Origin of the sequence: Sodalis sp. RH19 (assembly GCF_047324215.1) — a bacterium.
Lineage (GTDB): Bacteria > Pseudomonadota > Gammaproteobacteria > Enterobacterales > Enterobacteriaceae > Acerihabitans.
Genome location: NZ_CP178734.1, coordinates 573,091 through 630,761, shown reverse-complemented (window position 1 = coordinate 630,761; position 57,671 = coordinate 573,091). Strand labels below are relative to the sequence as shown.

Sequence of the window (57,671 nt, the reverse complement as noted above, 5' to 3'; positions counted from 1 at the left end):
GCAATACCTGGAACGTGCTGCCGCAAACGGTGGAGCTGGAAGGCACAGTGCGTACGCATAATGTGAAGGTGCGTGAGAAAGTGCCGGATATTCTGACCCGGGTGATTGACGGGGTGGCCAGCGCCATGGGCGCGGAGGCGTCGCTGTCGTGGTATCCGGGGCCGCCGGCGGTGGTGAATACGCCTTTCTGGGCGGATTTCAGCCAGCGGGTGGCTGCCGACGCCGGTTATCAGGTCCAGGAAGCGGAGCTGCAAATGGGAGGCGAGGATTTTTCCCTGTATCTGCAGCAGGTGCCGGGGACCTTTGTCAGCATCGGTTCGGCCAGCGAATTCGGTCTGCACCATCCGCGGTTTAATCCCGACGAACAGGTGATTTATCCGGCGGCGGCCTATTTCGCGCGTTTGGCCGATGAGGCGCTGTCCGCGCTGCTAGTGACGCAAACCAGCGCGCAAGCGGCTTCGGTGGATTAACGCCGGGCTGGCGGCACGTTCCCTCTTTAACACGTCTGCTTTGAACCCGGCGAGGGAGGGCATGCCATGGGGCCCCGGCCGGGTGGGAAAGCCGCGACTGATTTAACCTTATAGATAGACGTGCATTTCCTATAACTTGTCGTGGGTAGATGCGGCGATCGCAGTTCTGGCGCGCTTATGCGACCGTGGATGGGTTAGGTCGCGGCGGTGAGGTTTATGTTGCCGCGGTGGTAAGGTTTATGTTGCCGCGGCGGTGAGGTTTATGTTGCCGCGGCGGTAAGGTTTATGTTGTTGCGGCGGTGAGGTTTATGTTACCTCGGCGGGGGTTTCGCTTGCCGTGCGTTCGGCGGTTATATGGAATGCCGGGCGCCGGCAAGCGAAACCCTCACCGCGGCAACATAAACCTCGCCACACGCCCCTTCGCCGCAGCAGCATAAACACGCAAGCGCCCCCCCGCCAAGGCTGGCCGCTGCAGATTTACATTCAGAAAAAAGGTTTATCTCTCTATGTCATTGCGTGCTACACACAGCAGCCAGGTGACAAGATCACCAGATCATTACCGGCCGAAACACTGAACTTGCGCGACGGTGACTCGGGCGGGCGGGAAAACCATGCCCCATTCGCCCCATAGGCACGCACTTCCCTCAACACCTTTGCGCGACGTTGACGGGCCGGGCGGTGCGCCCGGGGTTAGATTTGATAATCCAGCGCGGTCTCGAGAGCGTGAGGCGAAAGCACCTGTTCCTCGATTTCGGTCAGGGACAGCTGGGGGTTGCAAAGCTGGATAAAGCGCCAGGCATATTTGCGCTGCAGTTGGCCGCGTTTTACCCCCAACCATACGGTGCTGGCTTCGAACAGATGCTCGGCGTTGAGGCTGACCAGGCCGGTATCGCGCTCGCGATTGTAGGACATGTCCGCCAGCAGGCCGACGCCGAGTCCCAGCTCGACATAAGTTTTGATAACATCGGAATCCTGGGCGCTGAGCACCACCTCCGGCTTCAGCCCCGCGGCCTGAAAAGCCACGTCCAGCCTGGAGCGGCCGGTGATGCCGCGCCGGTAGGTAACCAGCGGATATTCGCTGAGGGTTTCCAGCGTTATGTCACCCGCCTGCGTCAGCGGGTGGCCTTCCGGTACCAGTACCGTATGGTGCCAGCTGTAATAAGGAAACGCCGCCAGTTGATCTTCGCCCATCAGCTTTTCACTGGCGATGCCCACGTCCGCTTCGCCGGATTGCAGCATGGAAACAATCTCCTCCGGGCTGCCCTGGTTCAGCACCAGGCGCACGCGCGGATACAGCGCGCGAAACTCCTTGATCACCGCCGGCAGGCTGTAGCGCGCCTGGGTATGGGTGGTAACAATGGAAAGTTCGCCTGAATCATTATTGGCAAAAACATCGGCGATGCGCCGAATATTATTGGCGTCGCTTAATATACGTTCCGCCACTACCAGCAGGGCTTTACCCGGTTCCGTCATGCCGATTAAACGTTTACCGCGGCGGATAAAAATTTCCACGCCCAGCTCTTCTTCCAGTTCACGAATATGGCGGCTGACGCCGGACTGGGAGGTAAATAACATACTGGCCACGTCAGTCAGGTTATAATTGCAACGGGCGGATTCCCGAATAATACGTAGTTGCTGAAAGTTCACGCGACGCCCCTCCTTTATCTTTAATATGGCTATATTCATACCGAGTAATAGCTAAAGGGACAAATAAGAAAAAACGGTAACTTATAGTTTTTTATACTAAGGAAAAACGCGGTAACAGATTAACGCGGGAAAATAATAAAAAGACAGGATTAACAGTAGGTTAAATTTTATCTTTTTTGGCCGGACATTATCAGCCGGCGACGGCGCTGCGCATGCGGCGGCTAAAGCAAAAATTTTTCTAAGCTTTTGCCTTTAGCCGCTAAGTCAATCAGACGCCGTCGCGGTACGCCAGCCAATGCCGGACGGCGGCCCGGGCCAGCGCCCGGGTCGGGTCAACGCTTACCGACCGCCAGGGTGAGTCGATGGCCGCAAAGGCCGGCGGCACCTCGGTGCAGGCCAGGATCAGGCGTGCGGCGCCACGCGCCGCCAGCGCCTGCGCAAGACGAGACAATAGCTCGCCGCCGCCGCGCAGATCGCCGCGTTTTACCGCATAGCAGCCGGGCACAAACCATTCCCGCATCTCCTGCGGCAGCGGCGTCAGCGTTTCGCCGCCCAGCGCGGCGATGCGCTGCTGGAACCAGCCGGCGTCCAGCGTGCCCTGCGTGGCGATGAGCCCTATCCGTTCGCCCCGCTCCGGACGCAGGCTGTCCAGCGTGGCGTCGGCAATATGCAGCAGCGGCGCACGGCTGGCCGCCGCCAGCTCGCCATACCAGTGGTGGGCGGTATTGCAGGCGATAAGGATATGGCTGGCGCCGGCGCCGTTGAGCCGGCGCACGCCGTGCAGTAGCTGCGGCAGCGGCGACGGACCGGTGCCGGCCAGCGCCTGCTGCCGGTCGGCGACTTGCGGTACGTTCCAGACCACCACCGGCGCATGCTGCTGATCGCTGTGCGCGGGGGTTTCCTCGATGATTTTCTGCATCAGGTCGACGGTGGCCAGCGGCCCCATCCCCCCCAGGATCCCCAGCAGGAAACGGCTCATTGCTGCGACTGCTCCAGCAATTGGCGATAGCCGAACAGTCCCGCCGAGCCGCCGGTATGGATAAAGACCACATTCTCACCCGGCTTGAACTGCCCCTGGCGAATCAGGTCGATCAACCCCGCCATACCCTTGCCGGTATAGACCGGGTCGAGCAAGATGCCCTCGAGCTGCGCCAGCAGGCGCAGGGCTTCCAGGGTACCGTCGGTGGGCAGGCCGTACCCTTCCCCCACATAATCGCTGTTGACCTTGATGCGATCGCGGGGCAGTTCGCCGCGCGCGCCAAGCAATTGCCAGGTGCGGGAGGCCAGCGCATAGACATTTTCTTCCTGTTTGGCCTTGGGGGCGCGCACGCTGATGCCCAGCACCGGAATGCCGCTGTTGCTGGCTTCCAGCCCGCTGACCAGGCCCGCCTGGGTGCCGGTGCTGCCGGTGGCGTGGACGATATGATCAATGCGCAGCCGCTGTTGGCTTGACTGGTAAAGCAGTTCCTCGGCGCAGGCCGCATAGCCCAGCGCGCCGATGGGATTGGAGCCGCCGCCCGGGATGACGTACGGCCGGTGGCCCTGGGCGCGCAGGGTGTCGGCTAGCCGTTCCATGGCCGCCTGCATATCGCTGCCGGCCGGCAGATGTTCTACGATGGCGCCGCCAAGCAGGTTATCCAGCAGGATATTGCCGGAGCGTTGGTAATCTTCGCCGAACCGGTCCACCCGCGTTTCCAGCAGAACCTGCGTTTTCAGGCCAAGTTTGGCGGCGCCGGCAATGGTCTGGCGGACATGATTGGATTGGGTCGCCCCCTGGGTTATCACCACGTCGGCCTCCTGGCGTACCGCGTCGGCCAGCAGGAATTCCAGTTTACGCGTTTTGTTGCCGCCGCTCGCCAGGCCGGTGTTATCGTCGCGTTTGATATACAGGGTCGGACCGCCGAGGTAGCGGCTTAAATTGGGCAAGGCTTCCAAGGGAGTGGGGAACTGTCCAAGGGTCAGACGGGGAAAACGGGCCAGATGCATAATGTTTTTCCTGGATTGAGAGCGAGAATGAACAATCAGAGTGTCGCGACGCCGGGGGTTGCCAGCGCCGCCAGTTGCCGCCAGCTGGTCTCATCGATAAATAGGCCCTGGCTGAGGCGTTGTTGATATTTTTCCTGCTCGGCGTCGCCGGGCAATAATAAGGCGTTGTCGTCGCGGGAGCTGCGCACCCAATCGAGCAAGCCGGCGATTTCCCGGCGATAGCTGTCGGCGCCGCCCAGTTTTTCCGGGTCGATAACGATCGACAGCATGCTGTTGAGGATGCGCTGCTTATCCCGGTTGTCATGGCGCTCGGTCATGCCGCCGGTCAGCGCCGCGCCGAGGAGCGAGCAAACCACCGACAGGCCCGACCCTTTATGCTGGCCGAACGGCAGCAGCGCGCCGAAGGGTTCGGTCATCAGCCAGCGCGGGTCGACGGCGGGCTGCCCTTTATCATCGACGATGCATCCCGGCGCCAATGGCTGGCCGGCGTTCCAGGCCAGCCGCACCTTATTGCCGGCGATAATGCTGGTGGCGAAATCCAGGATCAGCGGATGCCCCCCCGCCACCGGAATGCCGACGCAAAACGGGTTGGTGCCCAGGCGCGGCTGCACCCCCTGCCAGGGCATCACCGGCGAACGGCTGTTGACATTGGCAAAGTGGATGGAGACCAGCCCGGCCTGCGCCGCCTGTTCCGCCCAGGCGCCGATGCGTCCCAGATGGTGGGCGTCGGCCAGGCCGATAACCGCGACACCGTATTCCCCGGCGCGCCGTATGCCGGCATCCATGGCCTGGCGCCCCACCACCTGGCCGAACCCCTGGCCGCCGTTGAAAGACAGCACGGCGCCCGCGTCAAGGGTGACGGTGGCGCGGGCATCGGGATGCAGTCCGCCTTCGGCGATGGCGGCGATATAGCGCGGCAACATGGTCACGCCGTGGGAGTCATGCCCTTTCAGGCAGGCGTCCACCAGATTATCCGCCACCATGGCGGCCACGTCAGGCGCGACCTTGATATCCGTCAGCCGGGCGGCGACATAGTCGCGTAAAAAGGAATGCTGGAAAAGCGGCACGTTATATTCTCCTGGCGTTGCACGGCGCCCTGTTTATTGCCATGAACATCATGCTTAATCGTTGCCGCCACTATATCGCCGAAGAACTTTCCACCCAAAGACAACAATTAACTATCGATAGACGTAAAATGACTTTAGGTTATTATCGTTTATTGCCATTAATGCACTAAGCAAAGTTAAATAACGCATAAACATCTGCTTCTAATTTATTCCAAAAAACGATTTAACAATTATCACCGCATCACTTTATGATGGCAGGAATCATTTTCTTCTCTTATTCTGGGATAACATTAATGAATGTTTTGTTCAAAGGTATCGGCATCATTGCCGCCTGCGGTATTTTCCTGGGCAGCGTCCCGGCGCGGGCGGAAGGCACCATCAGCATCGCGCAGCAGTTCGGCATCGGCTATCTGATCCTTGATGTGGTGCGCGACCAGCAGTTGATTGAAAAGCACGGCAAAGAGCAGGGCCTGGATATCAAAGTGGACTGGCACAGCATTTCCGGCGCCACGGCGATGAACGAAGCGTTGCTGACCGGCGCGCTGGACGTGGCCTCCGCCGGGGTGCCGCCGGCGCTGACCGTTTGGGACCGCACCCGCGGCAAACAGAATGTCAAGGCGGTGGCCGCTCTCGGCTCCATGCCCAATTACCTGCTGAGCAATAATCCGGCGGTGAAAAGCGTCAGCGACCTGAGCGATAAAGACCGGATCGCCGTCCCCGCCGCCGGGGTAGGGTTTCAATCCCGCACCCTGCAAATTGAAACCGCGCGCCTGTTCGGCAACGCGGAATATAAAAAATACGACAGCATTACCCTGAGCCTGCCGCATCCCGACGCGACCAGCGCGCTTATCTCGGGCGGCGCGGAAATTACCGCGCATTTTTCCAGCCCGCCGTTTCAGTACCAGGCGCTGGAACATGCCAATATCCACAAAATACTGAGCTCCTACGATGTGCTGGGCGGCAAAGGCACGTTTAACCTGCTGTACGCCACCGAAAAATTCCATGACGAAAACCCGAAAACCTATAAGGCGTTTTTTGACGCCCTGGCCGAGGCGGAGCAGATCATCAAAGCCGATAAAAACGCGGCGGCCAAGACCTATATTCGCGTAGAGCAATCCCATCTGCCGCTGGAGCTTATCGAGAAAATTGTCAACGATCCGGAAAATGACTTTACCATCGCGCCGCAGAAAACCTTTGTCTACGCGGAAAAACTGCATGAACTCGGCATCCTGAAAAACAGCGCCGGCTCGTGGAAGGATTACTTCTTCCCCGAAGCCTACGCCCTGCCCGGCAGTTGAATCCGGGCTTCCGGTTAAAAGGAAAACGCACCATGACATTACATATCCAGCAGGCTCCGGATAACGCGCCGCTGTTGCGGGTAGGCGCTTTGAACCTGGAATACCGCACGCGCCAGCGCGTGGTGCGGGCCACCCATGATGTCAGTTTTGATGTCTTCCCGGCCGATCGTTTTGTGTTGCTGGGGCCGTCGGGCTGCGGCAAATCGAGCCTGCTGAAAGCCGTGGGGGGTTTTTTGCCCGCGGTCGGCGGCAGCATTCTGCTGGACGGCGAACGCGTCACGCAGCCCGGGCCGGACCGGCTAATGGTGTTTCAGGAGTTCGATCAGCTGCCGCCCTGGAAAACCGTGCTGGAAAACGTCATGTTCCCGCTGCTGGCGAGCGGCAAGGCCCGGCGGCCCGAAGCCCGTGAACGCGCCGGGTATTTTCTCGACAAGGTGGGGCTGACGGCGTTTGCCGATGCTTATCCCCATACCCTGTCCGGCGGCATGAAACAACGGGTCGCCATCGCCCGGGCGCTGGCGATGGAGCCGAAGGTACTGCTGATGGACGAACCTTTCGCCGCCCTCGACGCCCTGACCAGGCGCAAAATGCAGGAGGAATTGCTGGCGCTGTGGGAAGAGGTGCGCTTTACCCTGCTGTTCGTTACCCATTCCATTGAGGAAGCGCTGGTGGTCGGCAGCCGCATCCTGCTGCTGTCGCCCCATCCAGGACGGGTGCGCGCGGAGATGAACAGCCATCAGTTCGGCATCAACGACTTCGGCGGCAGCGAATTCCAGCAGGCCGCGCGCCGCATCCACGACCTGTTATTCAGCGATCCGGCGGCGTCCCAGACCGATCGCGCGGTCGCGGACAAACCACGGTTTAAAGTGGTCGGCGGCGCGCGATGATCATTTTTAGCCCTAAGCCATACCGTCAGGAAGCGTTGCCATGACCAAAAATCCTCCGATACGCCCCGAATATCAGCGGGATCTGCCGCCGATAGCCGAACTGAGCCTGGCTACGCCGCTGCCCTGGTCGACACGGCTGTGGAATCTTACCTGGCTGCGCAAAACGGCCATCCTGCTGGTGCTGATAGCGCTGTGGGAAATCGCCGCCCGGTGGCAAAACAACGATCTGCTGCTGCCCGGCTTTATCCAGACCTTTACCGCCTTTACCCAGGATATGGCCAGCGGCGAACTGCCGGCCAAGATCGGCCTGTCGCTGGGCACCCTGATCAAGGGCTACGCCATCGGCACCCTGCTTGCGCTGGCGTTAAGCTCGCTGGCGGTATCGACCCGTCTCGGCCGGGATATATTAAGCACCCTGACCTCGATGTTTAATCCTTTGCCCGCCATCGCGCTGCTGCCGCTGGCGCTGCTGTGGTTCGGCCTGGGGGAAAACAGCCTGATTTTCGTGCTGGTGCATTCAGTGATGTGGCCGATGGCGGTGAATACCTATACCGGTTTCCTCGGGGTCTCCGATACGCTGCGCATGACCGGCCGCAATTACGGACTGCGCGGCCTGCGCTACGTCTGGCATATCCTGATTCCCGCCGCCCTGCCCTCGATTCTGTCCGGCCTGAAAATCGGCTGGGCTTTTGCCTGGCGCACCCTGATTGCCGCCGAGCTGGTGTTCGGCGCGTCGAGCGGCAAGGGCGGGCTGGGCTGGTATATTTTCCAGAACCGCAACGAACTCTTTACCGATCGGGTTTTTGCCGGGCTGATTTCGGTGATCATTATCGGCTTACTGGTGGAAGGCCTGATTTTCACCACCCTCGAGCGCGTCACCGTCAAGCGCTGGGGCATGCAGAAATAGCGCGGGGCATCCGCCCTATAAACCCACGCCGGCCGGGCCGGCTGGCAAGGAGAGACATATCGTGATTGTGGTTAAAGCACCCCAGAATTACCTTAACGAAGCCGGACTGATTAACCGCATCGGCGACTACGTCGCGCCAATAACGCGCGAACGGGTGATGATCATTACCAGCCCGCGCGCCTGGCAGGCAACGCAGCCGGCGCTGGAAGCCAGCTTCAGCGCCCACGGCATCGGTTTCCAGCGCTATTTTTTACAGGGCGAATGTACCCGCGCCACTATCGCCGCCTTCAGCGCCCAGGCGCAGGCGCAGGACATCAGGCTGGTTATCGGCGTCGGCGGCGGTAAAGTGCTGGACACAGCCAAGGGTATCGCCGAATCCTGCGGACAACTGCCGCTTATCACCGTGCCCACCATTGCCGCCACATGCGCCGCCTGGTCGCCGATTTCGGTGCTATACACCGAGGCCGGCGGCCATCTGAACTCCATGCCGTTGCAGCGCACCCCGGAATGGGTGCTGGTGGACAGCGCGATTATCGCCGCCACGCCGGTGCGCTACCTGAAGGCCGGTATTGTGGACGCGCTGGCCAAATGGTATGAGTTCGAGCCTTACCTGCGTCGGGACGACAGCAGCCTGTCGCTGGTGCTCAAGGCGCAGGCGGCAAAACTGGCGCTGGATATATTTGAGCAGTCGGGCGCGCAGGCGCTGGCCGATAATGAGGCCGGCCTGGCCACGCCGGTGCTGGCCAGGGTATTGGACGGGGTGATTGCCCTGGCCGGCATGGCCAACAGCATGCGCGATGAAATTCCCCGTATCGGCGTCGCCCACGCCGTGCACAACAGCATGACCTACCATCCCGATCTGCACGGATTTTTGCATGGCGAACTGGTGGGATTCGGGCTGGTGGTACAGTCCTATCTGGACGACGACCGGCCGGACAGCCTGGCGGCGCAGGCCCATTTATTGCAGTTGCTGACGCTGTTTTCCACGCCTATCACCCTGCGGCAGCTGGGCATCACCGACGCGATTGACCAGCGCATTAAACAGATTGCGCTGGGGGTGAAAATTTCGGCGGACAACGCCGCGCGGCTGCCCTTTGCGCTGGGGACGGAGCGCATCGAGCGGGCGCTGGCCAAAACCGCCGGCGGGGACGCGCCGCGCGACGGGGTTGCCTCGCCGAAGCCGGCTTATTCCTGCGGCAGGTAGTCGTTGGTATAGTACTGAGCGGCGGGCAGCGTCTGCTTGACAATGCCAAGGCTGGTAACGGCGCCCAGCAGCGCGCTCCAGGCGCTATCGTCCAGCCTGAGCTGGTCCTTGCCCGGTTTGCCCAGTATTGCCATAGTGTCCTGCCACTGCTGTTTCACGAAGGCGGGATCATAGGCTTTACTGTACTGGGCGGCAAAAGCCGCCGTGCCTTCGTCGGGGTGCTCGATGGCATAACGGATGCTTTTGGCGGTGGCACGCATAAAGGCCTTGGCCAGCTGCGGATTCTTATTAAGCCACTGCTGGTTGCCGGCGAACATAAAGATCGGCGTATCGGGCACGCCGTGCGCCGTAGCCGCCAGGTACTCCGGCTTTTTGCCGGTGGTGACGGCTATTTCCGTCCCTTCGGCGTTGGTGATGCCGGTGGTGGCGTCCACCCGGTTTTGCAGCAGCAGCGGCACGGTATCATCCGCGGCGGCAACCATCTGCACGTCGTCAAGCGTCATGCCGGCGCTTTTCAACATCAGCGACAGCTGCGCCTTGGTCCAGGCGTCATTATAGATGCCGATTTTTTTACCCTTCAGTTCAGCGACGGTTACCGGCTTACCCTGCGGCGTAAAAATCCCCCAGTTATTGCCGCTGCCGTAACGGCCGATGGCGATGACCGGGGCGCCTTGCTCCTTGGCGAAAATGATGTCCATCACCGTGGTAAACGCCACGTCGGCACGGCCGGTGCCGAGAAATTTCATGGTATCGGCCACCGTGGGCGGCGCGACGATATTCAGGTCAATCCCCTCTTCCAGATAAAAACCCTTGGCTTTACCCAGCGTCCAGGGGATCCAAAAGCCGTCCGCCACCGGCCATTCCTGGACAAAGGTCACTTTGGCCGGCGCCTGGGCGGCCTGGACGGAAAAAGCGGTGACCGACAGCGCCAGCACGGCGGCCGCGCCTAACGCCGCATGACGAAATAATGCAGATAATGTCATAAATCATTTCCCTTAAGCCATGATGGGCAAGTGATAACCGATCCCCGAGGGGGCAGGCAGGCACGGGCAGGTAATCCGGAATCAGCCGCGCCATCTATGTAGAATAGTGGAAGCGAAACAGTATTGTTGTTGTTTTTTCAGCTGTTATACAGAATGCTCTGATGGCGGCCCAGGGTAAATTCCCGCAAAATCGCTTTTTGTAAGTGTAATAGAGGGCAAAGACAATGCAGAATTTGATTCTCATCGCCGTATTGCTCGGCATTGCGATATTTTCATTGGTTATGGCAGTTAAAGATACGCGGAAGAAATCGCTGATTCGCCAGCGGCACCGTTAGCGCCTGGCCATGGCGGGCCTCAGCGCCCCTGAGTCCGCCCACAGGCGGAACGCGGGCAGGACAGGCAGCCTGCCGTCCTGCCGCCGCTCCGGCGGGCGTTGCCAACCCAGCCTTGCTCAGAACTGATACGTCAGCCCCGCCGCAACGATATTCCCCCGATGAATTTCAGCTTCCTGAGTAAAGGTATTGCCGCCCAGCAGGTTGATTTTATAATCAATATGGGTCGCCAAATTCTTGTTGAAATTATAGGTGGCGCCGATATCGATAAACTTTTGCAGATCCTGGCGCCCGTATTTTTCAATATTGCGCCCCGTGGTCCAGAGATAGGCCAGCGACGGCGTAAGACCGAAATCAAACATATACTGCGCCACCATTTCCAGAGTTTGCGCCTTATGCGCAAAGCCGCTGACTTTTTTATCATCCTTGAATTCGCCGAACCGCACCAGATTATAGCTTTGGGTATACATCACCGCCAGGTACAGGTTTTTGTCGTCATATTTGAGTGCACCCGAATAGGCGTTAACCCTGCCGTCGCCGCCGCCATAGGCCAGTTTCCTCTGGCCTTCGGTGCGGCTGGCGCTGCTGAACGCGCCGGCGGCGCTTAAACCCCGGCCCAAATCATAACCCAGGGACATGCCATAACCATTGCCGTTGGCCGCGCCGCGGCCGCGGCCCTCGCCTTTCTTTTTGCCGGCGGCGTTGGCGCCCTGGTATTGCAGCGCGACGTCAAGCCCGTCCACCAGGCCGAAGAAGCCCGTATTACGGTAGGTGGCCAGGTTGCTCGCCCGCTGGGCGAGATAACCGTCGGCCTGGAAAAAGCCGCCAAACTCCGGCAGCTTATCGGTGTAGGAAAGTACATCGTACAGGACGCCCCAGTTGCGACCGTAATCGAACGAGCCATAATCGCCGTACTTCAGCCCCACGAAACCCAAACGGGTGGTGCTGTCCCGTGATTCGTCCTTTTCACCCCGGGCCAGTTGCGCCTGGTATTGCCATTCGGCATAACCGGTAAGCAGATCGTTGACCTGGGTTTCACCGCGAAAACCGAAGCGCATATATGATTCATCACTATCGGAACTATTATTTTTAAAATAATGCACTCCAGCCAAAGTACCGTTTAAATGCAGCTTCTGACCGTCCCGATTGTAGATCTCGGCTGCGCCCGCCGCGCCGGTAAAAACTAATGCCGGCATCAGGGCATAATTAAGACGTAGTTTCATTATAATATCCTCGGTGTATAAAATTATTGCAGCACTGCCAGATAAATAATCCTGTTTTCGGCAGGAAAAAATGATCCGCTAAAAAAATGGATTTTGACATGAGCCGCGATAATACCTAATCGAATTTTGCTATTCAACCACAGGAAATGGATATTAAAGCAGCAATATAAATAGAGGATAAATGAGAGTGGGTTTTTATTTATTGACCAATACGGGATAAATATTTTTAAAATTAATTTTTAATTCGTTAAATATCAAATAGTTAAAATAATATCATATTTTTTGTGTTCGAATCAAACAGCGCGCAAAAAGCAATTAAATTATTCTATTATCGAGCTAATATATTTCTATATCTCTGTTTTTCACATCGCGGCCAATGTGCGTTGTTTATGATTTATTTAACTCAACCGCCGGAATAATGCCCAATAACGGGAAAGGGCGCGCCCGCCCCCTTTCCCGCACGCTGTTTAGAATTGATACACCAGGCCTACCGCCACCACATCGTCGGTATTAATGCCGGCGGCATCGGTAAAGTTATTGTCGTCCATCAAATTGATCTTGTAATCAACATAGGTGGACATATTTTTATTAAAGTAATAACTGGCGCCCAGGTCGACAAACTTCACCAAATCTTCGTTTTGATAGGTATTGTTGTCGCCGGCGCGGCCAAGATCCTTGCCCCGGGTCTGGTTATAGCCCACGAACGGCACCAGTCCGAAATCAAACTTATAATCCGCGTAGGCTTCGAAGCTTTGCGCCTTGTTGGCGTAGCCGTACACGCTTGAGTCGCTGGAACCGAAAGGCGCCGCGTTATACGACTGGGTAAACATGACCGCCACGTAAACCTGGTTGGCATCGTATTTCAACCCGCCCGAGTAGCCTTCCGCGTGGTCCCCGCGTCCCATAATGGTGTTGTAGTTGCGCGCGCCGTTCTGGTCGTCGGTACGCTTCGAGTTAAAAAAGGCCCCCGCGGCGCTGACGCCCATGCCGAGATCGTAGCTTAGGGACATGCCGTAGCCTTCGCCGTTTTGTCCCAATACATCGCGCCCGTTTGCCGATTCTTCCGGGTCGGCATTCTTGCCCTGATACTGCAGGGCGAATTTCAGGCCATCCACCAGGCCAAAGAAGTTGTTATTGCGATAGGTCGCCACGCCGCTGGTGCGCTGGAACATAAATTGATCGGCGCCGTAGGTGGAACCGTCAAACTCAGGCTGCAAATCGGTAAAGGCGGCGACATCGTACAGCACACCGTCATTACGGCCATAGTCGAACGAGCCGTAGTCGCCGAATTTCACCCCGGCGAAACCATAGCGGGTGTGGTCGCCGTCGGTAGAATCGCTGCCCTCGGTATTGTTGGCCTTGATTTCGTATTCCCACTGGCCGTAGCCGGTGAGCTGGTCGTTGATCTGCGTTTCGCCTTTGAAGCCGATACGGGTGTAGGTTTTGTCGCCGTCGTTGCCATCATTATCGGAAAAGTAGTGTAAACCATGCAGTGAGCCGTACAGATCCAGTTTATTGCCGTCTTTATTGTAGATTTCTGCCGCGCCGGCCGAACCGGCGGCCAGCAATGCGGGTATGAGCAGGGAGAGAACGTGAAGTTTCATTCTTTTATCCTCAATTATTTATTATCTTTGGCCACCATTGTTTTGGGTGCTTACAGGATTTATTACGCCTCGATAAGCCATTTCATTTTGCGTTAAATGCATTTTTATACTAGCGATAAAATGATACCAAGTGGCTTACAATGTTTCAAAATGCAAGCTTTATATTTAGTCATGTTTCCCCAAGGGAACTTATCCCATTTCCACCCGTCGCCGGCGGTGTTCCCCAGATAAAAATGTTGACAGAAAATTTATTTTATCGATTAATATCAATGACATAAAATTATCATTCATTAATAGCACTTTGTGGCAAAAAATGAATTTATTTTTAACTAATATTATCTACGCTATCATCATTAATTTTCATTGTTACTCTCATCACTGATGTTTTTCCCTCGCCGGTTAGAAGACCGGCTTTTTTTTGGCGTATCGTGAAAATATTAACATTTATTAATAAATGTTAGAAAATAAATCGTTATTGCCGCCCGACATCATTTTCACCTAAAGTTCTTTTTATAAACATCAATTTAATTGGCGGGTAATTTATTATTCAGCCGCTATAACATGAAAAGGAATATAAAAAAATACGATATTGATCACATTAAAAATCATTTATTTTTACCGCGACCCCCACCGGCGCACCCTGCCCTGGCACGTGTCCCCGCCGCCTCAGCCGGCCCCGCCTTGCAAGGCGTACTTCGTTATCCGGCCCTGGTCATGCTACACTTTATGCCGTCATTTTCCCGGATACCGGGGATTTACGGCCACACCGCAGGACAGCAAGGGGCACCATGGGACAAGATCAGAATTTCGACATCCTTTGGGAGCGCTTACAGCGCTCCGCTTTCCGGTCAACATTCCGGCTGAATGAAAAAGACCTTACCTACCTGCATAATAAAGGTATGGCGGTGGTGCTTGCCCATGCGCGTGATTTTATCGCCGCCCGGCTGGCGCCGGCGCTCCCGGCCAAAGACGGCAAGCAAACGCCCTGGCGTGGCCATCCGGTATTTGTCGCCCAGCACGCCACCGCCACCTGCTGCCGGGGATGCCTGGAAAAATGGCACGGCATTGCGAAAGGACAGGCGCTGAGCGCCGCGCAACAAGACTATATCGTACAGGTGATCGCGCTGTGGCTTGAGCGTCGGGGCGGCGACAGCGGCGGCGGCCGTGCATAACGGCGCCGCTTTACTCTTTAATTCCAGGCAGGATATGCGGAAAGCTTCATGACCACGACTTACAATACGCAGCAGCACATCGGCCTGCCGGTACGTATCGCCACGCGGATCGTTTTTTTTATCGCCGGCTTCGGCATGTCGGCCTGGGCGCCGCTGGTTCCCTTCGCCAAGCTGCGCCTGGATATTGATGACGCCGCCCTCGGCATGCTGCTGCTGTGCCTGGGCATCGGTTCGCTGCTGGCCATGCCCCTGGCGGCGCCGCTGGCCGCCAGACTCGGCTGCCGGCGGATGATTACCGGCGCCGGGGTATTGCTTTGCCTGACGCTGCCGGCCCTGGCGCTGGCGCCCGCCCCGGTATCCCTTGGCGTCGCCCTGTTGCTGTTCGGCGCGGCGCTCGGCGCCATGGACATCAGCATGAATATCCAGGCGGTGACGGTGGAAAAAGCCAGCGGCCGGGCCATGATGTCGGGATTTCACGGTTTTTTCAGCATCGGCGGCATTGCCGGCGCCGGTCTGGTCAGTATTCTGCTGTGGCTTGGATGTACGCCGTTCTGGTCGATTGCCGTCGCCGACCTGGCGATCGTGGCCTTGCTGCTGTACGCCGCGGGAGACCTGCTGGCGCAACCGCAGGAAAACGATCCCGGCCCGCTGTTCGTGCGCCCGCGCGGTAAAGTGCTGTTTATCGGACTGCTCTGTTTTATCCTGTTCCTGGCCGAAGGCGCGATGCTGGACTGGAGCGCCTTGTTCCTGACCGTCGAGCGCGGGCTTGACAGCGCCATGGGCGGCCTGGGCTATGTTTTGTTCTCCATCGCCATGACCGTTGGGCGCCTGAACGGCGATCGGCTTATCAACGCCATCGGCCGGTTCCGCACCCTGGCGGCCGGCAGTCTGTGCGCTTCCGCCGGGCTGTGGCTGGCCATTTTCATCGATCAACCGCTGGTGACGCTGCTGGGTTTTATGCTGGTGGGACTGGGCGCCGCCAACCTGGTGCCGCTACTGTTCAGCGTCGTGGGCACCCAAACGGATATGCCGCCTAATCTTGCCCTGGCGGCCATTTCCGGCGTCGGTTACGCCGGTATCCTGGCCGGCCCGGCGCTGATCGGCTTTATTGCCCATTTGACCAGCCTGTTCACCGCGTTCGGCTGCGTCGCATTGTTACTTCTGGTGGTTACCCTGAGCGCGCGCCGGGTGACCCGATAAAGAAAGCCGGTGATAAAAAAAATATGCAAATCAAGAACCTGACCCTGACACCGGCCGCGCTCACCCGCGGCCTGGTGGTGTTTATTTTATTATTGCTGCTGTCGTTATGGCTGTTTGGCCTGCATGCCGTTAATGCCTATATCATTGAAAAAAAGCACAGCATGACCACCATCACCGTGGCGCTGCAAAAACGCATCGATACCTACCGTTTCGTGGCGGATCGCCTCTATGAGCAATCCACCGGTACCGGCCCGGTCGACATGACGCTTGGGAATATTCACGAAACCCGCCTGCGTCCCGATGTGTTCTACATTGAAAAACCCCATCGAAAAACCGACGGACTGATCTTTGGCGCCCATGAAAGCGCCACCCTGGCCACGGCGGTGAAGATGTCGGATTACCTGGACGTGCTGTGGGGCGGCGAGAGCAATAACTACTCTTTATTTTATCTCAACGGCGTCGACAACAGCCTGACGCTGATTTCCACGCAGCCGCTGCGGGATATCGCGCCGCGTTTCGAAGACAGCTTTATCAGCGCCCTGGTAAAATCCCGTCGGGCCGAAATGCTGCAGCAGGCTAATATCCTTGATGAACGCGAAAGTTTTTCGCCGCTGCGCAAATACCGTTTCCAGAACGACTACTACTTTACTCACCGGATCATCATCAACCAGCCGGGGCATCTGGCCACCATCGTCGCCTTCGATCTGCCGGTCAGCGATGTGATCCCGCTGAACATGGCGCGGGCCAATTTCTCCCTGGTCGGCGCCGGCGCGGCCAATGGCGACGAGGAAGACGAGCCGGACAACGCGCAGCCGGCAACCAGCGTGATAACCGGGTCGGCGCTCGCCATCACCGCCCGGTTTAGCAATGCGCCGCTGAATCTGGTGTACCGCGTGCCGCTGGGCGGCCTGATCCTGGATCTGCTGCGCAATAATATCTGGCCGGTTGCCATTGAGCTGCTGATGATCGCCCTCTCGTTGCTGGGCGTTTACCTGGTGCGCCAGCATTTCCTGCGCCCGCGCGCGAATATGGCGCACGATTTGAAATCCCACCGTATCCTGAGCGAGGAAGTGATAGCCAATCTGCCCCTGGGGCTGCTGGTGTACAATTTCAGCGATAACACCCTGGTCGCCAGCAATAAGATCGGCGATCATCTGCTGCCCCATCTCAGCCTGCAAAAAATCGCCAACCTGGCCGAAAGCCACCAGGGCATCATCCAGGCGACGGTCAATAACGAAGTGTATGAAATCCGCATGTTCAAAAGCCAGCTTTCCCCGGAGACCTATCTGTTCCAGCTGCTGGATCACGATAAAGAAGTGCTGGTGAATAAAAGGCTGCAGCAGGCGCAGCAGGAGCTGGCGAAAAACCACCAGGCGCGGCGCGCCATTCTCACCAACTTCCAGGATGAGTTAAGCCGCCCGCTGATGGTGATAAATGAATTAACCGATGCCCTGGCGCACGCCGCGACCGACGAGGATCGCAAGCGCTGCCTGGCGGGCCTGAAATGCGAGTCCTCGCGCCTGGCCGCGCTGTTTGATAACCTGCGCCTGCTGACGGCGCTGGAAATTAAGGACTGGCAGCCGAATCCGGCGGACTTTTCGCTGGCGGAACTTATCGACGCCCTGTTGGTGGAGCGTTTGCCCGCCGTGGCGCAAAAAGGGCTGACCCTGTATCACCACTACCATTTGCCTTTAAACCAGCGGCACTGGGGCGACGCGCTGGCGGTGAAAAAAATCATTTCGCTGCTGCTGGATTACAGCATTATCAGCACACAGTACGGCAAAATCGTCTTATCCGTGGATCAGGACCCGTCCCGCCCCGATATCTTGCTGTGCACCATCAGCGATACCGGCAGCGGCATCAGCGCCGAAGAGCTGGCGAACCTGCACCAGCCCTTTGTCAGCCGGGCGCGCGAAGATCATTACCAGCGCGGGTCGGCCCTGACCTGGTTCCTGTGCTCGAAGCTGTGTAAACAGCTGGGCGGCGGCCTGGATATCCATAGCAAGGCCGATATCGGCACCCGCTACCGGGTCAGGCTGCAGCTGCCGCCGGCGGCCGGCGGCGAGGACGCGGATGAACAGGAAAAGATCCTGGAGGATACGCAGGTACTGCTGGATATCGCCAATGAGGAAGTCCGCGCCATCGTCAACGCCATGGTGACCCAGTGGGGAGGGAAATGTCTGTATCCCGATGAGCACCATCTGGTCCAGGATCATGACCTGCTGCTGACCGACGATAGCAATCGCCTGGAGGATTTCGCCATTTTGCTGCACGGCGGCGAACCGGCGATTACCTCGCTTTCGCCGTACCGTCTGCGGGTTAATTATAATCTGAGCAGTCCGCTGCTGGACGCAATGCTACAATTGATGGAGCTGAGGCTGGCCCAGGCGGATAGCGGCAGGGACATGGATACGACGCCTGGGAACCAGGAGAACGCGGCCCTGGAACAGCTCTTTTCGAGCGGCTATTTTCCGCTATTCGTCGATACAGTACCCGATGACGTCAAGAGGCTGTATACTGAAGCCGAGAGCGGCGACCTGAGCGCTCTGGCCCAGACCGCGCACCGCCTCAAAGGCGTCTTTGCCATGCTGAACCTGGTTCCGGGCAAGGTGTTATGTGAAACCCTGGAACAACATATAAAACAAGCTACTATGCAAAATGATAATACAAAAATCGGCAACGATATCCACCAAATTGATGCTTTTGTTATTAAACTGCTACAGCATGCAAGGTAGTCAACATTATGAATAATCTGAACGTCATCATTGCCGATGACCATCCCATCGTCCTGTTTGGCATTCGCAAATCCCTGGAATCCATCGAGTGGGTTAAAGTTGTCGGTGAATTCGAAGACTCCACCTCGTTAATCAACAGCCTGAGCAAGCTGGACGCCAACGTCCTGGTGACCGATCTCTCGATGCCCGGCGAGAAATACGGCGACGGCATCACCCTTATTAAATATATCAAACGCCACTACCCGCACCTGGCGATTATCGTGCTGACCATGAATAACAACCCGGCCATTTTAAGCGCGGTGCTGGAACTGGATATCGACGGTATCGTCCTTAAGCAGGGGGCGCCCACCGACCTGCCCAAGGCGTTGGCCTCGCTGCAAAAGGGTAAAAAATATACTCCCGACAGCGTGGCGAAACTGCTTGAGCGCATCAGCGCCGGCGGCTATGGCGATAAGCGCCTTTCCCCAAAAGAGAGTGAAGTGCTGCGGCTGTTCGCCGAGGGATTCCTGGTCACGGAAATCGCCAAAAAGCTCAATCGCAGCATCAAGACCATCAGCAGCCAGAAAAAATCAGCCATGCTGAAGTTGGGCGTGGAAAATGATATCGCCCTGCTTAATTACCTGTCGTCAGTCAGTATGGCGCCGGTGGACAAAGAGTAACGCCCCTCTTGCCGCAACGGGCGGCGTACTACGCCGCCCGTCCGATATGCCGACGTCCCCCGCGACCTTGTGCTTTTCTATACCCTCACCGTCCCTCGTGCCATGGCGCCGCCATACGCAGCGCATTCCATTGGCTTTAACCGGCATCGGCGGGAGATTGCTGGCGTTGCCGCCGGGTCTGCTGGCTGAAATGCGCCAGCGCCGGCTGCAATACGCTCAGGGTGACCGGCTTGGACAGGCAGTTGTCCATGCCCGCATCCAGGCAGCGCTGTTTTTCCTCCGCCAGGGCGTTGGCGGTCACGCCAATCACCGGCAGTTGGACGCCCTGCCCGCGTAAGCGCCGGGTCAGCTGGTAGCCGTCCATATTCGGCATATTGACATCGGTAAGGATGATATCCACCGACTGTTTTTGCAGCGTCCCCAGCGCATCCACCCCATCGTTGGCGGTAATCACCTGATAGCCCAGCGATTCAAGCTGATCCGCCAGCAGCCGGCGATTAATGGGGTGATCGTCCACCACCAGGATGCGGATATCGTTATTAAGGTCGCAGGCGTTCTGCATCATGGCCGCCGGCGAGGGCAACGCCGGCACCGTCTTCTGGTCATCGCGGCAGATTTTCAGCAACAGCAGCGGCAGCGCGTCCGCGAAGGCCGAGCTTAGCCACCATTCCCCCGCGGACATTTCCTGCGCGGGGCCGATATGGTTGACCATAAAACGGATCCAGACGCGCGGGCGTTGCGCCGGCGCATCATCGTCATCGGTAATGAACACGGATTCGTTGTCAATGTCCTGCCAGGTATGGCGTTTAACCGCCATGCCTTCGGCGCCCAGCAAACGGATCAGGTAAGCCTCCAGCGCCGCATTGCGCACATGCAACCAGCAGACGCGCCCGTACAGGTCGCTGCTCAGCACCGGCGGCGCGTAGCTTGCCTGGTAGAGCGGCAGCCGGATGGTAAACTGGCTTCCCAGCCCGGTCTCGGACTCAACGGCGATATCGCCGTCCATCAGATTGACCAGCTTTTCACAGATGGCCAGCCCCAGCCCGGTGCCATGGGACTGCTGCTGCCCGCCGCTGCCCAATTGCACAAAGGGGTCGAACAGCCGCAGCAGCTCGCGCTGCTGGATGCCCACGCCGGTGTCGCGTATCTGGAACAGCAGGTAATCCGCGTCACGATAAACGCGGATCACCAGGCAACCGCTGTGGGTAAATTTAATGGCGTTATTCAGCAGATTGGACAACACCTGCTGCAGGCGCACCGGATCGCCGCGCAGGTTCTGCGGCACGTCGGGATCGATAAAGCAGTACAACCCTAAGCGTTTTTTCACTACCAGCGACAGGTAATTGCCGGCGATATGGCTGACCACTTCCCGCGGGGAAAAACACCGCGGCTCGATTTTCAGCTGTTCGGATTCAATTTTCGAAAAGTCGAGGATATCACTGATGATATTGAGCAATAACGCGGAAGAGTTGTCCATCGCCATCACCAGGCGATCGACGCCGTCCGGCAGCGCCTTGGTCTTGATCAAATCGAGATTGCCGATGATACCGTACAAGGGGGTGCGCAACTCATGGCTGACCGTGGCCAGGAACATCGACTTCGCCTGGCTGGTCTGTTCCGCCGCCGCCGCCATTTCCTGCAAGGATTCCTCCATTTTTACCCGGGCGCTGATATCCACCAGCACGCAGATGGCGACGTTTTCATTACGATAGCGCGAATGCACGAAGCTGATTTGCAGGTTATTATTATTGCTGGTCATGACATCGACAAAATTCACCTGCTGGCCGCAGATGATATGGATGATGCGCTGCCGATCCTCAAACGTCAGCAGGCTGAGATAATTATGCGCCAGCTCATTGCTGATAAGGTTAGCGCCGTCGCTGATGCGCAGGATGCAGATGCCCACCGGCGCGGAGGCGACGATTTTGCGATTAAACTGCTCGTTCTCCTCCAGCTGCAGGGCGTTTTTTTCCGCCGGGGAGAACATCCTGCGCTCAAACAGCCAGGCCAGCATAAACAGCAGGGTGGCCGACAGGACATTCAACAACAAAGCATTAAAAATCAGCGGCTTGAAATTTTCCACCATCGTGGTCAGCGCCAGTGAATACAGGATGCTCAACGACGACGGCGCCAGGTTTCTTTTCATCACCAGGTTTTTATAGCTATCCGTATAACCGTAATAGCTGGCCTGCGCCGGATACTCCGTCAGCGCCGACGCTTTGCGCTCCCCGTCGGCTAGCGACAGCACCGGCATATTGCCCTGATCCAGCAGGGTGATGCCGATAGGCAGGGTACTGGCGGTGGAAAAATCCTCCAGCCGGATGCTCAGTTCTATACCCAGCAACGCCTGCAGTTTGCTGGCGACATAGATGGGCGTCAATACGTACAGCGAGCCGCTGCCGGAGCGCGCGCCGGGCACCACCCAATACAAGTCGTCCTCGCGTCCGTTTTGGCGCGCGTTGCGGTATTTGATTATCTCCTGCTGCAGACTTTTCGGCAGGGAGGCCGCCGTGCCCGCGGTGCCGCGGAAGTTGAAATCCGCCATGCAGAGGCTTTCGCCGCTGATATAAAACACCCGGTTAAGGTCGTAGGCATCGGAAAAACTGTCTTTCCAGTAGCTGAGGAAATAACTCAGGGAATCGACGGCGTTATGGTATTCGGTACCGGTGCCGCTACAGTCGGCAGTGGGATAGAGCGGCGAAATATCGGGGCGGCTGGCCTTGCCGGCAAATACGCCGTTAAGCATATCCAGTCCCGGCAGGCCGGCGTTAAGCCGGTTTTCCGCCACATATTTAATTTCCCGCATAATGGTGGTGGAACGGGTGATATAGGCCTGGGCCTGGCCGTAGCTGGTGTAATACTCCTGGCGCAGATCGGACTCGCGCTGGTGTAATTGGCTGATAATGTAAAAAGCCGACAGCAGCGCGCCCAGCGCCCACAGCAATAGCGCCAGGGTGCGGAACAGATAGCGGGATATTTTTACCGTTGTGCGAAATGATGTGAAGTATTTCAAGAAAGTCACGTTCCGGTAATAGTCTTTAATCGGAGGCCAGCGTATGCGTTACACTACCGGCCCCCTATAAAAAAAGCCAGCGCGGCGGCTGGCTTTCGGGGCGGCCGTGCCGCCCGGCGCTATGCTGACACCGGGCGGCGGCGGCAATCAGGCGTTCGGCTCGTCGTCTCCGTCCGCCGAGTCATCGTCGTCCGCGCCGATATCGTCGCCGGCGTCCTCGCCATCGATATCCTCATCGGCGGCGTCTTCGATTTCGTCGCCATCGGCCAGGCCTTCGACGCTGTCAAGCTCTTCGTCATCAACCGGCTCGGCCACGCGCTGCAGGCCGACCACATGCTCGTTTTCAGCGGTGCGGATCAGGGTCACGCCCTGGGTATTGCGCCCGACGATGCTGACCTCGGAAACCCGGGTACGCACCAGGGTGCCGGCGTCGGTGATCATCATGATCTGATCGGTATCGGCCACCTGCACCGCGCCGACCACCTCGCCGTTGCGTTCGCTCACCTTAATCGAGATCACGCCGAGGGTGGCGCGGGATTTGGTGGGGTATTCCTCCTGGGCGGTACGTTTACCGTAACCATGCTGGGTAACGGTCAGGATGGGTCCGTCCCCGCGCGGTATGATAAGCGACACCACGCGATCCTTCTCGGCCAGGTTGATGCCGCGCACGCCGGTGGCGGTACGGCCCATGGAGCGCACCTGCCCTTCCGGGAAGCGCACGACCTTACCGTAGGCCGAGAACAGCATGACTTCGTTCTTGCCGTCGGTCAGATCGACGCCGATCAGTTCGTCGCCCTCGTTGAGGTTGACGGCGATGATGCCGGCGCTGCGCGGCCGGCTGAACTCGGTCAGCGCGGTTTTCTTCACGGTGCCGCTGGCGGTCGCCATAAACACATGGCGGCCTTCCTCATATTCCCGCACCGGCAGGATGGCGGTGATGCGTTCATTCGGCTCAAGGGGCAGCAGATTGACGATCGGCCGGCCACGGGCGCCGCGACTGGCTTCCGGCAGTTGATATACTTTCATCCAGTACATACGGCCGCGGCTGGAAAACAGCAGGATGGTGTCATGGGTATTGGCCACCAGCAGCCTGTCGATAAAGTCTTCTTCCTTGATGCGCGCCGCCGATTTGCCCTTGCCGCCGCGCCGTTGGGCTTCGTAATCGGTCAGAGGCTGGTATTTGACATAGCCCTGGTGGGACAAGGTCACTACCACGTCTTCCTCGTTGATCAGATCTTCGATATTGATATCCGAGGTATTGGCGGTGATTTCAGTGCGGCGGGGGTCGTTGTACTGCTCTTTCATCGCGTTCAGTTCTTCGCGAATCACTTCCATCAGCCGATCGGGATTTTCCAGGATAATAATCAGTTCAGCGATTTGATCCAGCAGCTCTTTGTACTCGTCGAGCAGCTTTTCATGCTCCAGTCCGGTCAGTTTCTGCAGGCGCAAATCCAGGATGGCCTGGGCCTGCTGTTCGGTCAGGTAATATTTGCCGTCACGGATGCCGAACTCCGGCTCCAGCCATTCCGGGCGGGCGGCGTCGTCGCCGGCGCGCTCAAGCATGGCCGCCACGGTGCCCAGCTCCCAGGGACGGGCGACCAGCCCGGCCTTGGCTTCCGTCGGATTCTGCGCGTTGCGGATAAGCTCGATGATCGGATCGATATTCGCCAGCGCCACGGCCAGGGCTTCAAGGATATGGGCGCGGTCGCGCGCCTTGCGCAGTTCAAAAATGGTACGGCGGGTGACCACTTCGCGGCGGTGGCGGACAAAGGCGGACAAAATATCCTTCAGCGCCATGATCCTTGGCTGGCCCTGGTGCAGCGCCACCATATTGATGCCGAACGACACCTGCAGCTGCGTCTGGGAGTAGAGGTTGTTCAATACCACCTCGCCCACCGCGTCGCGCTTGATTTCGATCACGATGCGCATGCCGTCTTTATCGGATTCGTCGCGCAGGGCGCTGATGCCCTCGATACGCTTGTCCTTGACCAGTTCGGCAATCTTCTCGATCAGCCGGGCTTTGTTCACCTGGTACGGAATTTCATGCACGATAATGGTTTCGCGGCCGCTTTTGGCATCCGCTTCCACTTCCGCGCGGGCGCGAATGAGGATTTTGCCGCGTCCGGTGCGATAGGCTTCTTCAATGCCGCGCCGGCCGTTGATAATGGCGGCGGTGGGGAAGTCCGGCCCCGGGATATGTTCCATCAGCCCTTCGACGCTGATATTTTCATCATCGATATAGGCCAGGCAGCCGTTGATCACCTCGGTGAGGTTGTGCGGCGGAATATTGGTGGCCATGCCGACCGCGATACCGGAGGAACCGTTGATCAGCAGGTTGGGAACCTTGGTGGGCATGACCTCGGGGATCTGCTCGGTGCCGTCGTAGTTCGGCACGTAGTCCACGGTGTCTTTTTCGAGGTCCGCCAATAACTCATGGGCGATTTTCGACATGCGGATTTCGGTATAACGCATCGCCGCGGCGGAGTCGCCGTCGACGGAACCGAAGTTACCCTGGCCATCCACCAGCATATAACGCAGCGAGAACGGCTGGGCCATACGCACGATGGTGTCGTAGACCGCGGAATCACCATGGGGGTGATATTTACCGATAACGTCCCCGACCACACGGGCCGATTTTTTGTAAGGTTTATTCCAGTCGTTACCTAGCACACTCATCGCGAATAAAACGCGGCGGTGTACCGGCTTCAGTCCATCACGTACATCCGGCAGCGCACGTCCGATAATCACGGACATGGCATAATCCAGATAAGAGCGTTTCATCTCTTCTTCGATGTTGACCGGTGTTATTTCTCTGGCAAGGTCGCTCATGCAGCCGCTATCCCTCTACTAATTGATGCATCTACCCGGATTTGAAGGTGCCAAAGTATACCATACATCGGTGATTCAGGGAAAATAGTCGGCGCCCGGAAGCATCCGCGCCGGTGATTTCCGCCGTTATGCCGCTGGTCAGTTGCGCGGTTAACGGTATACTTGCCGCAGGCGGGAAGATTCTTCCCGGGAAACACCTGTATGAATGCAAACACCAACGCGATAAGGGAGCGTGCGTGATGAATCCGGAAGTCAGCAGCAATAAACAGGACGTTGTGCGCCACGACAATGTCGATCAGCAGGAAATTGCCAAATTTGACGCCGTCGCCTCGCGCTGGTGGGATCTGGAGGGCGAATTCAAGCCGCTGCACCGGATCAATCCGCTGCGCCTGGACTATATCCTGGGCCGCGCCGGGGGCTTGTTCGGTAAAGACGTGCTGGACGTGGGCTGCGGCGGCGGCATCCTGACGGAGAGCATGGCGCGCGAAGGGGCGCGGGCGACCGGCCTTGACATGGGCACCGAGCCGCTGGCGGTGGCGCGCCTGCACGCGCTGGAGACCGGGATAAACATCGACTATATCCAGCAAACGGTGGAAGACCATGCCGCGGCCAATCCCGGGCGTTATGACGTGGTCACCTGTATGGAAATGCTGGAGCACGTGCCCGACCCGGCCTCGATCGTGCGCGCCTGCGCCCGGCTGGTGAAACCCGGCGGCGACGTGTTTTTCTCCACCCTGAACCGCAACCCCAAGTCGTGGCTGATGGCCATCGTCGGCGCCGAGTACCTGCTGCGCATCGTGCCGCGCGGCACCCATGACATCAGGAAATTTATCAAGCCGTCCGAGCTGCTGAACTGGCTGGAAAGCACTCCCCTGCGCGAGCGCCATATCATCGGACTGCATTATAATCCGCTGCGCGATCGTTTTACCCTCGGCGGCAATGTCGACGTTAACTATATGCTGCATACGCGCCACGCGTCTTGACCGACAGGGGTAGCGAAAATCGTTACCCCTAGTTTAATAAAAGACCAAATAATCCCTTTTCGAATTTTTTTCGCCGGCCATTGACATGCGCTAAGCGCCGGTGAAATAGCGCTTTAAATAATCCGTTAACATTTCACCCCCAAGTTATCCACAAAATTGGGCGTTTTAGTCCCTTGCATTGGCTGCGGTTTGTCACTATCTTGTTATCAAATTAACGAAAAACCCTATATATAGTGTTTTACCGCAACGGGAGACACTATTTTTCTTATGCGCGAGCATAAAGCCCGGGGTCACTCAGACAGGTATTGCGGCTTATGAACCAGAGTCTGCTTGTTACAAAACGCGACGGCAGTAAAGAAAAAATCAACCTCGACAAGATCCACCGCGTGATCGACTGGGCGGCGGAAGGCCTGGAAAACGTCTCGGTTTCCCAGGTCGAGCTCCGCTCCCATATCCAGTTTTACGACGGCATCAAAACCGCCGATATCCATGAAACCATTATCAAGGCGGCGGCGGATCTCATTTCCCGCGATGCCCCGGATTATCAGTACCTGGCCGCCCGCCTGGCGGTATTCCACCTGCGTAAAAAAGCCTACGGCCAGTTTGAGCCGCCGAAGCTGTACGATCACGTCACCCGGCTGGTGGAAATGGGCAAATACGACCGCCATCTGCTGGAAGACTACAGCGCCGAAGAGTTTGCCCTGATGGACGGCTTTATCGACCACTGGCGCGATATGAATTTTTCCTATGCGGCGGTGAAACAGCTGGAAGGCAAATACCTGGTGCAAAACCGGGTCAGCGGCCAGATCTACGAAAGCGCGCAGTTCCTGTATATCCTGGTGGCGGCCTGCCTGTTCTCGGGTTATGACCGCGCCACCCGCCTGGACTATGTGAAACGTTTTTACGACGCCATTTCCACCTTTAAGATCTCGCTGCCGACGCCCATCATGTCCGGCGTGCGCACCCCGACCCGCCAGTTCAGCTCCTGCGTGCTGATTGAGTGCGGCGACAGCCTGGATTCCATCAACGCCACCTCCAGCGCCATCGTCAAATATGTCTCGCAGCGCGCCGGCATCGGCATCAACGCGGGCCGCATCCGGGCGCTGGGCAGCCCGATCCGCGGCGGCGAAGCCTTCCATACCGGCTGCGTGCCGTTTTATAAACACTTCCAGACCGCGGTGAAGTCCTGTTCCCAGGGCGGCGTGCGCGGCGGCGCGGCCACCTTGTTTTACCCGATGTGGCATCTTGAGGTGGAAAGCCTGCTGGTATTGAAAAACAACCGCGGGGTGGAAGGCAACCGCGTGCGCCATATGGACTACGGCGTACAGATTAACAAGCTGATGTACCAGCGCCTGGTCAAGGGCGAGGACATCACTCTGTTCAGCCCGTCCGACGTGCCGGGGCTGTATGACGCTTTTTTTGCCGACCAGGAAGAGTTTGAACGGCTGTATACCCGGTATGAGCAGGACGACAGTATCCGCAAGCAGCGCGTCAAGGCGGTGGATCTGTTCTCGTTGATGATGCAGGAACGCGCCTCCACCGGCCGCATCTATATCCAGCACGTGGACCATTGTAATACCCACAGCCCGTTCGACGCGTCCGTGGCGCCGATCCGCCAGTCCAACCTGTGCCTGGAAATCGCCCTGCCGACCAAACCGCTGGAAGACGTTAACGACGAAAGCGGGGAAATCGCGCTGTGCACCCTGTCGGCGTTTAACCTGGGCGCCCTGGACAGCCTGGATGACCTGAAAGAGCTGGCGACGCTTGCGGTGCGCGCGCTCGACGCCCTGCTCGATTACCAGGACTATCCGATCCCGGCCGCGCAGCGCGGCGCCATGGGCCGGCGCACGCTGGGCGTGGGCGTGATCAACTACGCCTATTACCTGGCGAAAAACGGCGTGCGCTATTCCGACGGCAGCGCCAATAACCTGACGCACCGTACGTTCGAAGCCATCCAGTATTACCTGCTGAAGGCATCCAACGAACTGGCGCAGGAGCGCGGCGCCTGTCCGTGGTTTAACGAAACCACCTACGCCCAGGGCATCCTGCCCATCGATACCTATAAAAAGGATCTCGACGCCATTTGCAGCGAGCCGCTGCATTATGACTGGGAAACCCTGCGCGCCGATATTCAGCGGCACGGCCTGCGCAACTCCACCCTCTCGGCGCTGATGCCCTCCGAGACGTCGTCGCAGATTTCCAACGCCACCAACGGCATTGAGCCGCCGCGCGGTTATGTCAGCATCAAGGCCTCCAAGGACGGCATCCTGCGCCAGGTGGTGCCGGAGTCCAACCGGCTGAAGGACGCCTATGAACTGTTATGGGAAATGCCCAACAACGACGGTTACCTGCATCTGGTGGGCGTCATGCAGAAGTTTGTCGACCAGGCGATTTCGGCCAATACCAACTACGATCCGTCCCGTTTCCCGGCGGGTAAAGTGCCGATGAAGCAGTTGCTGAAAGATTTGCTGACCGCGTATAAGTTCGGCGTCAAGACGCTGTATTATCAAAATACCCGCGATGGCGCCGAAGATGCGCAGGAAGATATGCAGGCCGCCGCCGAGACCGACGATTGCGAAAGCGGCGCCTGTAAGATTTAACACCGGCCGCGGGCGGCGCTGGCGCCGTCCGTGGGTAACAGGAGTGACCATGGCCTATACCACATTTTCACAGCATAAAAACAACCAGCTGCTCGAGCCGATGTTCTTCGGCCAGAACGTTAACGTGGCGCGTTACGACCAGCAAAAATACGATATTTTCGAAAAGCTGATTGAAAAACAGCTCTCCTTCTTCTGGCGGCCGGAAGAAGTGGACGTATCGCGCGATCGTATCGATTTCCAGGCGCTGCCGGAGCATGAAAAGCATATTTTCCTCAGCAACCTGAAATACCAGACCCTGCTCGACTCCATCCAGGGACGCAGCCCCAACGTGGCGCTGCTGCCGCTGATCTCCATTCCCGAGCTGGAGACCTGGGTGGAAACCTGGGCCTTTTCGGAAACCATCCATTCCCGGTCCTATACCCATATCATCCGCAATATCGTCAACGATCCGTCGCTGGTGTTCGACGATATCGTCACCAACGAGGAGATCCTCAAGCGGGCCAAGGATATTTCGGGGTACTACGACGATCTGATCGAGCTGACCGGCTATTACCATCTGCTGGGCGTCGGCACCCATCAGGTGAACGGCCGGGAAGTGACGGTGAACCTGCGCGAGCTGAAGAAAAAGCTGTATCTGTGCCTGATGAGCGTCAATGCCCTGGAGGCGGTGCGGTTTTACGTCAGCTTCGCCTGCTCCTTTGCGTTCGCCGAGCGCGAGCTGATGGAAGGCAACGCCAAGATTATCCGCCTGATCGCCCGCGACGAGGCCCTGCATCTGACCGGCACCCAGCATATGCTGAACCTGCTGCGTTCCGGCGAGGATGACCCGGAAATGGCCGAGATCGCCAAAGAATGCCAGCAGGCATGCTACGACCTGTTTGTGCTGGCGGCGGAGCAGGAAAAGGAGTGGGCCAGCTATCTGTTCCGCGACGGCTCGATGATCGGGCTGAACAAGGATATCCTGTGCCAGTATGTGGATTATATTACCAATATCCGCATGCAGGCGGTGGGCCTGGAACTGCCGTTCGCCACCCGCTCCAATCCCATCCCCTGGATCAATACCTGGCTGGTGTCCGATAACGTACAGGTGGCGCCGCAGGAGGTGGAGGTGAGCTCCTATCTTGTCGGCCAGATTGACTCCGAGGTCAACGCCGACGACCTTAGCGACTTTCAGCTGTAAGCCGCCGTGTCCCTGCCCCTGCCTATGATCACGCTGCGCCGCGATGGGACGCGCCTGGCCTGCGAGAGCCGCCACGGTTCGCTGCTGGACGCGCTGGAAGCGCACCAGGTGCCGGTGGAATCCCAGTGCCGCTCGGGTTATTGCGGCGCCTGTCGCCTGCGCCTGGCGCAGGGGCAGGTACAATATCAGCATGCTCCGCTGGCGTTTATCCGGCCCGGCGAGATCCTGCCCTGCTGCTGCCTGCCCGTGGCGGATATCGAACTGGAGCTGTAATGCCGCCGCGGGTTGCACCAGCAGCGTGCAACCTATTATTTTGTATTAAGTTATAACTTTTCGGCCTTTCCCTGGGGCCGGCCGCTGGGTATGCTGCGCCTTACCTTTTCGATTTAATCAATAAGCACGCTATGTCCCTACTCCTGAGTACCGCCCACACCGCGACGCTGGACGCCGATATGGCGCCCGAAGGCGATCCGGTATTTATCAAGAGCGCCGCTGATATCTCCCAACTGGTCAACGCCGGTACGCAAAAACGCAATCATGCCGGCATCATTATCGGCATTGCGCTGGGCGGCGTGTTCCTCGACGCCTACGATCTGGGGGCGCTGGCCTTTGGGGTCAAGGATATTACCCGCGAGTTTAACCTGACGCCGGCCGGCACCGGCATGGTGGCCTCGGCAATCACCTTCGGCGCTATCGTCGGCGCGTTTTTCGGCGGTTACCTGACCGATAAAATCGGCCGCTACCGGGTGTTTATGGCGGATATGTTCTTTTTTGTCATCGCCGCGCTGGCCTGCGCCTTTGCGCCCAACGAGTGGGTGCTGGCCGGGGCGCGGTTTGTGATGGGGCTGGGGGTCGGCATTGATTTGCCGGTGGCCATGGCCTTCCTGGCGGAGTTTTCCCGTTTGCAGGGACGGGGCAACAAGGCGGCCAGCATCGCCATGTGGTGCCCCACCTGGTATGCCGCCATCAGCGTGTCGTACCTGCTGGTGCTGCTGCTATACGGCGTGCTGCCCGCGGGGTATACCGATTGGCTATGGCGCCTGATATTGGGTTTCGGCGCCGTGCCGGCGCTGTTTATCATCGCCATTCGCAGCAAATATATGAGCGAGTCGCCGGTATGGGCGGCCAATCAGGGCGATCTGGCCGGCGCGGCGCGCATCCTCAGGCGCTCCTACGGCATTAACGCCCGGGTGGCGGCGGACGCCGGCAAGGGCCCGGCCGCCGTACCCGCGCGCCGCGCGCGTTTTCGCAATTACGGCGAACTGCTCAAAGGCATTTACCTTAAGCGCACCGTGCTGGCGACCATTATCGCCGTGGCCTCGTCTTTTGCCTATAACGCCGTGGCGTTCGGCCTGCCGGTGATCATCAGCAGTTTCCTGGCGCAGTCCATGCTGACCACGATTCTGGCGTCGCTGGCGCTGAACCTGCTGTTTGCGTTTGTCGGCGGGCTGATAGCGGTGCGCTGGGTGCCGCGTTTCGGCGCCTGGAACATGACGGTGCTGGGGTATGCCTTCCAGCTGGCGGCGCTTATCGGCCTGGCGCTGATCGGCCGGCCGGCCGACGGGCTGCACGCGGGACTGGCTATCGCCATGCTGGCGCTGTTTTTATTCGGTCAGGGCATCGGCCCCGGTTCGCACAGCATGACCTTCGCGTCGTTAAGTTATCCGACCTCGCTGCGCGGCGTTGGGGTAGGATTTAACCAGACGCTGATGCGCGCCAGCTCCACCGTTTCACTGTTCCTGTTTCCGGTCTTGGCGGCATTGCTGAATACCGGCGTGTTCTGGGTGATTGCCATCGCGCCGCTGGCCGGACTGGCGGCGCTGTTGACGATTCGCTGGGAACCGTCGGGTTATGATGTGGATGCGGAGGATTTTGCCGCCCCGCTCCGCCCCGCCGGGGATACTCAGTCGCGTTAAAACAGGGCCGTTGCCGGCGCTGGCATTGAAGCCCTGGGACGTAAAGGCGCTGCGGCACCCCGGAGACGAAGCCGCCGCGCCTTATCAGCGCGCGGCCAACACCGTGGCGATGAACGCGCGCAGGTCCGCCAACATCAGATCCGGCTGTTCCAGCGCGGCGAAATGGCCGCCCCTCTCCATGTCCGTCCAATGCACGATATTGTAGGTCTTTTCGGCAAACGAGCGTGGCGTCGGCAGAAAGACGGGATCGGGAAACGCCGCGACGCCCATCGGCGCCTGGACGCGGGTTCCGGCCGGGAACCGATCCGCGCCTTCCAGGCGCTTGCCATGGTAAATCCACATTGCCGTGACCGCCGCCGGCGTCGCGATATACAGCATGATATTGGTGAGCAACTCCTCTTCCGAGTATGTGCTCCAGATGTCCGGACCGCCGTCGGCCGTCGTCGGCAGATCCGACCATTTACCGAATTTTTCGAGTATCCAGCCGGCCGCGCCGACCGGGCTGTCGGCCAGCGCGACGCCCAGTGTCTGCGGGCGCGTCTCCTGCTCGTGATTATAGCCCGTCTCCCAATCGAGGATCGCGGCGCGGCGGGAGAACAGATCCTTTTCCTCCGGCGTGGTGGGAACGCTATCCCCGGCGAAGATGCTCACCATATTGATATGGAAACCGAGCAGCGCGTCCGGCCGCACGTGAGCCAGCCAGCTGGCGATATGCGCCCCCCAATCGCCCCCTTGGACGAAGTAGCGCGCCTGGCCGAACAAGCGCGTCATCAGCCCGTGCATAAGCTCGGCCGACCGGCGCGGCCCGATAACGCCGGTGATGGGGTTCGAGAAGGCAAAGCCTGGGAGCGAGGGAACGATGACATCGTGCCCATCGGCGGCAAGCGGCGCCAGCAGCCGCTCGAACTCCAGATACGAGCCCGGCCAGCCGTGCAGGAGGAGTACGGGGGGCTTGGACCCGTCTCCCTTCACATGGACGAAATGGATATGCTCGCCTTCGACAACCGTCGTGAAATTGGGGAGCTGGTTGATGCGCCGCTCCACCTCGCGCCACTGATAGCTGTCCCGCCAGTAGGCGACGAGCCGTTTGAGGTCGCCGATGCCGACGCCCGCCGACCAACCGCCCGCATCCGCCAGCAAATGCCAGTCATAACCTTCGACTTTCGCCCTGATCGCGGCGAGCCGCTGGTCAGGAATATGTATCTGGTAAGGTGAAACCATAGTCCTCTCCTCATGGGTGCCGTAGATTGCACAGAGATGGGGATAGCGTTGAGCTTCAACCGCAGCGGCCACGGTTAAAAGGCATTGCACTCCCTTATGCAAAGATAGACTCACGCCATGCGGACGTCTATGCTATGAATTTGCTCAATTCTTTTGCGTAAAACGCACAGGTGGTATTTATGGCCCTGGCCGGCGATCTGGAAATCTTCGTGCTCGTCGCGGAGGAAGGCGGTTTTTCGGCGGCGGGACGCCGGCTGAAGGTGGCGCCGTCTTCAATCGCGCGGGTCATCGACCGCATCGAAGCACGGCTTGGCGTTCGCCTGCTGCTGCGAACCACGCGCTCGCTGATACTCACGCCCGAGGGCATGACTTATCTGGCGTCTGCCCGGCGCATCATCGCGGATCTGAAGGAAACCGAGCAGTCCATTGCGAATCAGAGTTCCCCCAGGGGGCGTCTGCGGATTTGTCTGTCGCTGCAGTATGGAAAAATGTTCGTCGTACCGCTTCTTCGCGCGTTCATGCAGCAATACCCCGGCATCCTGCTGGAAATCATTGCCACCGACGCCGTCGTGGACATCGCCGCGGGCCAGGCGGACGTTGCAGTGCGGCTGGGGCCGCTGCCCGACGGACTGCTTACCGCCCGCCGGCTTGGCGTCACCCATAAGGTCATCGTGGCGTCTCCGGACTATCTCGCACGTCGCGGCACGCCGGCGGTTCCGGAGGATCTCTACCATCACGATTGTATTGGCTTCAACTTCAAACGCGCCGCGCCAACGTGGCCGTTTCGCAAAGACGGCCGCGATTATTCATTGCCGATCACGGGCTGCGTGGAAACGAATAATGGCGATACGGAAGGCCAACTGGCCCTCGAAGGGATCGGGATCGCGCGTGTTTGCGCCGAGACGGTGGCAGACGCCATCCAGGCAGGCAGGCTCGTGCCTATCCTCGACGCGTTCAATCCCGGCGATGGTGAGGAGGTGCATGCGGTATTCGTGGGCGGAGCGCACACACCGGCCAGGGTGCGTTGCTTCGTCGATTACCTCGTTGGGCGGCTGTGCGCATCGCCTGCGCAACCGTGATTACAGCCACGCCTTGACGGGGGAGAGCAGCCGGGGTGTGCCTGGTCCGACGTTAACGCCAGACCGGAGGCCCGCCGTGATGCCGATTACCGCCCGCGGCGCTTACGCCAGGGTTGCGGCGATGCGTATCCAGCCGTGCTCGCCGTAGACCGGCCAGCCGTTCAGCCAACGTCTGAGCATATTCAGCGCCATCAGCGACACCATTTCCTGGCGGGTTTTCAGGCCGTGGCGCTGTATGCTGACGGCGAACACCACCGTTTGGGCGTAATCGCCGTCCGGCGTGTGCAGCGCCAGGCTCAGGCTGTCCTGCGCCATATCGCCGACCACCAGCGCAAGCTGCGTGCCGTGACGCGCCGCCAGCCCTTGCGCCTGCCGGGCCAGCTTTCGCAAAAGCGACTGGGCGTCGTGGGCCGGGGGGGCATCCGCCGCGCTTAGGTGCCCGGAGAAGGTGTCGCCATCGGCAGTACCGGCGATCTCAGGGCCGGGGGCCTCCAGCCATTCGCCGCCCTTGACCGGCATGCCCGCGCTCTGGCATTGCCAGGTCAGCAGTCCGGCGGTAAAACGTTCGCCGATGGCCAGGGTCAGCGGACGCTGATGCAGACGTTGCGCCAGCTGGGTCGGCAGATCGTCGGTACCTTCAAAAATAGCGCTTTCACCGGCCACCGCGCGCACTTTTTGCCAGGCCAATTCCATGGCGTCGCGCTCATGGGCCGGGCCGGTCAGTTTTAATTCGATAATCGGCATTGAGGATCGGTAGCCCAGCACCACCTCTTCCGGCAGCGTCATGTCGTCAAGCTGGCTCGCCAGCTCGCTTTCCGCACGGCCGAAGGTGGTGAGACGCAGGCACAGCGGCGGATCCGGCAGATCGAAACGTTCGCGCAGGCGCGGCACGATTTGCTGCTCGACCATCACCTTGAACTCCGACGGCACGCCGGGAGTAAAAAACATCAGGCAGCGGTTAAGCTGCAGGGCAAAACCGCAGGCGGTGCCCACCGGATTATCGATCATCTCGGCATTGGCGGGAATTTGCGCCTGCTTGCGGTTGCTCGGCGCCATCACCCGGCCGCGTTCGGCGAAAAAGGCTTCGATTTTCGCCAGCCATTCGGGATGTTCGATCAGTTCCTCGCCGGTGGCGGTGGCGGCGGCCAGCGCGCTGAGATCGTCGCTGGTCGGCCCCAGGCCGCCGTTGACGATCATGATATCGGCGCGCAGGCTGCGCTCGGTCAGCGCCGCCACCAAGGCGGAGAGGTTGTCGCCTACGGTCATGCGCGCGCTCATCGGCAGCCCCTGCTCAAACAAATAGTTCGCCAGCCAGGCCGCATTGGTATCGAGAATCTGTCCATGCAGCACTTCGTCGCCGGTGCACAGCATTTCTACCCTAAGCATGCTTCTCTCCTCTCATCTTTATACCGCCACTTTAGAAAGCCGGACCGACAAACACAACCTTTCTTTAGGGATTTAACGCGAATTGCGCCTGCGCCAGCCGGGTAAGCTGGCTGCGCGGGATTTTTATGCCGCCGGCGTCCAGCTTGTCCGGCAGCACCTGGCGCAGGGCAAGATAGGCGATCGGGCGCTGCCACGGCGCCAGCTGCGGCTCCAGCCAGGCGCGCAGCTCGGGAAAAGGCGCATCGGCCTCCAGCACCGCCACCGGCCGCTGGCCGTACTCCCCGTCGTCCACCGGCACCACAAACGACTGGCGCACGGCGGGATGGGCGGCCAGGATGCGTTCGATATCCTCCGGCTGCACCCCTTCGCCGCCGCAAAAAAAGACATTATCCAGCCGGCCGCTGATATGCAGTTCGCCGTCGACAAACCGGCCGCCGTCGCGGGTATGAAACCAGCCGTCGTCATCGGCCAGCTTCAGCAACCGGCCCTGCTGCCAGTAACCCGCGGCCATGCTGCTGCCGCGCAGCCACACTTCACCGTCCACCAGCCGCAGTTCGCGGCCGTCCAGGGGCGAACCGACGCCGCCCGAGGCATCGGCGCGCTTGGCGCAGACGGTGGAGGCAAACTCCGTCAGGCCGTAGCCGCACCAGCAGCGCACGCCGAGCGCTTCCGCCCGGCGGGTCAGGTCAAGGGGGATCATCGCGCCGCCCAGCAGCACATCCTGCAGGCTAAGCCGCGCCGGGTCACCCTGCAGCAGACGCCACAGTTGCGTCGGCACCAGCGAGGCGTGGGTGCATCCGGCCAGCGCCCGTTCCAGCGGCTGGTCCCGGGCCAGCGCCAGCGTGGCGCCCACCGCCAGCCAGCGCCAGACGATGCCTTGCCCGGAAACATGGCACAGCGGCAGCGACAACAGCCAGCGATGGCGGTTCTGGAAAGCCATCAGCCGCGTGACGCCCCGGGCGCTGGCCAGATGCGCGGCGTAGGTATGGGCCGCCGCCTTGGGCAGGCCGCTGGAACCGGAAGTCAGCGTCAGGGTCGCCAGCCGGTTAACCTGCCAGGACACCAGCGGCGCGGCGGCGACGGCGGAGTCGGCGTCGATTATCGTTAACGGCGCGATGGTCCCGGGCCAGGGCAGGCCGCGCGCGCACCAGCCGAAATCCATATTCAGCGTCGGCAGGCGCTGCGCCAGCAGTTCGGCCGGCAGCAGGGGATTCAGGGGAAGAACCCGCGCGCCGCATTGCAGCGCGGCCAGATACGCCAGCAGCAGATCCAGGCTGTTTTTACCGCGCAACGCCACTCCACAGCCCACCGTGACGCCCGCCCGCTGCCAGGCGGCGGCCAGCTGGTCGACGCGCATCACCAGGTTGCGCCAGCTCCAGTCGGCGTCGTCGGCGCGCAGCGCAATACTGTGCGGCGTCTGCTGCGCCCAATGGTGCCAGGGCCAGGTAGCGAAAGTCATCATGATTGCATCTTCATAGTAAGCCGGTCCGGAGATTGCCTTAAAGGCGGCGGGCCGTCGGCTCCAGTCGTGTTTGAGAGAGTTGCCCGGCGGTGCATAACGGCAGCGGGCTGCCGGACCAGGGACGGATCAGCTGCGAACGCATCAGCGTAAGGGTATCCAGGCCGGGCTGGATACCCGGCGTCAGCCAGGCGGCCAGGCGCGAAAGCTGCGTCAGGCCCAGGCTGGACTCGATGGCCGAACTGATAACCGCCGTCAGTCCCTCCCGGTGCGCCTGGGCAACCAACGCGCGACAGCGCGCCAGGCTGCCGGTGAGCGTGGGTTTGATGACCGCCGCCGCCACGCCCTGCTGGGCGCGGAGTTGAAAATCCGGCTCGCGCAGGCTTTCATCCCAGGCAATGGCGATGCCGGTATCGCGGGCAAAGGCCAGCGATTGCGCCGGCGTGGCGCAGGGTTCTTCCAGAAAATCGATACGCGCGATAAGGGAGGGGTCCAGATAGCGGGCAAAGCCGGCGGCCTTGGCCGGGGTCCAGCTGCGGTTGGCGTCCAGCCGCACATGCAGATCCGGCACCGCTTCCAGCAGCAGGTTGACCATGACGGCGTCGCGGATCGCTTCATACATGCCGACCTTGATCTTGGCAATCTTCCTGCCGGGCAACGCCGCGAGCATCGGTATCAGCCTATCGGGATCGCCGGTGCACAGCGGCACGGTCTGATAAGGCGCCGCGTCGGGCAGTTCACCCGCCAGCTCGGCCAGGGCCATGCTGATGCCGAACGCCACCGACGGCGCCGCGGGGCCGGAAGCCAACGCCAGACCGCCGCCGTCCGCCGCCGCGTCCTCGCCGTCGACCCAGCGCCGCAGCAGCTCCAGCGCCGACGCCTCCGCCTCGATCAGCGTTTCGCGGCTGAAGCCGGGCAGCGGCGCGATTTCCCCCAGGCCATCACGGCCGTCGCACTCCAGCCGCACCACCAGGCCGTCACGGCTTTTCAGGCGCTGGTTGCGCAGCACCACGCCGGCTTCCATCGGCAGGCTGTAGCGGTAGATCGTTGCGCTGCGCATCAGGGGTTCCGCTTGAATTTGCTGAAGTCGGGCTGGCGTTTCTCAACGAACGCATTGCGCCCTTCCTGCCCTTCCTCCGTCATGTAAAACAGCATGGTGGCGTTGCCCGCCAGCTCCTGCAGCCCCGCCTGGCCGTCACAGTCCGCATTCAGCGCGGCCTTCAGGCAGCGCAGCGCCATCGGACTGTTCTGCAGCATTTCCCGGCACCAGCGTACGGTTTCCTTCTCCAGGTCGGCCAGCGGCACAACAGTATTGACCAGCCCCATGTCCAGCGCCTGCCGCGCATCGTACTGCCGGCAAAGGAACCAGATTTCCCGGGCTTTTTTCTGGCCGACGATGCGCGCCATATAGGCCGCGCCCCAGCCGCCGTCGAAGGAGCCGACTTTAGGCCCGGTCTGGCCGAATACCGCATTGTCCGCCGCCAGGGTCAGGTCGCACATCATGTGCAGCACATGGCCGCCGCCGATGGCGAAACCCGCCACCATCGCCACCACCGGTTTCGGGCAGGTGCGGATCTGGCGCTGGAAGTCCAGCACGTTAAGATGATGCACGCCGCTGTCGTCCTTATAACCGCCGTAGTCGCCGCGCACCTTCTGGTCGCCGCCGGAACAGAACGCCTTATCCCCTTCGCCGGTAAGAATAATCACGCCGATGCCTTCGTCGTAACGGGCGTCGGCCATGGCCTGGATCATTTCTTTGACCGTCAGCGGCCGGAACGCATTACGTACCTGGGGCCGGTTGATGGTAATCCGGGCGATGCCGTCGGCGGACTTATGATAGCGGATATCCTCGAAATCGCCGCTGCAATCGCGCCAATCGATAGGGGCGTACCACTGTTCTTCGCTGGGTTTAAGCATAAAACATTCCTTTAATGAAACGGAGCTAGCAGGGTGAGCAGTTGGCCGGCAAAAGCCGGCGGGTTGGCCCGGTGGGCATTGTGGCCGGCGCCGGGCACCGGGACCAGGGGCAATGCCGCCCCACGGGCCAGGGCGGTAAATTTGCCGTCGTGTTCGCCGCACAGGTAACCGAACGGCAGGTCCAGCGCGCGCAACCGCGCCGCCAGATCGGGCTGCCGCGCCAGCGAGGTGGCCAGGAGCATGGCGGCGACAGCCGCGCCGTCATTGGCGGCGCGCAACGCGACCAGCTGCCGGCGCGCGTCGTCGGACAAATCGCCGAACACCGGCTGGCGGTACCAGTCGGCCAGTACCGCGGTTATCGGCTGCCGGCTGAAGCGCCGTGCCCACAGGCCGTCGTGGCGCAGACGGTCCGCGCGCTCCCGCCGGTGCGCCAGGCCGGGATGGGCGCCTTCGACAAACAGTCCGCACAGCCCCTCTTGACCGTTCGCGCCGGCGGCGCCGGGGATATTACCCGCGCCACACCGTCCCCGGCAGGCATGGTAGAGCGCAATGCGCCCGCCCAGGGAATAACCGATAAGAATATAGCGGGTGATGCCCAGCGCGGCCAGCGTATGCGCAAGCCCGGCGGACACCGCGGCAAAGTCCAGCCCGGCCGTCTGTCGCGGGGCGCCGCCATCAGCCGCCTGCTCGCGGTGAAGCGCGCACGCCGGCGCACGGGCAGCGCCCGCATCGGGCCCATGCCCCGGCAGGTTGAGCGTCGCCAGGGACCAGTCGCTGAAATAAGGCAGTACCGGCGACCAGTCGTCGCCGCTGCCCAGCAGGCCGTGCAGCCAGACCAGCCACGGCCGGCCGGGATCGCCCCGGCGCAGGCGGCTTACCGTCCAGCCGGCGCCCTTCCCCGGCCCGACGGGAATGCCGATTGCCGCAGGCGGCAGCGGAGCATGGCGGTTCATGGCCTGGCCATCCCGGCCACCAATTGGCGAAAAACATCCGCGCCCTCCCGGGGCGGCACCGCCAGCTCCAGCAGCGTGGCCGCCCCGCCCCCAGGCCGGCGCCAGGCGCGCTGAACGCAGTCGCGCAGTTCAGCGGCGTTCCCGGGCCGCAGGTAATCCAACCCGAACAGCGCCGCCGCGTGGCGAAACTCCACCTGCTGCGGCATCACGTAAAAACGCTCGCGCACCGCTTCCGGCGTCGGCAATAACGAAAAAATCTGGCCGCCGTTATTATTGATGACCACGATCACCACCGGCGCCGTGGTATGACGAAACAGCGCCAGGGCATTCAGGTCGTAAAGCGCCGATAGATCGCCCACCAGCGCAAGCAGCGGCCGGTCGCTGGCGCGCTGTACGCCGGCGGCGGTGGCCAGCAGGCCGTCGATGCCGCTGGCCCCACGGTTACCATATACCGGGTAACCCGCCGGCAGTTGGGCCAGCGCATCCACCAGCCGTATCGTCAGGCTGTTGCCCAGAAACAGCGCGCCGCCCGCGGGCAGCAGATCGTTAAGATGGCAGGCCAGCTGGGCTTCGCCCAGGCCGTCGGCAAGCGCCGCCCGGATGCGATCCCGCGCCAGCGCGGCGAATCCGGCCAGTTCAGGGGCCCAGGGAGCCTGCGTGCGCGCGGGATGATCGCCAAGCCACGCGCCGATGGGCGCACTGATGCGCCGCCCCCGGTGATGGGCCGGATCGAGGCGGCCCGGCAGCGGGTCGACCAGCCAGTACTCCGCCGGGCGGCACTGCTCCTGCCATTGCAGCAGCCGTTTACCGGTCAGGCTGCCGCCGAACTGGATCACCAACTCAGCCTGATCCAGCACCCGACGCGCCTCGGGATGGGCCAGCCAGAGATCGGCATAAGGCAGCGGCTGGCCGGTCTGCGACAGCACATCGCCAATCAGCGGCCAGCCGAGCGCGGCCGCCCATGCCGCCAGGCGCGCTCCCTGTTCGCAGGGGATGCGCCCGGCAATCACCACCCCTTTACGCGTGCGCCACTGCGCCCAGTCCGGCGCGGCGGCGGGCGCGACGGGCAGCGGAAGCGCCAGCCAGGGGCCGGCGTCCTGCCACCAGTCGCCGAGCGCGCGCGACCAGGCGTCGTCGCCGTTTTCGTCTGGGCCATAGAGCGGTTCAGCGAACGGGCAGTTAATATGCACCGCGCCCGGCGCCGGGTCCGCCAGCGCCCGATCCAGGGTGGAAACCAGCCAGCGCGCAGGGATATCCGGCGTCGGGCGCGGCAGATCCACGCGCTGGACGGCAAAACCGGCAAACAGTCCCGGCTGGCGGATAGCCTGGTTGGCGCCGCAGTCGATAAGCTCCGGCGGCCGATCGGCGGTCAGCATAATCAGCTTTTCCCCGGTCAGGCTGGCTTCGATCACCGCCGGGTACAGATTGGCCGCCGCGGTGCCGGACGTAACGATCACCGCCACCGGCCCGCGCGCCGCCTTGGCCAGGCCGAGGGCCAGATGCCCCAGCCCGCGCTCGTCGAAATGGGTATGGCACAGGATGGACGGATGTTCCGCCGCCGCCAGGGTCAGGGGGGTGGAGCGTGAGCCGGGCGCGATACAGATATGCCCTACCCCATGGCGGGTGAGGGTTTCCAGCAGCACCCTGGCCCAGCGCCGGTTAAATTGTGAAGACATGTCTGGCAAAACGGATGTAGTCATGGAACCTTCTGTCAGTGCGCGTCTGAACCCATGCGTGATCGGCGGATAACCCCGGCGGCGCGGATGCCGATCAATAACGGCTCCGGCATTATATTTTGTTTCAGCCGCGGGATGTTGATATAGAACCGGATTCCCTTAATTCGGCGCGACGGCTTGGTCGCCGGTAAACAGGGTCCTGAGCCCGGCGGCCTTGTTGTTCACTTCCTGCCATTCCCGATCCGCATCCGATCCCTCGACAATGCCTGCCCCGGCATAAAGCCAGAGCGACTCCCGCTCCATCAGCGCGCAGCGCAGGGTCACGCAAAATTCCGTCTGCGCATCCGAGAGATAGCCGGCCGAGCCCGCATACCATTGCCGGTCGAACGGCTCGTGGCGGGCGATAAAGGCGCGGGCGACGTCGCGCGGCAACCCCGCCACCGCGGCGGTGGGCTGCAGCATGGCCAGACAGCGGACATCATCGCGGCAGTCCAGGCGCGCAGTAATGGCGCGGCGCAAATGCTGCACGGTGCGCAGCCGCACGATCTCCGGCGGCATGACGTCGAGCGTCACCGCCGCCTCCTGCAGCCGCTGGCAAATATCGTCGACCACCAGCAGGTTTTCCCGCTGGTTTTTATCATCGTTCATCAGCCAGCGCGCCAGTTGCCCGGCATTGGCCGTGGGGCTCCGGGTAGCCACCGTGCCGGCCAGCGCCTCGGTATCCAGCATTTCCTGGCGCCGCAGGTAAAGCCGCTCGGGACTGGAGCCCAAAAACGCCCGCTGCGCCGACCAGGCCAGCATATAGTGATAGCAATCGAGATTGACCCGACGGCTGGCCGCCATCAGGGCGTGAGGGTCGAGGTGGCCTTTAAAGCCGAGCCGGGTGCGGCGGGCCAACACCACCTTGGTTAATCCGCCCTGGCCAAAGGCGGCCAGGGCCTGGGAGACCATCATTCGCCAACGGGCGTGTTCCGGCTCGTGCACCTCTTCGCGCAGCTGCGCCGACCAGGGCGCCAGGGGTGCTGCGGGCGCGGCCTGCTGCAGCCAGGCCAGGCACCGCCTGGCGTCGTCGCGCAGGGAAACATCGCTTGCCAGGTTCAGCACCAGCCGGTGTGACGACCCGTCGCGCTCCCAGGTCAGGCGCGGCAAAAACAGGCAGCTTTCCGGCTCGCCGCCGCGGCCGGCGCCGTTGTCATCATCGCCGGCGTCGTTATCGTCTTCACCGCCGAAGGCATTGATGCCCCACAGGCGCAGCGCAGGCCAGGCCGTGCTATGGGCCGCCATAAAGTCCCGCGCCTTGCTCAGGCGATCGAAGATGCGCAGGCCGCCGCCTGCCGCCGCTTCCTGCGCGCCGTCGCGATGCTGCCAGTAGAATTGGGGATACAGCGGGGTGGCATGCAGCCAGTCAAGCATCGGCACATGGCTGCCGGGAGTCCAGGGAAGCGCAATCTGATACAGGCCGGGCCCAGCGGAGATGCCGGCATCAATATGCTGTTGCAGCGCCGAGTTGAGTAACGTCAGCATAGAGACCCCTACCCCAAGACCTAATTAAGAGTATGGATTATACGGTTTACGGAAGCAAAAACGAAAGATTAGCGCCATTAAGTATGATGAATGGCGTAATAAATAGCATGACTTGTTCATTCCCGCCGGCGCGGCGGCGGAAAATACCGGCTGGTGAGCGCGCCAGCCGGATAACTTGGCACAGAAACCTTAGCGACGGGCCAGCAGCAGCCCGAACACCAGGCCGACGGACGCCCCGATACCGACACCGTGCCAGGGATTTTCCTGCACATAGTCATCGGCGCGGTAAACCGCCTGTTTGGCCCGGTAATAGTAATTATCGGACGCATGGCTGATGCGTTTTTTAACTTCTTCCAGCGCCGCTTCGGCACGGGTTTTTAGCTCAACATATTTTTGATCCGCCTTGTCGCCGGAATAGGCCAGCACTTCCTCCAGCGTCTCGGACAGCAACTGCACGTCATCATCAACATGAGTTTCATGCGGTTGGATGGGATCTGTCGGGGTTACCATAATTGTTCTCCGTGTTCTGATGAAAGACCGTCACTCTAACTATAGTCATAAATTGCGCGTCCTGGCGAACAATTACGGGCAGATCATTCTTAAAATCAATTCGCTACCGCCGGCTTCGCGGCCGATGCCTGCGGATCGAGGGAGCGGATATAATCCGCCAGTCCCTGGATATCGCCATCGCTCAGCGCCGCCTTGGCCCGCTGCTCCGCGCCGCTGGTGGCAATCTTGCCGTCCCGGCGGTCGGTGAGCGCGCTTACCAGCTGTTCGCGGCTTAAGGTTATCAGCGGCGGCGCTTTGCCGAACGCCGCCCGGTCGGCCTTGCGGCCATGACAATCGGCGCAGCCCTGGGCATATTTTTGCGCCCCGTCCGCGGCGTCCGCCAGCGCCGTACCGCTGACGCAGAGTAATAACATGCCCAGCATAAGCTTCTTCATGATTTATCCCGTTGTGCATTTTGGAACATCGCGACGAGTGCCGGCTCGCCCTGCAAACCCTGATGCGCCTCCAGCACGGTGCCCCCGGCGCTAAGCAGGTAGGACGTCGGCGTGCCGATCACCTGGTAACGCTCCCTGGTGATGCCCAGCTGATCGCGCACCACCGGATAATGGATCTGCAGCGCGGCCAGGAAAGGCGCGATATCGGTCTGCTGCGGATCGGTGTTCACCGCCACCACCACCAGCCGATCGCCGTAGACGTCGGTGAGCTTTTGCAGCAGTTTCATATCCGCCGCGCAGCCGCCGCAGTCGGAGGACCAAAACGTCAGGTACACCGGCTTGCCGCGCCATTGATCGAGCGCCGCCGGCTGGCCGTTGAGATCGAACGCCGCCAGTTTCGGCGCCGGCGCGCCGATGGCCACCTGCTGCTCTTTGCATCCCGCCAGGGCGGCAAGCAGGGCCAGCGCGCAAAACAACCTAACCACGGGATGCCAGCTCATGATGATTTCGCTCCTCGCCCAGGAATTTACCGTGCTGCAAACGGATGATACGATCGGCGAAACGGCCCAGTTCGGGGTTATGGGTGACCATAACGATGGTGCGGCCCTGGCGATGCAGATCGGTCAGCAGGTCCAGCACCCGTTGTTCATTTTCCTCATCCAGGTTGCCGGTCGGCTCGTCGGCGAAGATCACCGGCGGCTCGTTGACCAGCGCCCGGGCGATACACACGCGCTGCTGCTCCCCGCCGGAAAGCTGGCTGGGCAGATGGCCGACGCGTTCGCCCAGGCCGACCCGGTCGAGCACGGCGCGGGCGGCGCCTTCATCCACCACGCTATGATAATGCTGCGCGAGCATGACGTTTTCCAGCGCGGTCAGGAACGGGATCAGGTGGAATTGCTGGAATACCAGGCCGATTTTGTCGGCGCGGAAATTACGCCGCCCCTCCTCGTCCAGCGCGGCGGCGTCGACGCCGTCCAGCAACACCTGGCCTTCGCTCACGGTATCCAGGCAAGTGAGGATATTCATCAGGGTGGTCTTGCCGGAGCCGGAAGCGCCCATAAAGGCCACGAACTCCCCGCGGCGGATGCGGATGTTGATATCATCCAGCGCCGTGACCTTGCCGAAGCGTTTATACAGGCCGCGGGTCTCAATCACATATTCCGCCGCGGGCTGCGGCTGTATCAACCGGATAGGTGATGCCATGGTTATTCTCCTTTCAGGACCAGCGCCGGTTCGACATGCAGCGCACGCCGTACCGGCACGATGGCCGCCACCGCCGCCACCAGCAGGGATAACGCCAGCGTCAGTGGAAAAACAGGGGCGCGCAGGGCAATGGCGGCGTTAAACACCGCATGTCCCAGCACCTGCGCCAGTATAAAGCCGAACACGCTGCCCACCAGCACCGCCGCCAGGGCGATGATGCCGGTTTCCGCCAGCATTTGCCGGCTGATATCCGCGGCGCTGGCGCCCAGCGCCTTTTGCAGGGCAAACTCGCGCGAGCGCTCGCCGACGATGGCCATCAGGGTGGTATTGACGCACAGCGACGACAAAATCAAGATCACCGCCGACACCAGTCCCATCAGCCCTTTGATCTTATCCAGCACCTGGCCTTCGGAGGCGGAAACCTTGAGGATCGGCCGCACGTCCAGGTCGGGATACTGCTGCTGCAAGCGGGCGGCAAAGGCGTCCACCTGACCGATATCGTTATTGACGCTCAGCATGGCGTTACTGATGGCGCCGGGCTGATGCAGCCATTTCTGCGCCAGCTCCAGGTTGACGATCAGCATATTATCGGTGGCGTCCCCGGCTTCGACCACGCCCTTGATAATCAGGCTCTGGCGCTGCTGGCCGTCAACCAGGGTTACCCGATCGCCTACCTTCAGGTGCAGGCGATCGGCCAGTTTCACGCCGATCATCGCATGCCGGTCGTCAAAGCTGACGCCAATCCAGTCGCCCTTGACCTGCCAATAGGGCACCAGCTGTTGCAGCGACTCGAACCAGACGCCCATCACCACCACTTTTTCCAGTTCAGTGCGGGCCATACCGTACAAATACGGGCTGGACGCATTGATAAGCCCCTTGGGCGCCTGATCCAGAATCGGCTGCAGTGTGGCCGCCGGCAGGCTGTTGCCATGGCCGGGACCAAGGTAAAAATTGGCGCCGAAGGTGCGCAGCTCCTGGCTCATCTTGGCGTTGATATCAAAATAGACCGAGGCCATGGCGGTCACGATGGCCGCGCCCACCGTCAGGGCGGCGAACACCACCGCCACCCGTTGCAGCCGTAGCCGCAGCGCCCGCACCACCAGCAGCCAGAACATATTGTTCATCAGTCCCGACGGACGTTTGGCGCGCCGTCCGCCCCGGCCCGGCGCCGCGGCCACGATGTTAATTGCCATACAGCACCTCCACCGGATACAGTTTGGCGATGCGCCGGGCCGGGAACCAGGTGCCGATCACGGCAATCAGGATGGCGATCACCAGCACGCTCGGCACCACAATCCAGGCAAAACTGAGCGGCACACCGAACAGCATCAGGCCGATGGCTTTCGCCAGTCCCCAGCCGGCAACGCAGCCCAGCAATCCGCCCAGGGCGCCGCTCATTACCGCTTCCAGGTAAAACAGCAGCATAATTTGCCACTGGCGGGCGCCGAGGGCCTTCATCAGGCCAATCTCCCGCCCGCGCTCCATAATGGTGCTGGTCATCAGCGAGGCGATGCCCATGGCCGATGCCGCCAGCGCCGCCAGGGTGACCACCGCCAGCAGCAGCTGGATTTTTTCAATCACCACGCCTTCGGATGCCGCCACCTGCCAGATAGGATGCACCACCGATCCGGAAATCGCCTCTTCCAGCTGATGGGAAATCGACGACACAAAAGCGGTGCAATACCACAGATCGTATTCTTCCGCCGTCAGTCCGTCGAGATTATCCCTGGCCCGGCGGGAAAGATCGTTTTCCGGCACCGTCAGCGCCGAGACCCGTACCGCCTGCACTTTGCCGGGCAGGCCGAGCAGTTGCTGCACCGTGGCCAGGGGCATCACCAGACGGCCTTCCTCATCGCCGCCGCTGGCGAGCACGCCGCTGATGCGCACGCTGGCCCGGCCGTGCGGTCCGTCCAGCGTCACTACGTCGCCGGGCCGCCAGCCATGGCGCTGCGCCAGCTGCTTGCCCGCCAGCGCTTCGGGCGGCTGCTCCCGCGTTACCGGTTCATGGGGATATTGACCGGTAACCCGCCAATAGGGGCTGATAATTTGCTGCCCGGTATGAAAATCCGTTTCATCGGGCACATTCACCGGCTGCGAGAAAAAGGTGCCCAGCACCGGCACCGGCGCGCCGTTGACCAGCACTTCGCCGCCAAGCAGCGGCGCAAAGCCGATGATATTGTTGCGCCAGAAGATATCCTTGATATTGGGCAATTCGGACTCGTCGATCAGATCCTGCCCCGACAGGGGAGCGCCCCGCTCGCCAAACAGCGCGGGCAGCGCCGCCTGGCCCGCCGGTTCAATCAGGATATTGGCGCCATAGGATTTCAGCTCGCGCGCCATCTTGTCGCCGATATCGATGGAGACCGCCAGCAGCGCCGAAATCAACCCGGCGGCCAGGAACACCGTTAATACCGCCAGGGACTTGCGCCGGATATTCCTGCACCAGGACTGCCGTAACATACGCCACAACATAAGCTACTCGCCCTCCGCTTCGTCGCTGCCGGCGGCGGTGGCCGGCACGAACTGCGCCGGCTGCGCGCGGAAACGATTGTAAGTGTCTTCACTGGCAAAAAAGTACATTTTGCCGCCGTAACTGTATTTATGGGAGGCGCTGACATTGGTCAGTTTGCTGCCGTCCACCGGATCGGTCACCTGCAGGGTGAGCACGGTGGTAAAATAGTTGACCCCCGCCACCAGCGCCGCTTTGCCGATGGTCAGCTCATGGTCGTCGTTGCGCCAGTTGTCAATGGGTATGGGATTGCAGCCGCCCGCCTTGCCGATGGAGGGGATAAAAATATGCACTCCGCAGGCCACGCACACCACCTGGTTGCCTTCCATCACATACCCCTGGTCGCCGCACAGCAGGCAGGCGTCGAACACCACGCCGAGGCGCAGGCGATCGGGATAACGGTTAATCACCAGGAAACGCACCGCCTTGCCGTCCTCGGCCACCCAAACGAAACGATGCAGCTTGCCGTCGCGCACCTGTTCGAGTGGAATATGCACCTGGCCGTCGGCGCCCAGGGTCACGGGCACCGCTTCCGACAGGCGCGGCGGCTGCGAGGCCACCAAATCCCAATACAGCTGCGCGGCCACCACCACCAGCAGCGCGGCCAGCAGCGTTGCGGCGGTACGCCGGGCATTGCGATAGCGCGCGATGGCCTTGCGGCGCGCGATAGGCTCCACCTGGTGGCGATATCCGCCGCGCAGGCGCAGCAGCGGCGCAATAAAGCCCGCCAGCAGCGCCGCCATCAGCAAGGCGCTGATATAGTTGAGCCAGGGGTTGCTGTTGGTGACGTTGGACACAAAACTCAGCCGCGGCTTGGTCAGCCCGAGGACGTCCAGTTTCATCAACAGTAGCGTCGCCTGGCCGCACAACGGCAGCAACAACAGCAGCGCCAGCGCCAGCAGCAGCGGCCAGCGCCACGCCGGCAGGCGCTTCACCAGCATCGCCGTCAGCACCGCGCACAGCGCCAGTAACGCGACGGCCAATACCACCGCGCTCAGATTAAGTAATAAATCGGTGTTGATGACGCCCGTGGGCGTCAACGCGCTTAAATTGGGATCGTTGCTCCAGTGCAGCGCCGCGCCGGCCACCAGCAGGCCTTGCCAGCAGTAGCCCACCCTGGCGGAAACGGAAAATTGGCAGGCCAGGAACACTACCAGCCCCGCCAGTTGCAAGAAAACCAGCGTGAGCTGCACCGATTGGCCGCCGGGCAGGCGCACGCCCGCCAGGGTACCGGCCGCCAGCGCCAGCAGGTTGACCCATACCAGCGCGCGCACCGATGGCGCGGGGCGGTTAGCCCAGTTTAATCCGCATAGCAGTGTCACCGGCAGGAAAGCTTGCAAGGCGGTAACAAAAAAATAATTCATGACGACGACTCAGAACCGGAAACACTTCGTCATGCAGCGCTCCGGCAGGCCGCTGCGACAAGAGCCAATACCGCCACGGCCGCCAGGCAGCCGTGGCGCGGCGGATTTATTTCAGGCCGATATATTTAAAATCGTAGCTGACGTCGAATGGCTTCCACCAGCGGCCCACGCCGGTTTCAGCGTCGGTATGGCGATGAAGGCCGGCTTTTGACGGCGGTTCGATATGGAAGGTCACTTTGTAGTTGCCCACGCCCATCATTTTCACATTCTGGCCGTAATGCGGACCGTCGCTGGCGACCATCGGCATAAAGGTGCCTTCCTGTTTGTCGCCGGAATCGGTGTTGACCAGCGTGTAGCTGATGGTCAGGTACGGCATCCATTCGCCGGCGCCGAAACCGTTTTTGTTTCCTTCCACCGCGTGGATATCGGCTTCTAGATGAACATCGGCCTTGGCTGCGGGTAAACCCATGCCGCGCGGTTCCATATCGATAGGCTGTAAATAGACCGCAGCAATCTGCATTTCATTCATGGTGACGGTTTCACCCGCCGGATGCTCGGCCGCAAACACGGCCGGGGCGCAGGTCATACCGGCAACGGCCATCACGGCCGCCAGGCTGTTATTCATCTTCATCAACTCTCATTCCTCAGTCATCAAAAAAATTGCTTTGTGCGCTCACACAGTTTCTTGTTTTGGTATCAGGGTACCGGAGCGCCGGCGCATCACCCAGAGGGCGACCAGCGCGGCCAGTACTAAAACGACCTGAGGCGCCAGGGTCTCCAGATAGGGATAAATCCCCAACCAGCTTATTTCAGGTATGCCCTTTAATAACGTGGGTTCGAATAATTTACCTTCAATTAACTCCAGTACCCCTTTACCGGCAAAAACAAAGGCCATCAAATACATAAATGTACCGGTAAACATAAAGAACGGCTTCAGCGGCAGTTTCACCACCGTATACCGCATCAGCAGGTACGCCATCACCAGGATGACGCAGCCGATCAGGAAACCGCCCAGGATGGCGAGTTGCCCGGCCATATTGCCGGCGTCCCCCACCAGGGCGTAATAAAACAGTACCGTCTCCGCGCCTTCGCGGTACACCGCCAGGAAGCTGGTAAACCACAGGCCCGCCAGGGAGCCGGTGGTCAGGGACAGCGTCAGCTTGCCTTCCAGATAGGCCTGCCAGTGCCGGGCCTCCACTTTGGACAGCAGCCAGTAGCTCATAAAGAACAGCGTCACCACGGCGACCATCATGGTGACGCCTTCGAGCAGTTCGCGGTTGGCGCCGGAGTTGGCGAACAGCCATTGGAACAGCGCGGCGGTGACCACGCTCGCCAGCAGGGCAACCCAAACCGATTGCCGGATCAGCGGCAGCTTATCCTGATGCTTATTCTTGACCAGGTAGGCCACGATGGCGGCGACGATCAACAATGCCTCCATGCCTTCGCGCACGATGATAAGCAGGCTGTACACCAGCAATGTCCACTGGCTTTCGCCGCCCTCGCCCAGCATTTCCACCGCTTTGGTGAGATTTTGCGCGAGCGCGTCGGCCTGTTCCTGGATCTGGGCGACCGACTGGCCGGCTTTCATTAGACTGACCAGGCGGGTGAAATAGCCTTCCAGCGTCGATTTAAACGCCGCGTCGCGCGAACCGATTTTGTTCTCCATGCCGGTGGCTTCGAAGCGGTCGAAATACGCGTCCTGTATCGCCATCATGCCGGCTTTGGCCTGTCCGCCGCGATATTGGGCGATGGCGGCGGCTACCGCGGCGTTGATGTCGTCGCCGACCTGCCGCCAGTTGGCGTCGGGCTGGGCGTCGCCGCCCGCCGCGGCGCTGGCCGGGGCGTTGGCTGCGGGCGCGGTCACCGGCTGGTCGGGACGGGTGGTGGGCAGGCCCGGCAGCAGGTCTTCCAGATCCTGCAATAGCTGGGTGACGCCGTAGGACAGGTCATTCATCTGATCGGGTTTTGCGGCCAGGGCGATCAGGGCGATAAATTCCTGGTTGATGGCGGCCGCCTGCTGGGCGGAGCGGTTATTGCGCACCGACATTTCCATTTCCGAATTCTTATAGCCCTGAAAATGCGCCTGCTGCACGCGCTGGCTCGCGGCGGCATATTGTCCCGCCTGGTATTGCGTCAGGGCGTCGGCCAGCAGATCGTCGATGGTTTTAAAGCTTTGCTGCCAGTACAGGGCGATTTGCGTATTGCTATAGGCGTCATGCTGGCCCGCGGCCACCAGCTGATGGCCGCCGGACAATGCCGGCAGCACGCCGGTCAATTCATTTTTCAAGCCGTTGATTTTATCCTGCACTTCCGCCAGCGGCTTGCCCTCGCCGATCAGACGGCGGATCTCGCCGAACTGGCTTTCCATTTGATAGCTTTTCTGCGCGGAAATATTGATGCGGATCGGCCCCTCGAGATTTTCGAATACCTCGAAATAGGCCATTTGCACCTCGCGGCGCGCGGCGTCGTTCTGCTGCTGCTGATACAGCCGCGCGGTGGTGTCCAGCCGTCCCTGGATATCAGTGACCCACGTCTGGTAATCATCGGCCGCCCAGGCGGATGATATGCCCAGGAACAGGACAGCGCTGCAGAGAAGGTATTTTAAAACGGAAGTGAACATCGAGCCAACGCCAAACGTCAATGAGAGTTATTTTCATTATCACCGAATGGCATTAAGAAACAATGACGGGGGTCAATAAAGCATTTTTTAACGAGAACTATTTCGTTTATTCAGTCAGACGCGTTTACGGCCGGGTCGGGCAACGGCCATGGCGACCGCCGCCCCGCGCGGCCCTCCCGCCGCGGTAACCGGGAGGGGAAAAACGTGTTACATCAACGGCTGCGCCAGTCTCACCAGGGAGATCAGCGGCTGCGGGAAGATACCCAGCAGCAACACCAGCACGGAGGAGATCAGCACCACCACCCCGCCGGCGGTGAGCGCCCAGTTGCTCGGCGTATCCCGGCGCAATCTTTCCGGCGGGCTGAGATACAGGCTGACCATCACGCGCAGGTAATAGTACAGGCCGATAGCGCTGCCGAGCACCACGGTGCCGGTCAGCCACCACAGGTGCGCGCCGACGCCGGCCGCCATGATATAGAATTTACCGATAAAACCCAGGGTCATCGGGATGCCGGCCAGCGACAGCATCATCACCGTCATTACCGCCGATAAAATCGGTTTGTGCCAGAACAGGCCGCGATAGGAGAACAGCGAGTCGGCATCCGGACCGCTGTAGGGGCTGGACATCAGGCTGACCACGCCGAAGGCGCCCAGACTGCTGAACAGGTAGCCGGCCAGGTAAACGCCCACCGCCTCCATGGCCAGCTGATGGGCCTGTACCGCAATCAGACCCACCGTCAGATAGCCCAGATGGGCAATGGAGGAATACCCCAGCAGGCGCTTGATATTGGTCTGGCCGATGGCCATCAGGTTGCCGAACATAATGGAGCAGAAGGCGATAATGGCCAGCGCCAGGCGCAGCGCGTCGCTATTCACCACCGGCGTATAGAGGAACAGGCGCATCAGCACGGCGAAAATCGCCACCTTGCTGGCGGTGGCCAGGAAGGTGGACACCGGCGCGGGCGCGCCCTGGTACACATCCGGCGTCCACAGGTGGAACGGCACCAGCGACAGCTTGAAGCCCAGGCCGACAATCATCATGCCCAGCCCCGCCAGCAACAGCGGCTGGTGCAGCATGGCGTCGTCCAGACGCTGTCCCAGCGCGCCAAAACCCAGGGCGCCGGTGTCGGCATAGACCAGCGCCATGCCGAACAGCAGGAACGACGAGGCGGCGGCGGACAACAGGGTGTATTTCAGGCTGGCTTCCAGCGAGCGCTTTTGCCGGTAGGCATACCCTATCAGGCCGAACAGCGGCAGGGAAATGAGCTCGATACCCAGGAACATCGAGGCCAGATGATTGGCGCCGGCCAGCAGGATGCCGCCCATGGCGGCAATCAGCACCAGCAGGTAAAACTCATCGCGGTTGCCGGGGTAGCCCGCAAGCCACGGATAGGCGAAGGTGCTGGTGGCCAGGCTCGCCGCCAGGACCAGCGCGGTATAGAACATCGAATAGCCGTCGGCGCGGATAAGCGGCGTCACATCCATCGGGCCGGCCTGGCCGACAAAAAACAGCGACAGTAAAGCCAGGTTCAGACCGATAACGGTCAGGGTGGCATTGACAAAGTGGTTGCGTCGCCACGCAATGCACAGCATCACAACCACCACCGTCAATCCGACGATCAACAGCGGTAACAGTGCGATCAGTTGTTGAGGAGTTATTGTCATGGCGAATTACGGCCTTGTTGTTAGAGTTGAAACAGCTGATCCTGCTGCGTTTAGCGAGAACCAGTGCTGAACGTTGCTCATTGCCGCGTCGGACGTTTGCAGCACCGCCTGCGGGAAGAAGCCCAGCAGCACCAGCAGCACCACCAGCAGCATAATGATCAACAGCTCGCGCATCGTCATGCCCGGCAAGGGTTCCTGCGATTTCGCCGGACCGTAATAAGCGCGCTGCATCATAATCAACGAATACACCGAGGCAAAAACCAGGCCGAAGGTGGAAATAACCGTAATCACCGGCACCACCGGGAAACTGCCGAACAGGATCAGGAACTCGCCGACAAAGTTGCCGGTACCCGGCATCCCAAGCGTCGCCACCGCAAAGAACAGCGACAGCGCGGGAATGAATTTTATCCGTCCCCATAGTCCGCCCATCTGGCGCATATCGCGGGTATGCAGACGTTCATACAGCTGGCCGCAGATAATAAACATCCCGGCGGCGGACAGGCCGTGGGCGATCATCTGCACCACCGCGCCCTGGTAGGCCAGCTGGCTGCCGGTGTAGATGGCAATCAGCACAAACCCCATATGGGAAACGCTGGTATAGGCAATCAGGCGCTTGATATCGGTCTGGGCAAACGCCATCCAGGCGCCGTAGAAAATGCCCACCACGCCCAGCCACATAGCAATGGGCGCGAACTGGTGGGACGCCTCGGGGAACAGCGGCAGGCAAAAGCGCAGCATGCCGTAGGCGGCGGTTTTCAGCAGGATGCCCGCCAAGTCGACTGAACCGGCGGTAGGCGCCTGGCTATGGGCGTCCGGCAGCCAGCCGTGCAGCGGCACCACCGGCATTTTCACCGCGAAGGCGATAAAGAAGCCCAGCATCAGCAGGTACTGCACCAGCGACGACATCGGGGTATGCAGCAGGTCTTCGTAATTGAAGGTCCAGACGTCGGTGGCATGATAATGCACCAGCACCAGCGCCAGGATCGCCACCAGCATCACCAGCCCGCTGGACTGGGTATAGATAAAGAACTTGGTGGCGGCGGTGATGCGCGTCTTGCCGTCGGAGGCCTTATGGCCCCACAGGGCAATCAGGAAGTACATCGGCACCAGCATCATTTCCCAGAAAAAGAAAAACAGGAACATGTCGATGGCCAGGAACACGCCGATGACGCCGCCCAGGATCCACAGCAGATTAAGATGGAAAAAGCCCTGGTAGCGCTGGATTTCACGCCACGAACAGAGAATGGCCAGCACGCCCAGCAGGCCGGTCAGCACCACCATCAGCAGGGACAGACCGTCCAGCGCCAGGCGGAACGAGATACCGAAACGCGGTATCCACGGCAGCACAAACTCGGATTGCCACTGCGGCAGGCCCTGCGCCGAAACCAGTGAATACCCGCCCTGCAGCCACAGCTGCAGGGAGAGCGCCAGAGTCAGCCCCATGGCGATCAAGGCTATCCAGCGCGGCACCTTGGTACCGAAGCGCTCGCATTGCCAACACAGCAGACCGCCAATGAAGGGGAAAAGTATTAGCCAAGGTAGTAGCATGGCGTTGTGCATCCCTAAATTGAAAAAAACCTGAAAACTTACCTACTGGCGGGAGAAGACATGATGCCGGTGTTCTTCCCGCCCCGCGCGTGTCATTTAACGCCGCCGCCGTTTACACGAATATCAACAGCGCCACCACAATCACGGCGCCCAGACTCATGGATGCCGCATACCAGCGCAACTGGCCGTTCTCGCTAAGCGTCAGCCCGTGTCCGGCCCAGCGCGCCAGCACCGCCGGCACGCTCATCAGGCTGTTCAGCGGATCGCTTTGCAGCAGCCGGGCAACGCCCAGGTACGGCCTGACAAACACTTTGTCATACAGCCAGTCGAAGCCCCAGGCGTTAAACCACCAGACGGTGAAGAACCGTCCCAGGGCGCTGGCGGCCACGGCATGCACCAAGCGGCGCTTGCCGAGATACAGCCCGGCGGCGAGCAGAATACCGAGGATCACCACCACGCCGGAGACAATCTCCAGGGTGATCTTGCCCTCTTCACCCAGGTGGCTGTCCGGCAGCACGCCCGCCAAAGGCGGCGTAATCAGCGCGCCGATAAAGGTGGACAGCACCAGCAGCACCAGCAGGGGCAGGTGATGGCTGATGCCTTTGCCGGCATGGGCCTTGATCTGCTCCTTGCCGTGGAACACGATAAAGATCATGCGGAAGGTATAGAGGGAGGTCAGCAGCGCGCCCGCCAGCCCGGCCAGCATCAGGTTGAAATGGCCGTTCGCCAGCGCGCCCCACAGGATTTCGTCTTTACTGTAGAAACCGGCGGTAATCACGGGCAGCGCCGCCAGGGCCGCGCCCCCCACCAGGAAGCAGATATAGACCAGCGGGATGGACTTGCGCAGCCCGCCCATCTTGAAGATATTCTGCTCGTGGTGGCAGGCCAGGATAACCGAACCGGAGGACAGGAACAGCAGCGCCTTGAAGAACGCATGGGTCATCAGGTGGAAAATGGCCGCATCCCAAGCCTGCACGCCCAGCGCCAAGAACATGTAGCCGATCTGGCTCATGGTGGAGTAGGCCAGCACCCGCTTGATATCGGTCTGGACCAGCGCGGCGAAACCGGCCAGCACCAGGGTAACCGCGCCGATGATGCCCACCAGGTGCAAGACCTCGGGCGCCATCAGGAACAGTCCGTGGGTACGGGCGATCAGGTATACGCCGGCCGTGACCATGGTGGCGGCGTGGATCAGCGCCGACACCGGGGTCGGGCCGGCCATGGCGTCCGCCAGCCAGGTTTGCAGCGGCAGCTGCGCCGATTTACCCACCGCGCCGCCAAGCAGCATCAGCGTCGCCCAGGTGATGGCCGTGGAGCCCACCGCCAGATGCTGCGGCGCCAGTACCATCAGCTCGCGGAAATTCAGCGTGCCCAGTTCCGAATACAGGATAAACAGGGCAAACGCCAGCAGCACGTCGCCGACGCGGGTGACGATAAAGGCTTTCATCGCCGCCGCGCCGTTTTTGGATTCTTTATAATAGAAACCAATCAGCAGGTAGCTGCACAGCCCCACCCCTTCCCAGCCGAGATACATCAGCAGCAGGTTATCGGCCAGCACCAGCAATACCATGCTGGCGATAAAGAGGTTGGTATAGGCAAAAAAGCGCGAATAACCTTCTTCGCCGCGCATATACCAGGAGGCAAACAGATGGATCAGGAAACCGACCCCGGTCACCACCGACAGCATGGTCAGCGCCAGGCCGTCCAGCGACAGGGTAAAGGCGATATTAAACTTGCCCACCGTCATCCAGGTCCACAGCGGCTGGTTGAATACCGCCGCCGCGCTTTCCCGCGTGCCGAGAAAATCAACCGCTACCCAGGCCGTGGTCAGCGCGGCCAGGCCGACGGCGCCGACGCCCACCAGGGCCGACAGGTTTTCCGACCAGCGTCCCCGTGAAAACGCCAGCAGCAGATACCCCACCAGGGGAAACAGAATAGTTAAATAGAGTAGGTTCATCCGTGCATCTCGCTGACGTTATCGATATTCAGGGATTGGCGGCGGCGATGCAGCTGCAGCAGCAGCGCCAGGCCGATGCTGGCCTCGGCGGCGCCGAGGCTAATGGCCAGGATATACATGACCTGTCCGTCGGCCTGTCCCCAGTAGCTGCCGGCAACGATAAACGCCAGGGCGGAGGCGTTAATCATGATTTCCAGCCCCAGCAGCATAAACAGCAGGTTGCGGCGGATGAGCATGCCCGTCAAACCCAGTACAAACAGAATGGCGGCCAAAATGAGTCCGTGCGTTAACGGGATCATGCCTGCTCCTCCGGTTTTCTTTTTATGGCATCGGGCAGCTTGGGTCCCTTGGGCAGCGCATCGCCCTCGCGATCTTCACGCCCGAGATGGAACGCCACCACCAGCCCGGCCAGCAGCAGCATGGACGCCAGCTCCACCGCCAGGACGTAAGGTCCGAACAACGCGATGCCCACCGCCTTGGCGCTGATCACCTCACCCGATATGCCGTGATCGGGCACGCCGTAAATGGCCCGGATCAGGATCGCCAGCAACAGCAGCGACAGTATGCCCGGCCCGACCCAGGCGGACGGGGCAAGCCAGCCGCGTTCGCGCCGCTGGTCGGCGGCGCCGAGGTTAAGCATCATCACCACGAACACGAACAGCACCATGATGGCGCCGGCGTAGACGATGATTTCCAGCGCGCCGGCGAAATAGGCCCCGAGCGCAAAGAATACGCAGGCGATAGCCAGCAG

46 protein-coding genes (2 of these 46 only partly in view) are annotated in these 57,671 nt (G+C 60.5%); 15 read left to right on the top strand and 31 right to left on the bottom strand.

Features of this window, described 5'->3' with window-relative positions; genetic code table 11:
• Positions 1-470 carry the 3' portion of an amidohydrolase gene (locus ACL2XF_RS02915; RefSeq protein ID WP_410014251.1) on the top strand. It extends 700 nt beyond the left edge of the window, so the window shows 470 of its 1,170 coding nt (coding positions 701-1,170); its start codon lies beyond the left edge, outside the window; it ends in the stop codon at positions 468-470.
• Between the two features lie 690 nt (positions 471-1,160).
• On the opposite strand, the gene cbl is transcribed toward ACL2XF_RS02915, so the two are convergent.
• From cbl to ACL2XF_RS02895, 4 genes are all read right to left on the bottom strand, one after another.
• Complete coding sequence (cbl, locus tag ACL2XF_RS02910; RefSeq protein ID WP_410014250.1) at positions 1,161-2,117, bottom strand: HTH-type transcriptional regulator Cbl; 957 nt, start codon at positions 2,115-2,117, stop codon at positions 1,161-1,163.
• A 268-nt stretch (positions 2,118-2,385) separates the two neighbouring features.
• Positions 2,386-3,096 carry an aspartate/glutamate racemase family protein gene (locus tag ACL2XF_RS02905; RefSeq protein WP_413727957.1) on the bottom strand — a complete coding sequence of 237 codons (711 nt, stop codon included), beginning with the start codon at positions 3,094-3,096 and terminating at the stop codon, positions 2,386-2,388.
• Complete coding sequence (locus tag ACL2XF_RS02900; RefSeq protein WP_413723313.1) at positions 3,093-4,103, bottom strand: D-cysteine desulfhydrase; 1,011 nt, start codon at positions 4,101-4,103, stop codon at positions 3,093-3,095. The genes ACL2XF_RS02905 and ACL2XF_RS02900 overlap by 4 nt, the downstream gene beginning before the upstream one ends.
• Before the next feature lie 35 nt (positions 4,104-4,138).
• Entirely contained in the window at positions 4,139-5,170 is a 1,032-nt protein-coding gene (locus tag ACL2XF_RS02895; protein WP_413727956.1) for a malate/lactate/ureidoglycolate dehydrogenase, read from the bottom strand.
• Between the two features lie 293 nt (positions 5,171-5,463).
• Between ACL2XF_RS02895 and ACL2XF_RS02890 the strand changes: the two genes are divergently transcribed.
• The 4 genes from ACL2XF_RS02890 (at position 5,464) to ACL2XF_RS02875 (ending at position 9,466) form a co-directional block, all read left to right on the top strand.
• Positions 5,464-6,468, top strand: coding sequence for an ABC transporter substrate-binding protein (locus ACL2XF_RS02890; protein WP_410014246.1), 1,005 nt, complete (start codon positions 5,464-5,466; stop codon positions 6,466-6,468).
• Between the two features lie 32 nt (positions 6,469-6,500).
• Positions 6,501-7,355, top strand: coding sequence for an ABC transporter ATP-binding protein (locus ACL2XF_RS02885; protein WP_413727955.1), 855 nt, complete (start codon positions 6,501-6,503; stop codon positions 7,353-7,355).
• Between the two features lie 40 nt (positions 7,356-7,395).
• On the top strand, positions 7,396-8,262 hold the full coding sequence (locus tag ACL2XF_RS02880; RefSeq protein WP_410014244.1) for an ABC transporter permease: 867 nt from the start codon (positions 7,396-7,398) through the stop codon (positions 8,260-8,262).
• A gap of 61 nt (positions 8,263-8,323) precedes the next feature.
• Positions 8,324-9,466: an iron-containing alcohol dehydrogenase family protein gene (locus ACL2XF_RS02875; RefSeq protein ID WP_413723316.1), complete on the top strand. Its 1,143-nt coding sequence runs from the start codon at positions 8,324-8,326 to the stop codon at positions 9,464-9,466.
• Here ACL2XF_RS02875 and ACL2XF_RS02870 read toward each other — a convergent pair.
• The 3 genes from ACL2XF_RS02870 to ompC all read right to left on the bottom strand — a co-directional run bounded on the left by ACL2XF_RS02870 (position 9,448) and on the right by ompC (position 13,608).
• Positions 9,448-10,449: an ABC transporter substrate-binding protein gene (locus ACL2XF_RS02870; protein ID WP_410014242.1), complete on the bottom strand. Its 1,002-nt coding sequence runs from the start codon at positions 10,447-10,449 to the stop codon at positions 9,448-9,450. The genes ACL2XF_RS02875 and ACL2XF_RS02870 overlap by 19 nt on opposite strands.
• Positions 10,450-10,900: 451 nt before the next feature.
• Positions 10,901-12,004, bottom strand: coding sequence for a porin (locus tag ACL2XF_RS02865; protein ID WP_413723317.1), 1,104 nt, complete (start codon positions 12,002-12,004; stop codon positions 10,901-10,903).
• 467 nt (positions 12,005-12,471) lie between these two features.
• Complete coding sequence (gene ompC / locus ACL2XF_RS02860) at positions 12,472-13,608, bottom strand: porin OmpC (RefSeq protein ID WP_413723318.1); 1,137 nt, start codon at positions 13,606-13,608, stop codon at positions 12,472-12,474.
• A gap of 788 nt (positions 13,609-14,396) precedes the next feature.
• Here ompC and ACL2XF_RS02855 point away from each other — a divergent pair.
• From ACL2XF_RS02855 to rcsB, 4 genes are read left to right on the top strand one after another with little or no spacing between them, the layout of a single operon-like run.
• On the top strand, positions 14,397-14,780 hold the full coding sequence (locus tag ACL2XF_RS02855; RefSeq protein ID WP_413727954.1) for a DUF4186 domain-containing protein: 384 nt from the start codon (positions 14,397-14,399) through the stop codon (positions 14,778-14,780).
• 48 nt (positions 14,781-14,828) lie between these two features.
• Positions 14,829-15,980 carry an MFS transporter gene (locus ACL2XF_RS02850; protein ID WP_410014239.1) on the top strand — a complete coding sequence of 384 codons (1,152 nt, stop codon included), beginning with the start codon at positions 14,829-14,831 and terminating at the stop codon, positions 15,978-15,980.
• A 23-nt stretch (positions 15,981-16,003) separates the two neighbouring features.
• A complete protein-coding gene (gene rcsD / locus ACL2XF_RS02845) occupies positions 16,004-18,715 on the top strand; it encodes a phosphotransferase RcsD (protein ID WP_410014238.1) in 2,712 nt (903 codons plus the stop codon).
• An 8-nt stretch (positions 18,716-18,723) separates the two neighbouring features.
• Positions 18,724-19,374 (top strand): response regulator transcription factor RcsB, encoded by a 651-nt coding sequence (gene rcsB, locus ACL2XF_RS02840; RefSeq protein ID WP_331121075.1) that lies wholly within the window; start codon positions 18,724-18,726, stop codon positions 19,372-19,374.
• 136 nt (positions 19,375-19,510) lie between these two features.
• Here the strand turns inward: rcsB and rcsC are convergent, their stop codons facing one another.
• A complete protein-coding gene (rcsC, locus tag ACL2XF_RS02835) occupies positions 19,511-22,387 on the bottom strand; it encodes a two-component system sensor histidine kinase RcsC (RefSeq protein ID WP_410014237.1) in 2,877 nt (958 codons plus the stop codon).
• Positions 22,388-22,534: 147 nt separating this feature from the next.
• Positions 22,535-25,216 carry a DNA topoisomerase (ATP-hydrolyzing) subunit A gene (gyrA, locus tag ACL2XF_RS02830; RefSeq protein ID WP_413727953.1) on the bottom strand — a complete coding sequence of 894 codons (2,682 nt, stop codon included), beginning with the start codon at positions 25,214-25,216 and terminating at the stop codon, positions 22,535-22,537.
• A gap of 239 nt (positions 25,217-25,455) precedes the next feature.
• Here gyrA and ubiG point away from each other — a divergent pair, with 239 nt between their 5' ends.
• From ubiG to ACL2XF_RS02805, 5 genes are all read left to right on the top strand, one after another.
• A complete protein-coding gene (ubiG, locus tag ACL2XF_RS02825) occupies positions 25,456-26,199 on the top strand; it encodes a bifunctional 2-polyprenyl-6-hydroxyphenol methylase/3-demethylubiquinol 3-O-methyltransferase UbiG (RefSeq protein WP_410016767.1) in 744 nt (247 codons plus the stop codon).
• A gap of 314 nt (positions 26,200-26,513) precedes the next feature.
• Positions 26,514-28,799 carry a class 1a ribonucleoside-diphosphate reductase subunit alpha gene (nrdA, locus tag ACL2XF_RS02820; RefSeq protein WP_410014235.1) on the top strand — a complete coding sequence of 762 codons (2,286 nt, stop codon included), beginning with the start codon at positions 26,514-26,516 and terminating at the stop codon, positions 28,797-28,799.
• A gap of 49 nt (positions 28,800-28,848) precedes the next feature.
• The gene (nrdB, locus tag ACL2XF_RS02815; RefSeq protein ID WP_413723324.1) at positions 28,849-29,979 is read left to right on the top strand and encodes a class Ia ribonucleoside-diphosphate reductase subunit beta; all 1,131 of its coding nucleotides are present in this window, start codon (positions 28,849-28,851) and stop codon (positions 29,977-29,979) included.
• A 12-nt stretch (positions 29,980-29,991) separates the two neighbouring features.
• Positions 29,992-30,252: a class I ribonucleotide reductase maintenance protein YfaE gene (gene yfaE / locus ACL2XF_RS02810; RefSeq protein ID WP_410016766.1), complete on the top strand. Its 261-nt coding sequence runs from the start codon at positions 29,992-29,994 to the stop codon at positions 30,250-30,252.
• Positions 30,253-30,383: 131 nt separating this feature from the next.
• Entirely contained in the window at positions 30,384-31,895 is a 1,512-nt protein-coding gene (locus tag ACL2XF_RS02805) for an MFS transporter (protein WP_410014233.1), read from the top strand.
• Between the two features lie 84 nt (positions 31,896-31,979).
• Here the strand turns inward: ACL2XF_RS02805 and ACL2XF_RS02800 are convergent, their stop codons facing one another.
• A complete protein-coding gene (locus ACL2XF_RS02800) occupies positions 31,980-33,116 on the bottom strand; it encodes an epoxide hydrolase family protein (RefSeq protein ID WP_410014232.1) in 1,137 nt (378 codons plus the stop codon).
• Positions 33,117-33,295: 179 nt separating this feature from the next.
• Between ACL2XF_RS02800 and ACL2XF_RS02795 the strand changes: the two genes are divergently transcribed.
• Complete coding sequence (locus ACL2XF_RS02795) at positions 33,296-34,195, top strand: LysR family transcriptional regulator (RefSeq protein ID WP_410014231.1); 900 nt, start codon at positions 33,296-33,298, stop codon at positions 34,193-34,195.
• 102 nt (positions 34,196-34,297) lie between these two features.
• On the opposite strand, the gene ACL2XF_RS02790 is transcribed toward ACL2XF_RS02795, so the two are convergent.
• The 21 genes from ACL2XF_RS02790 to nuoJ form a co-directional block, all read right to left on the bottom strand.
• Positions 34,298-35,581 carry a nicotinamide mononucleotide deamidase-related protein YfaY gene (locus ACL2XF_RS02790; protein WP_413723326.1) on the bottom strand — a complete coding sequence of 428 codons (1,284 nt, stop codon included), beginning with the start codon at positions 35,579-35,581 and terminating at the stop codon, positions 34,298-34,300.
• A gap of 64 nt (positions 35,582-35,645) precedes the next feature.
• Entirely contained in the window at positions 35,646-37,043 is a 1,398-nt protein-coding gene (menE, locus tag ACL2XF_RS02785; RefSeq protein WP_413727952.1) for an o-succinylbenzoate--CoA ligase, read from the bottom strand.
• A 37-nt stretch (positions 37,044-37,080) separates the two neighbouring features.
• Positions 37,081-38,100, bottom strand: coding sequence for an o-succinylbenzoate synthase (gene menC, locus ACL2XF_RS02780; RefSeq protein ID WP_410014228.1), 1,020 nt, complete (start codon positions 38,098-38,100; stop codon positions 37,081-37,083).
• A complete protein-coding gene (menB, locus tag ACL2XF_RS02775) occupies positions 38,100-38,957 on the bottom strand; it encodes a 1,4-dihydroxy-2-naphthoyl-CoA synthase (protein WP_413727951.1) in 858 nt (285 codons plus the stop codon). Before menB ends, menC begins: the two co-directional genes overlap by 1 nt.
• Positions 38,958-38,968: 11 nt before the next feature.
• Positions 38,969-39,910, bottom strand: a complete 942-nt coding sequence (gene menH, locus ACL2XF_RS02770; RefSeq protein ID WP_413727949.1) for a 2-succinyl-6-hydroxy-2,4-cyclohexadiene-1-carboxylate synthase — start codon at positions 39,908-39,910, stop codon at positions 38,969-38,971.
• The gene (gene menD / locus ACL2XF_RS02765) at positions 39,907-41,610 is read right to left on the bottom strand and encodes a 2-succinyl-5-enolpyruvyl-6-hydroxy-3-cyclohexene-1-carboxylic-acid synthase (RefSeq protein ID WP_413727948.1); all 1,704 of its coding nucleotides are present in this window, start codon (positions 41,608-41,610) and stop codon (positions 39,907-39,909) included. The genes menH and menD overlap by 4 nt, the downstream gene beginning before the upstream one ends.
• 135 nt (positions 41,611-41,745) lie before the next feature.
• Positions 41,746-43,110: an isochorismate synthase MenF gene (gene menF, locus ACL2XF_RS02760; protein ID WP_410014224.1), complete on the bottom strand. Its 1,365-nt coding sequence runs from the start codon at positions 43,108-43,110 to the stop codon at positions 41,746-41,748.
• 189 nt (positions 43,111-43,299) lie between these two features.
• Positions 43,300-43,620: a stress response protein ElaB gene (gene elaB / locus ACL2XF_RS02755; protein WP_410014223.1), complete on the bottom strand. Its 321-nt coding sequence runs from the start codon at positions 43,618-43,620 to the stop codon at positions 43,300-43,302.
• 95 nt (positions 43,621-43,715) lie between these two features.
• A complete protein-coding gene (locus ACL2XF_RS02750; protein ID WP_410014222.1) occupies positions 43,716-44,054 on the bottom strand; it encodes a c-type cytochrome in 339 nt (112 codons plus the stop codon).
• Complete coding sequence (locus ACL2XF_RS02745; RefSeq protein WP_410014221.1) at positions 44,051-44,554, bottom strand: TlpA family protein disulfide reductase; 504 nt, start codon at positions 44,552-44,554, stop codon at positions 44,051-44,053. Before ACL2XF_RS02745 ends, ACL2XF_RS02750 begins: the two co-directional genes overlap by 4 nt.
• Complete coding sequence (locus tag ACL2XF_RS02740; RefSeq protein WP_413723332.1) at positions 44,532-45,257, bottom strand: ABC transporter ATP-binding protein; 726 nt, start codon at positions 45,255-45,257, stop codon at positions 44,532-44,534. Before ACL2XF_RS02740 ends, ACL2XF_RS02745 begins: the two co-directional genes overlap by 23 nt.
• Before the next feature lie 2 nt (positions 45,258-45,259).
• Positions 45,260-46,372 carry an ABC transporter permease gene (locus tag ACL2XF_RS02735; protein ID WP_413723473.1) on the bottom strand — a complete coding sequence of 371 codons (1,113 nt, stop codon included), beginning with the start codon at positions 46,370-46,372 and terminating at the stop codon, positions 45,260-45,262.
• 67 nt (positions 46,373-46,439) lie between these two features.
• On the bottom strand, positions 46,440-47,729 hold the full coding sequence (locus ACL2XF_RS02730; RefSeq protein WP_410014219.1) for an ABC transporter permease: 1,290 nt from the start codon (positions 47,727-47,729) through the stop codon (positions 46,440-46,442).
• A gap of 3 nt (positions 47,730-47,732) precedes the next feature.
• A complete protein-coding gene (locus tag ACL2XF_RS02725; RefSeq protein WP_413727947.1) occupies positions 47,733-49,130 on the bottom strand; it encodes a Fe-S-containing protein in 1,398 nt (465 codons plus the stop codon).
• 106 nt (positions 49,131-49,236) lie between these two features.
• Positions 49,237-49,761, bottom strand: a complete 525-nt coding sequence (locus tag ACL2XF_RS02720; RefSeq protein WP_410014217.1) for an iron transporter — start codon at positions 49,759-49,761, stop codon at positions 49,237-49,239.
• Between the two features lie 42 nt (positions 49,762-49,803).
• Positions 49,804-51,750 (bottom strand): FTR1 family iron permease, encoded by a 1,947-nt coding sequence (locus ACL2XF_RS02715; protein WP_413727946.1) that lies wholly within the window; start codon positions 51,748-51,750, stop codon positions 49,804-49,806.
• A gap of 207 nt (positions 51,751-51,957) precedes the next feature.
• Positions 51,958-53,415 (bottom strand): NADH-quinone oxidoreductase subunit NuoN, encoded by a 1,458-nt coding sequence (gene nuoN / locus ACL2XF_RS02710; RefSeq protein ID WP_410014215.1) that lies wholly within the window; start codon positions 53,413-53,415, stop codon positions 51,958-51,960.
• 6 nt (positions 53,416-53,421) lie between these two features.
• Positions 53,422-54,963 (bottom strand): NADH-quinone oxidoreductase subunit M, encoded by a 1,542-nt coding sequence (gene nuoM, locus ACL2XF_RS02705; RefSeq protein ID WP_410014214.1) that lies wholly within the window; start codon positions 54,961-54,963, stop codon positions 53,422-53,424.
• 112 nt (positions 54,964-55,075) lie between these two features.
• Positions 55,076-56,920, bottom strand: a complete 1,845-nt coding sequence (nuoL, locus tag ACL2XF_RS02700) for an NADH-quinone oxidoreductase subunit L (protein ID WP_413727945.1) — start codon at positions 56,918-56,920, stop codon at positions 55,076-55,078.
• Entirely contained in the window at positions 56,917-57,219 is a 303-nt protein-coding gene (gene nuoK / locus ACL2XF_RS02695; RefSeq protein WP_162367989.1) for an NADH-quinone oxidoreductase subunit NuoK, read from the bottom strand. The genes nuoL and nuoK overlap by 4 nt, the downstream gene beginning before the upstream one ends.
• Positions 57,216-57,671 carry the 3' portion of an NADH-quinone oxidoreductase subunit J gene (gene nuoJ / locus ACL2XF_RS02690; protein WP_413727944.1) on the bottom strand. 105 nt of this gene lie beyond the right edge of the window, so 456 of the gene's 561 nt are visible here — the last part of the coding sequence; its start codon lies beyond the right edge, outside the window; its stop codon occupies positions 57,216-57,218. Before nuoJ ends, nuoK begins: the two co-directional genes overlap by 4 nt.

What these genes read in the sequence shown, in the direction of transcription:
- ACL2XF_RS02905 (WP_413727957.1), bottom strand. Translation starts at nt 3,096, where the DNA reads ATGAGCCGTTTCCTGCTGGGGATCCTGGGGGGGATGGGGCCGCTGGCC.
- ACL2XF_RS02900 (WP_413723313.1), bottom strand. Translation starts at nt 4,103, where the DNA reads ATGCATCTGGCCCGTTTTCCCCGTCTGACCCTTGGACAGTTCCCCACT.
- ACL2XF_RS02890 (WP_410014246.1), top strand. Translation starts at nt 5,464, where the DNA reads ATGAATGTTTTGTTCAAAGGTATCGGCATCATTGCCGCCTGCGGTATT.
- ACL2XF_RS02885 (WP_413727955.1), top strand. Translation starts at nt 6,501, where the DNA reads ATGACATTACATATCCAGCAGGCTCCGGATAACGCGCCGCTGTTGCGG.
- ACL2XF_RS02880 (WP_410014244.1), top strand. Translation starts at nt 7,396, where the DNA reads ATGACCAAAAATCCTCCGATACGCCCCGAATATCAGCGGGATCTGCCG.
- ACL2XF_RS02870 (WP_410014242.1), bottom strand. Translation starts at nt 10,449, where the DNA reads ATGACATTATCTGCATTATTTCGTCATGCGGCGTTAGGCGCGGCCGCC.
- ACL2XF_RS02865 (WP_413723317.1), bottom strand. Translation starts at nt 12,004, where the DNA reads ATGAAACTACGTCTTAATTATGCCCTGATGCCGGCATTAGTTTTTACC.
- ompC (WP_413723318.1), bottom strand. Translation starts at nt 13,608, where the DNA reads ATGAAACTTCACGTTCTCTCCCTGCTCATACCCGCATTGCTGGCCGCC.
- ACL2XF_RS02855 (WP_413727954.1), top strand. Translation starts at nt 14,397, where the DNA reads ATGGGACAAGATCAGAATTTCGACATCCTTTGGGAGCGCTTACAGCGC.
- ACL2XF_RS02850 (WP_410014239.1), top strand. Translation starts at nt 14,829, where the DNA reads ATGACCACGACTTACAATACGCAGCAGCACATCGGCCTGCCGGTACGT.
- rcsD (WP_410014238.1), top strand. Translation starts at nt 16,004, where the DNA reads ATGCAAATCAAGAACCTGACCCTGACACCGGCCGCGCTCACCCGCGGC.
- rcsB (WP_331121075.1), top strand. Translation starts at nt 18,724, where the DNA reads ATGAATAATCTGAACGTCATCATTGCCGATGACCATCCCATCGTCCTG.
- gyrA (WP_413727953.1), bottom strand. Translation starts at nt 25,216, where the DNA reads ATGAGCGACCTTGCCAGAGAAATAACACCGGTCAACATCGAAGAAGAG.
- ubiG (WP_410016767.1), top strand. Translation starts at nt 25,456, where the DNA reads ATGAATCCGGAAGTCAGCAGCAATAAACAGGACGTTGTGCGCCACGAC.
- nrdA (WP_410014235.1), top strand. Translation starts at nt 26,514, where the DNA reads ATGAACCAGAGTCTGCTTGTTACAAAACGCGACGGCAGTAAAGAAAAA.
- nrdB (WP_413723324.1), top strand. Translation starts at nt 28,849, where the DNA reads ATGGCCTATACCACATTTTCACAGCATAAAAACAACCAGCTGCTCGAG.
- ACL2XF_RS02805 (WP_410014233.1), top strand. Translation starts at nt 30,384, where the DNA reads ATGTCCCTACTCCTGAGTACCGCCCACACCGCGACGCTGGACGCCGAT.
- ACL2XF_RS02800 (WP_410014232.1), bottom strand. Translation starts at nt 33,116, where the DNA reads ATGGTTTCACCTTACCAGATACATATTCCTGACCAGCGGCTCGCCGCG.
- ACL2XF_RS02795 (WP_410014231.1), top strand. Translation starts at nt 33,296, where the DNA reads ATGGCCCTGGCCGGCGATCTGGAAATCTTCGTGCTCGTCGCGGAGGAA.
- ACL2XF_RS02790 (WP_413723326.1), bottom strand. Translation starts at nt 35,581, where the DNA reads ATGCTTAGGGTAGAAATGCTGTGCACCGGCGACGAAGTGCTGCATGGA.
- menE (WP_413727952.1), bottom strand. Translation starts at nt 37,043, where the DNA reads ATGATGACTTTCGCTACCTGGCCCTGGCACCATTGGGCGCAGCAGACG.
- menC (WP_410014228.1), bottom strand. Translation starts at nt 38,100, where the DNA reads ATGCGCAGCGCAACGATCTACCGCTACAGCCTGCCGATGGAAGCCGGC.
- menB (WP_413727951.1), bottom strand. Translation starts at nt 38,957, where the DNA reads ATGCTTAAACCCAGCGAAGAACAGTGGTACGCCCCTATCGATTGGCGC.
- menH (WP_413727949.1), bottom strand. Translation starts at nt 39,910, where the DNA reads ATGAACCGCCATGCTCCGCTGCCGCCTGCGGCAATCGGCATTCCCGTC.
- menD (WP_413727948.1), bottom strand. Translation starts at nt 41,610, where the DNA reads ATGACTACATCCGTTTTGCCAGACATGTCTTCACAATTTAACCGGCGC.
- menF (WP_410014224.1), bottom strand. Translation starts at nt 43,110, where the DNA reads ATGCTGACGTTACTCAACTCGGCGCTGCAACAGCATATTGATGCCGGC.
- elaB (WP_410014223.1), bottom strand. Translation starts at nt 43,620, where the DNA reads ATGGTAACCCCGACAGATCCCATCCAACCGCATGAAACTCATGTTGAT.
- ACL2XF_RS02750 (WP_410014222.1), bottom strand. Translation starts at nt 44,054, where the DNA reads ATGAAGAAGCTTATGCTGGGCATGTTATTACTCTGCGTCAGCGGTACG.
- ACL2XF_RS02745 (WP_410014221.1), bottom strand. Translation starts at nt 44,554, where the DNA reads ATGAGCTGGCATCCCGTGGTTAGGTTGTTTTGCGCGCTGGCCCTGCTT.
- ACL2XF_RS02740 (WP_413723332.1), bottom strand. Translation starts at nt 45,257, where the DNA reads ATGGCATCACCTATCCGGTTGATACAGCCGCAGCCCGCGGCGGAATAT.
- ACL2XF_RS02735 (WP_413723473.1), bottom strand. Translation starts at nt 46,372, where the DNA reads ATGTTCTGGCTGCTGGTGGTGCGGGCGCTGCGGCTACGGCTGCAACGG.
- ACL2XF_RS02730 (WP_410014219.1), bottom strand. Translation starts at nt 47,729, where the DNA reads ATGTTGTGGCGTATGTTACGGCAGTCCTGGTGCAGGAATATCCGGCGC.
- ACL2XF_RS02725 (WP_413727947.1), bottom strand. Translation starts at nt 49,130, where the DNA reads ATGAATTATTTTTTTGTTACCGCCTTGCAAGCTTTCCTGCCGGTGACA.
- ACL2XF_RS02720 (WP_410014217.1), bottom strand. Translation starts at nt 49,761, where the DNA reads ATGAAGATGAATAACAGCCTGGCGGCCGTGATGGCCGTTGCCGGTATG.
- ACL2XF_RS02715 (WP_413727946.1), bottom strand. Translation starts at nt 51,750, where the DNA reads ATGTTCACTTCCGTTTTAAAATACCTTCTCTGCAGCGCTGTCCTGTTC.
- nuoN (WP_410014215.1), bottom strand. Translation starts at nt 53,415, where the DNA reads ATGACAATAACTCCTCAACAACTGATCGCACTGTTACCGCTGTTGATC.
- nuoM (WP_410014214.1), bottom strand. Translation starts at nt 54,963, where the DNA reads ATGCTACTACCTTGGCTAATACTTTTCCCCTTCATTGGCGGTCTGCTG.
- nuoL (WP_413727945.1), bottom strand. Translation starts at nt 56,920, where the DNA reads ATGAACCTACTCTATTTAACTATTCTGTTTCCCCTGGTGGGGTATCTG.
- nuoK (WP_162367989.1), bottom strand. Translation starts at nt 57,219, where the DNA reads ATGATCCCGTTAACGCACGGACTCATTTTGGCCGCCATTCTGTTTGTA.